At 49.1% G+C, this 57,671-nt stretch carries 40 protein-coding genes and 1 pseudogene; 16 read left to right on the top strand and 25 right to left on the bottom strand.

The window, feature by feature from the left end; genetic code table 11:
* Nucleotides 1-135 precede the first annotated feature (135 nt).
* On the top strand, nt 136-339 hold the full coding sequence (locus KME12_18875) for a DUF2949 domain-containing protein (protein ID MBW4489851.1): 204 nt from the start codon (nt 136-138) through the stop codon (nt 337-339).
* Between the two features lie 66 nt (nt 340-405).
* Here KME12_18875 and KME12_18870 read toward each other — a convergent pair whose 3' ends face one another.
* Nucleotides 406-1,323, bottom strand: coding sequence for an alpha/beta hydrolase (locus tag KME12_18870; GenBank protein MBW4489850.1), 918 nt, complete (start codon nt 1,321-1,323; stop codon nt 406-408).
* Nucleotides 1,324-1,497: 174 nt separating this feature from the next.
* Nucleotides 1,498-1,746, bottom strand: coding sequence for a hypothetical protein (locus tag KME12_18865; protein ID MBW4489849.1), 249 nt, complete (start codon nt 1,744-1,746; stop codon nt 1,498-1,500).
* Between the two features lie 583 nt (nt 1,747-2,329).
* Between KME12_18865 and KME12_18860 the strand changes: the two genes are divergently transcribed.
* Together KME12_18860 and KME12_18855 are read left to right on the top strand one after the other, a co-directional pair.
* A complete protein-coding gene (locus KME12_18860) occupies nt 2,330-3,040 on the top strand; it encodes a Nif3-like dinuclear metal center hexameric protein (protein MBW4489848.1) in 711 nt (236 codons plus the stop codon).
* Between the two features lie 153 nt (nt 3,041-3,193).
* Complete coding sequence (locus KME12_18855) at nt 3,194-3,580, top strand: hypothetical protein (GenBank protein ID MBW4489847.1); 387 nt, start codon at nt 3,194-3,196, stop codon at nt 3,578-3,580.
* A 26-nt stretch (nt 3,581-3,606) separates the two neighbouring features.
* Here the strand turns inward: KME12_18855 and KME12_18850 are convergent, their stop codons facing one another.
* The 11 genes and pseudogenes from KME12_18850 to KME12_18800 all read right to left on the bottom strand — a co-directional run bounded on the left by KME12_18850 (nt 3,607) and on the right by KME12_18800 (nt 15,329).
* On the bottom strand, nt 3,607-5,634 hold the full coding sequence (locus KME12_18850) for a CHASE domain-containing protein (GenBank protein MBW4489846.1): 2,028 nt from the start codon (nt 5,632-5,634) through the stop codon (nt 3,607-3,609).
* A 468-nt stretch (nt 5,635-6,102) separates the two neighbouring features.
* Entirely contained in the window at nt 6,103-6,390 is a 288-nt protein-coding gene (locus tag KME12_18845) for an MSMEG_0570 family nitrogen starvation response protein (GenBank protein MBW4489845.1), read from the bottom strand.
* Nucleotides 6,383-7,594, bottom strand: a pseudogene (locus tag KME12_18840) (MSMEG_0565 family glycosyltransferase). The gene KME12_18845 and the pseudogene KME12_18840 overlap by 8 nt, the downstream one beginning before the upstream one ends.
* The gene (locus KME12_18835; protein MBW4489844.1) at nt 7,591-8,565 is read right to left on the bottom strand and encodes a sll0787 family AIR synthase-like protein; all 975 of its coding nucleotides are present in this window, start codon (nt 8,563-8,565) and stop codon (nt 7,591-7,593) included. The pseudogene KME12_18840 and the gene KME12_18835 overlap by 4 nt, the downstream one beginning before the upstream one ends.
* Complete coding sequence (locus KME12_18830) at nt 8,565-9,068, bottom strand: GNAT family N-acetyltransferase (GenBank protein ID MBW4489843.1); 504 nt, start codon at nt 9,066-9,068, stop codon at nt 8,565-8,567. Before KME12_18830 ends, KME12_18835 begins: the two co-directional genes overlap by 1 nt.
* Nucleotides 9,069-9,154: 86 nt before the next feature.
* On the bottom strand, nt 9,155-10,282 hold the full coding sequence (locus KME12_18825) for an MSMEG_0568 family radical SAM protein (protein ID MBW4489842.1): 1,128 nt from the start codon (nt 10,280-10,282) through the stop codon (nt 9,155-9,157).
* The gene (locus tag KME12_18820; protein ID MBW4489841.1) at nt 10,279-10,713 is read right to left on the bottom strand and encodes a nuclear transport factor 2 family protein; all 435 of its coding nucleotides are present in this window, start codon (nt 10,711-10,713) and stop codon (nt 10,279-10,281) included. Before KME12_18820 ends, KME12_18825 begins: the two co-directional genes overlap by 4 nt.
* A gap of 12 nt (nt 10,714-10,725) precedes the next feature.
* Entirely contained in the window at nt 10,726-11,718 is a 993-nt protein-coding gene (locus KME12_18815) for a Nit6803 family nitriliase (GenBank protein MBW4489840.1), read from the bottom strand.
* 17 nt (nt 11,719-11,735) lie between these two features.
* Nucleotides 11,736-12,218: an MSMEG_0572 family nitrogen starvation response protein gene (locus tag KME12_18810; GenBank protein ID MBW4489839.1), complete on the bottom strand. Its 483-nt coding sequence runs from the start codon at nt 12,216-12,218 to the stop codon at nt 11,736-11,738.
* A 199-nt stretch (nt 12,219-12,417) separates the two neighbouring features.
* Complete coding sequence (locus KME12_18805; protein ID MBW4489838.1) at nt 12,418-13,701, bottom strand: MSMEG_0569 family flavin-dependent oxidoreductase; 1,284 nt, start codon at nt 13,699-13,701, stop codon at nt 12,418-12,420.
* A gap of 149 nt (nt 13,702-13,850) precedes the next feature.
* Complete coding sequence (locus KME12_18800; GenBank protein MBW4489837.1) at nt 13,851-15,329, bottom strand: GAF domain-containing protein; 1,479 nt, start codon at nt 15,327-15,329, stop codon at nt 13,851-13,853.
* A 351-nt stretch (nt 15,330-15,680) separates the two neighbouring features.
* On the opposite strand from KME12_18800, the gene KME12_18795 reads away from it, so the two are divergent.
* Together KME12_18795 and KME12_18790 are read left to right on the top strand one after the other, a co-directional pair.
* Complete coding sequence (locus KME12_18795; protein ID MBW4489836.1) at nt 15,681-16,727, top strand: hemerythrin domain-containing protein; 1,047 nt, start codon at nt 15,681-15,683, stop codon at nt 16,725-16,727.
* Between the two features lie 242 nt (nt 16,728-16,969).
* Nucleotides 16,970-19,291 carry an ATP-binding protein gene (locus KME12_18790; protein MBW4489835.1) on the top strand — a complete coding sequence of 774 codons (2,322 nt, stop codon included), beginning with the start codon at nt 16,970-16,972 and terminating at the stop codon, nt 19,289-19,291.
* Nucleotides 19,292-19,429: 138 nt separating this feature from the next.
* Here KME12_18790 and KME12_18785 read toward each other — a convergent pair whose 3' ends face one another.
* On the bottom strand, nt 19,430-19,999 hold the full coding sequence (locus KME12_18785; protein MBW4489834.1) for a glycine-rich domain-containing protein-like: 570 nt from the start codon (nt 19,997-19,999) through the stop codon (nt 19,430-19,432).
* Nucleotides 20,000-20,168: 169 nt separating this feature from the next.
* Here KME12_18785 and KME12_18780 point away from each other — a divergent pair, with 169 nt between their 5' ends.
* Nucleotides 20,169-23,786, top strand: coding sequence for a hypothetical protein (locus tag KME12_18780; protein ID MBW4489833.1), 3,618 nt, complete (start codon nt 20,169-20,171; stop codon nt 23,784-23,786).
* Between the two features lie 42 nt (nt 23,787-23,828).
* On the opposite strand, the gene KME12_18775 is transcribed toward KME12_18780, so the two are convergent.
* The gene (locus tag KME12_18775; protein ID MBW4489832.1) at nt 23,829-25,643 is read right to left on the bottom strand and encodes an ATP-dependent DNA ligase; all 1,815 of its coding nucleotides are present in this window, start codon (nt 25,641-25,643) and stop codon (nt 23,829-23,831) included.
* 259 nt (nt 25,644-25,902) lie between these two features.
* Between KME12_18775 and KME12_18770 the strand changes: the two genes are divergently transcribed.
* A complete protein-coding gene (locus tag KME12_18770) occupies nt 25,903-31,269 on the top strand; it encodes a cadherin-like domain-containing protein (protein ID MBW4489831.1) in 5,367 nt (1,788 codons plus the stop codon).
* Nucleotides 31,270-31,337: 68 nt separating this feature from the next.
* On the opposite strand, the gene KME12_18765 is transcribed toward KME12_18770, so the two are convergent.
* Together KME12_18765 and KME12_18760 are read right to left on the bottom strand one after the other, a co-directional pair.
* Nucleotides 31,338-34,145 carry a TIGR02921 family PEP-CTERM protein gene (locus KME12_18765; protein MBW4489830.1) on the bottom strand — a complete coding sequence of 936 codons (2,808 nt, stop codon included), beginning with the start codon at nt 34,143-34,145 and terminating at the stop codon, nt 31,338-31,340.
* Between the two features lie 72 nt (nt 34,146-34,217).
* On the bottom strand, nt 34,218-34,937 hold the full coding sequence (locus KME12_18760; GenBank protein ID MBW4489829.1) for an actin-binding WH2 domain-containing protein: 720 nt from the start codon (nt 34,935-34,937) through the stop codon (nt 34,218-34,220).
* Between the two features lie 184 nt (nt 34,938-35,121).
* Here KME12_18760 and KME12_18755 point away from each other — a divergent pair, with 184 nt between their 5' ends.
* From KME12_18755 to KME12_18745, 3 genes are read left to right on the top strand one after another with little or no spacing between them, the layout of a single operon-like run.
* Nucleotides 35,122-35,802: a hypothetical protein gene (locus KME12_18755; GenBank protein MBW4489828.1), complete on the top strand. Its 681-nt coding sequence runs from the start codon at nt 35,122-35,124 to the stop codon at nt 35,800-35,802.
* A complete protein-coding gene (locus tag KME12_18750; protein MBW4489827.1) occupies nt 35,799-36,818 on the top strand; it encodes a DUF1822 family protein in 1,020 nt (339 codons plus the stop codon). The genes KME12_18755 and KME12_18750 overlap by 4 nt, the downstream gene beginning before the upstream one ends.
* 6 nt (nt 36,819-36,824) lie before the next feature.
* Nucleotides 36,825-41,474 carry a PD40 domain-containing protein gene (locus KME12_18745; protein ID MBW4489826.1) on the top strand — a complete coding sequence of 1,550 codons (4,650 nt, stop codon included), beginning with the start codon at nt 36,825-36,827 and terminating at the stop codon, nt 41,472-41,474.
* Here KME12_18745 and KME12_18740 read toward each other — a convergent pair.
* From KME12_18740 to KME12_18725, 4 genes are all read right to left on the bottom strand, one after another.
* Complete coding sequence (locus KME12_18740) at nt 41,446-41,769, bottom strand: multidrug efflux SMR transporter (protein ID MBW4489825.1); 324 nt, start codon at nt 41,767-41,769, stop codon at nt 41,446-41,448. The genes KME12_18745 and KME12_18740 overlap by 29 nt on opposite strands.
* Before the next feature lie 166 nt (nt 41,770-41,935).
* Nucleotides 41,936-42,844: a peptide chain release factor N(5)-glutamine methyltransferase gene (prmC, locus tag KME12_18735; protein ID MBW4489824.1), complete on the bottom strand. Its 909-nt coding sequence runs from the start codon at nt 42,842-42,844 to the stop codon at nt 41,936-41,938.
* Between the two features lie 99 nt (nt 42,845-42,943).
* Nucleotides 42,944-43,828, bottom strand: coding sequence for a fatty acid desaturase (locus KME12_18730; protein ID MBW4489823.1), 885 nt, complete (start codon nt 43,826-43,828; stop codon nt 42,944-42,946).
* Between the two features lie 244 nt (nt 43,829-44,072).
* Nucleotides 44,073-44,927: a hypothetical protein gene (locus KME12_18725; protein MBW4489822.1), complete on the bottom strand. Its 855-nt coding sequence runs from the start codon at nt 44,925-44,927 to the stop codon at nt 44,073-44,075.
* A 493-nt stretch (nt 44,928-45,420) separates the two neighbouring features.
* Here KME12_18725 and KME12_18720 point away from each other — a divergent pair, with 493 nt between their 5' ends.
* From KME12_18720 to KME12_18710, 3 genes are all read left to right on the top strand, one after another.
* Nucleotides 45,421-46,209, top strand: a complete 789-nt coding sequence (locus KME12_18720) for a DUF3891 family protein (GenBank protein MBW4489821.1) — start codon at nt 45,421-45,423, stop codon at nt 46,207-46,209.
* Between the two features lie 507 nt (nt 46,210-46,716).
* The gene (locus KME12_18715; protein MBW4489820.1) at nt 46,717-47,571 is read left to right on the top strand and encodes a DUF2267 domain-containing protein; all 855 of its coding nucleotides are present in this window, start codon (nt 46,717-46,719) and stop codon (nt 47,569-47,571) included.
* Between the two features lie 183 nt (nt 47,572-47,754).
* Nucleotides 47,755-48,060 (top strand): hypothetical protein, encoded by a 306-nt coding sequence (locus tag KME12_18710; protein MBW4489819.1) that lies wholly within the window; start codon nt 47,755-47,757, stop codon nt 48,058-48,060.
* A 102-nt stretch (nt 48,061-48,162) separates the two neighbouring features.
* Here the strand turns inward: KME12_18710 and KME12_18705 are convergent, their stop codons facing one another.
* A complete protein-coding gene (locus tag KME12_18705) occupies nt 48,163-49,197 on the bottom strand; it encodes a tetratricopeptide repeat protein (protein ID MBW4489818.1) in 1,035 nt (344 codons plus the stop codon).
* Between the two features lie 89 nt (nt 49,198-49,286).
* On the bottom strand, nt 49,287-49,967 hold the full coding sequence (locus KME12_18700; protein ID MBW4489817.1) for a sigma-70 region 4 domain-containing protein: 681 nt from the start codon (nt 49,965-49,967) through the stop codon (nt 49,287-49,289).
* Nucleotides 49,968-50,247: 280 nt separating this feature from the next.
* Here KME12_18700 and KME12_18695 point away from each other — a divergent pair, with 280 nt between their 5' ends.
* From KME12_18695 to KME12_18685, 3 genes are all read left to right on the top strand, one after another.
* Entirely contained in the window at nt 50,248-50,826 is a 579-nt protein-coding gene (locus KME12_18695) for a glyoxalase-like domain protein (protein MBW4489816.1), read from the top strand.
* Between the two features lie 144 nt (nt 50,827-50,970).
* The gene (locus KME12_18690) at nt 50,971-52,695 is read left to right on the top strand and encodes a response regulator (protein MBW4489815.1); all 1,725 of its coding nucleotides are present in this window, start codon (nt 50,971-50,973) and stop codon (nt 52,693-52,695) included.
* 51 nt (nt 52,696-52,746) lie between these two features.
* Nucleotides 52,747-53,787, top strand: a complete 1,041-nt coding sequence (locus tag KME12_18685) for a chemotaxis protein CheB (protein ID MBW4489814.1) — start codon at nt 52,747-52,749, stop codon at nt 53,785-53,787.
* 101 nt (nt 53,788-53,888) lie between these two features.
* Here the strand turns inward: KME12_18685 and KME12_18680 are convergent, their stop codons facing one another.
* Both KME12_18680 and KME12_18675 read right to left on the bottom strand, forming a co-directional pair.
* Nucleotides 53,889-56,894, bottom strand: a complete 3,006-nt coding sequence (locus tag KME12_18680) for an MFS transporter (GenBank protein ID MBW4489813.1) — start codon at nt 56,892-56,894, stop codon at nt 53,889-53,891.
* Between the two features lie 368 nt (nt 56,895-57,262).
* Complete coding sequence (locus KME12_18675) at nt 57,263-57,460, bottom strand: hypothetical protein (protein ID MBW4489812.1); 198 nt, start codon at nt 57,458-57,460, stop codon at nt 57,263-57,265.
* Nucleotides 57,461-57,671: the final 211 nt, after the last annotated feature.

Genomic DNA, 57,671 nt, shown 5'->3' with positions numbered 1-57,671 from the left:
GCTTCAACCTATTCAAAGACAGGTGAGCTATTTGACCCCGAAAGTGGTAACTTGTCCTAACACCGAGCGCTTAAATGCAGCTCAACGCAAAATTTCTTAACTAAAACTATTGCCAGGAAAGGAGGTGAATGTTCCATGATTGAAACCGGACGGAGTAAAGCTCAACTTATTAACTTTCTTCAAGAAGAACTTTCAGTTTCGGCTGCTTCTATGGCCTTGGCTCTGCGGCGATGTGAGCAGCAATCTGGTTCCTTGCCCATTATTCTTTGGCAATATGGTTTCATTTCCTTGGAGCAATTGGAACAAGTTTTTGACTGGCTTGCTAGTTCGTCTATCTGAAGTCTCTTTGAGAGGATGAGGTTGCTAGATGATTAGTAACGCGATCGCGCTTTAGGTCTTACTAAACTAAATTTGACTGGACTCAACCTGACCAAACTCAAGAATATGTTGGGCGGTGAGTTGAGGTTTTTCTAAATGCGGCACATGACCACATTCAGGAATCCAAATCAGCTTACTCTTAGCGATCGCCTGCTGAAATTGCGTGGCATCGCCAGTTCCCAAAATTTTGTCTGCCGCTCCCCACAGAATCAACGTCTGCTGCTGAATATGGGTCAGCTTGTTTCTGAAAGAACCATAACCACCACTTTGGGTGAAAGCAGCGAGTGCTTCACGCCAACTGGGTAGTTCAAGATGTAAGGCTGCACAGAGTTGAGCATCTGGAGAAGCAAAGGTGGGATCGTAGTAGGCAGTGCGGCTAATGCGATCGCGAACCTTGGGGCTGCGGAGAATGCCTGCTGCCAGATGCGCTATCGGTGCTACTAAGAATTTTCCCAAGGCTGGCCCACTTCTAAAGCCTGCACTATCAATTAGTACGAGCTTTTGCACACATTCAGGATAAGCCAGTGTGAAGTCGATGGCAGCGGCTCCCCCCATCGAAGCGCCTACCAAAATTACGGGTTGATTGATCAGAGCCTTCCAGAAAGCATAGAGGTGAGTCTTGATGGCCGTGGGACTGAACGGATGCCCTGCTGTGCGATCAGTAAACCCAAATCCTAATAGATCTACAGCCCAAGTTTCAGACTGAGCGGCTAAGAGGGGCAGAAGCCGACGAAACTCAAACACAGAGCTGTCAAAACCGTGGAGTAACAAAATCGGAGTGCCACCATTGTCCTGCTGGACACCAACCTGATGAACATAGGCTGTCGCGATCGCCTGTGAGCATAGGGGTGTGAGAATATCCTGACACTCAATGCTTTGCGCCAAGGCAATTGAAGCAGGTTCGGTGAGGTTTTGGGCTAGGGGCGGAAGAAAACTGGTGAGCATAAACTCCAGTTTACCTTGCAGCCTGGTCCAATTTTGTGATCTTTAACCGAAGTAAGAGATTAGCCGAAGTAAGAGATTAGCTGAAGTAAGAGAGATGTAGAGGTGGGAAACTTAGACGACCAAATCTGAAGGTAGCGACTACAAATTTAATAAGTACGTTGAGAGGCTACTGAGTTAGTTGGAAGCGGGACAGGGGATGGGTTCTGGAGCCGCTAGAGCCAAGATGTGATAACAAGAAGGAGTTTCTTCGCCTAAAACTTCGTTCAGTCTGTCACGAATCAGGGTGTGTAGGTCCCGAATCGAATCACCGAAGTCGTGCTTGATATGCAACAAACCTGTACGTTGTTGGTAGTCCCGACCATATAGCGCAATGAAGTAGGTGTGGCGTTCTTGGTTGGGAGCGTCCAAAACAAAATCTCTCATTGGTTTCTCCTGCGGATTAGGTAAATCCAGTTGTTGCGGCTGAGATACTTGAATAGCGAGGGCAGCCTGATTATATGTTGCGGTTCGTTTTCTGGGCTCTAGAAGCTATTGTTGTGCGGTGACTTAACTGTCTTGAGATTAAAACGATCCGCCTTGATCCTCTACTGTATTTCTACCCTGGTAGGCAGTTAGTCTCTAGTCTCTTTGTGTAGAATTCGGTAGTTTTACGCCCTCATCTTTAGAGATATCTGAGTAAGTCCTTGATCAAATCCACAATGGCATTAATGGGGTTTCCGGAGGATTTGCAGCGCGATCGCTCTTTCTTTAAGTCTCAGACTACTATTGCAGACTACTGATGCTTTGCTTTTGTTCGTGCCTGTTGAGTTTTTGCCAACGGGTCTATCGTATCGCATTTACCGATTTTGGAGCACTCCGAAACGCTAACTATAGCGACTCTTTAAACTAGCAAGCTGATTATGCCAGTTAGGGTGCCCTAACAGAACGATTTTCTGGCTGAAGTCAGGGTTTGGTAAGAATCGAGGTTTCCTTTGCCTCAGTTAATCTCCTGTCTCATGGATTTTCTATGGTTTCTCTTGATCAGCTCGCTCACTTTTTAGATCAGTTCTTGTTGGCTCAACAGTTTGAACTTGATCCCAATGGCATTTACCGACCATCCACCCGCCCTATTCATCGCTTGGGCTTGGCTCTAGAACCCTGGCCCTATCTGAGACAATGGGCAATGGCCACACAGGTAGACGCCTTGTTCCTGCACCGACCCTGGAATCTTGGAGAACAACTACCTGCGGATATTGGGGTTGTAGCTTATCACTTAGCCTTTGATGAACGACTCACGCTTGGCTTTAACCCTTTGCTAGCTGATGCTCTCGGTTTATTTGCGATAGAGGAATTAGGCCAAAAAGCTGGACGACCGATTGGCATGATTGGCAATGTTTCTACTCAAAGTTTTGTTGGTTTTTGCGATCGCGTGCAGCACATATTTGGTGGATACGAAGCCATAGAAACGGGTAATTTGTCTGAGGTTACATCTGAGGTTACAAAAGTGGCTGTTGTGGGAGCGATGACCGATGCCCTAGTGCGAGAAGCAAAGACACAGGGGACGGAGGTTTACATCACAGGACAATTTCGGCAGCCTGCTCGCTCTGCGGTGATTGCAACGGGGATCAATGTCATTGTGGTGGGTCATCGCCGCAGTGAGGAGTGGGGATTGCAGGCACTAGCTGACATCCTGCGCGATCGCTGGCCCCAGTTAGAAGTCGTTTTACCCCCATCTTAGGTGGTATTTTTGTACTATAAAAACAATTCCTTCTGGAAGACGGCTGTTCTGATTTAACGCTTTATAAAAGAAGAGATTGGATGGTTGCAGCATCCAAAATTGAGAGGCTAGGAGCGATCTCAGCCAAAATGTTTTTTAAGGAAATCTAGATTTATGCCAGTTGAAGAACTTCGCAAAAGCAAAATGATGGTGCATCTCTTAGATGCGTTGGATGCAGGGCAAGATATTGGTCACTATGGCAAGCTGACCTTCGCCATGATTGCCCGTCACTTTATGGAAGAAGACGAGCTGATCACTTATTTGCAAAAAGCGCCTGATTGTAGCGAAAGCGAAGCCAGATCGCTGTTTCAGCAAGTACAGGGTAAAGACTATAACCCACCAAAGCGCGATCGCATTCTAGAATGGCAGCAGCAGCAAGACTTTCCTATTTGCCCCGATGCTCATGATCCGGATGCTTGCAATGTGTACAAAGAGCTGGAATTTCCAGAGCATGTTTATGAACATATCGCTAGCTATTATGAGCACAAAGCAGAAGCCTGAAATTAGGAGCCAGTGCTAGTTAATCTCTAACTAACCATCGCGACTGTGCCTAAAGCTGTGGGTAGTTTTTGCTCTGCTTGCATAGGAATCTCAATGCTAAATCTAGTGCCTTGCCCAGGAATGGATTCGCATTCAATGCGGCCTTGATGCTTCTCGGTGATGATCTGATAACTAATCGCTAGCCCTAAGCCCGTTCCCTGCCCTACGGGCTTAGTTGTGAAGAAGGGATCGAATAATCTGGCTCGCACCGCTTCACTCATCCCAGGCCCATTGTCAGCGATTTCAACTTTGAGGAGATGGGAGTCTACCATCAGGGTGCGAAGGGTAATGGTGCTGGGATCAGCTTGGATTGCTGCGGGCGATCGCTGGGTATTGTACTCATCTAAGGCATCAATCGCATTGGTCAAGATATTCATAAATACCTGATTGAGCTGACCAGCGTAGCAGTTGATCAGGGGAATGTCGCCATATTCCTTGACCACGAGTACGGCGGGATGCTCTGCTCTGGGCTTCAGCCGATTTTGGAGAATCAGCAAGGTGCTATCAATGCCCTCATGAATATCAACAGGTTTCATCTCAGCTTCATCTAAACGCGAGAAGTTGCGTAAAGATAAAACAATTTGTCGAATGCGATCGGTGCCTAACTTCATGGAGGCCAATGTTTTTGGTAAATCCTCGATCAGAAATTCCAGTTCGATCGCCGCAGCTTGAGCCTGTAATTCAAGGGGTAAATGATGAGCATGTTGGTTGAGGGTGCTCACCAAATCCAACAAATCTTGGGTGTATTCATCTACATAAGTCAGATTACCGTGAATAAAATTGACTGGATTGTTGATCTCATGGGCGACACCCGCCACTAACTGGCCTAAACTCGACATCTTTTCGGTTTGGATTAATTGGCTTTGGGCTGCTCGCAGTTCTTGGAGGGTTTGAGCCAGTTGTTTGGCTTGTTGTGTGCGTTCTTGTGCTAACTGCTCAACTTGTTCTGTGTGTTGAATCGATAGACGTAGATAAATTGTCAGCAACGCGGTTAACAATAAACCAAGGCTCAACGCTGTCCAAGTTCCTGAATAGGCCGCAGCACTGGTAAATTTAGGGGTGGGCGCTATTTGGAGTAGCCATTGCCGACCTGCAACATTTAACGTGCGAGTGCAAACGACTGGATTCACGCATAAGGAACTTGAACCCGCTTGAGAGACCAGTTGGATGTTGGGGTCTGACAGTACCTGTTTAGTTTCAGATTGATAGATCGCTAACAAGCGTTTTTGACCTACAGCGGAATTGTCAAAAACATAGAAGTCAAGATTGTCTAACTTCAAGCCAGTTAAGGCAGGCTCAACTATTGTGGGGATCGCAAAGACCCCGGAGATGACCCCTTGAAAATTCTGCTGGCGAGCTTCTGGACGATCTAAAACGGCACCATTTTTATAAATAGGTAGGACCGTCAAAAAGCCTAGCTGTTTTTGAACGATGAGAGTAATCCGTCCGGTTGAGTGCATTTGGCCAGTTGTCAGGGCTTGGGCGATCGCAATCCGACGCATTGGTTCTGATGCGAGATCAAATCCTAAAACTCCATGCAGTTTTTGGAACGGTTCTGCGTAGGTAACAGGAAAATACTCTAGGCGATCGCTAGCTCTCACTATCTGGTTTTGGGAGTCTGACTCTTTTATCTCAAAACTAGATAGACCTGTGGCTTGCACTTCCTGCTCAAATTGGACGCGATTTTCGCTGGTCACTCTGGGAGCCCAGTTAAATCCATAAATACTAGGATGATTCTGGATGAAGTCTGTCAAAAACAGCTCGAAGTCGCGCCGACTAACTTGATCGGAGGCTTGATACAGCTTCCCAGTTGCTTGGAGAATTTCTAAGTTAGTGTCGATGTTTTGTTGTAGGGCTCTAGATAGTAAAGTGACCTGGTTACGGACTTCAATCTTTAATCGTTCTTGCTCCCAATGCCGGACGGTAGCACTCGCCACAACCGATAGTAAAGTTCCAGCACAAAGAACCAGCCATACTGGTAAGTAACGGCGTTTTGGGGATGGAGATTGAGTCACTGGGTTTGACCTTGGGGCGTAAGAGAAAAATTTGACGACTCAGCAAAACTTAGTAACTACGGCCCGCTTTAGGGAGCTACAGTTACTATTCTTTTTGTCAAAATATATATTAAATTGCTATACAAATCTTTACCGATTTTTTGCATTATAACGGCGCTTCCTCAGAACCTAATAGCGCGAAATGGCTGATTAGCAGAACTCGGTTTTATTAATGCTTTACGGCTTTGATAGAGAGTCTTAGGGACATTACTTAGAATTTGTAGTCATTGATCTCTATGAAGATCAAAAAGGATTGAAAATTACAACAGCTTGCTGCGGGAGAAAATTAGGGTTTGCCCCGTGAACTCAGATATACAGCAAGCAGCACGTAAAAATTCTAGCCCTTAACCAAAGTGCTGAGCTAGAGAGATTAGTTTATCTGGCTTCATCAAATCTAAACACCTGAACGGCTTATCCAGGCTCCAACAATTATTCGATGAATTGTATGAACCGCACTCTTGGCTGTGGTAGGTCGCTATAGTAAACAGACTTGGCTTCAATTTCTTGCAGTTGTCCTAACGCTAAACCGCAGGGTCTCCCATACTTTATCTGCACCCGATCGCTCGCAATTTTTAGGGCTGTACGCGATCGCGCTACAAAGTCACTCAATTCATAGTCCTGGTTAGGGATGAAGTAGTCTTTGACGATGAGAGAAGGAGAATAGCAAGTGTCCTGAGAACCATCGGGCCATTGGATTTGAAAGCGAATTTCAGGCATAGGAAGCTAGAAGTTGTTGGTAATGATGGAGGTGCATCTGGGCAGAAGTGGCCCAAGTGTAACGAGATAGAACTGCTTTGCTTTGCTGCACCAAAGAGTGAGATAAGCTGGGCTGAACCACAGCCAGCATGGCCTCTGCGATCGCGGTAGGTGATTCGGGATCTACGAGGAGCGCTTGCGCCTCAGAGAGAAATTCAGTGAAGGGAGTTTGGTTAGAGGTGATGACTGGAAGACCAGAGGCGATCGCTTCTAGCAACACCAAGCCCCACCCCTCTTTGAGCGAAGGAAAGACAAAGGCATCGGCAGTCCGATACAGAGATGGGAGGTCCGCATCGGCAATCACTCCTGGTAACACCAAAGATCGACCAATTTCGATTCCCAGTTCAGCCGCGATCGCAAAAAATTCGTCTCGGTAGGATTGGTAATCAAATAAGGTGGCACCTCCGGCGATCGCTAATTGAGCGTTGGGATAATGCGATCGCACTTGGGCAAAGGCTTGCAGCAGTCGAATCGAGTTTTTGCGAGGTTCAATTCCCCCGACCGTGAGATAAAGAGGAGAACCATGCAAGCTCCATCGTTCTTTCATGCCTGCTTCTGAGCCATCAGGGATAGACGTAAATCTCTCCAGATTCACCCCGTTTACAACTCGTAGAGCTTGAATCTGATATTGCTCTTGCAGTGCAGCCTGCCAATCGTTACTGACACAGAAGCACAGGTTCGCGGCTCGAATCGAACGATCCTGGCACTGCCGCAAATAAGGACTACTATAGGCTTCAATATGATGCACAGTGCGAATAAAATGGGGAATTTGTTGCTGCTGTACTAGCTTGGCTAAGGCATTGGCGCTAATGCAATCTTGGGCATGATAGCAGTCATAAATTGCTTCAGACTGGCTTAAATAGTCCACAAATTCCTGAATCCGCTACTGAATGAGCGCATCGATGCCCGCCGGAGCAGATCGGGCAGGAACAAGCTGGTAATTGCAATTCAAAGGATAGTCAAATCCTGTGCCATCTTTATCTAAAGCATAAACACAGACCTCATTGCCTAGATGATGTAGCGCGCTGGCTAACTCCAGCGTATGAATGACGCTGCCTCTGGGCTTAGTCGAGTAGGTGAGTAGAGCAATTTTTAAGTTGGCTGGGAGAGAAGCCTGGGAGAAGTCTCGATCAGCCTGATCGCTAACAGGTGCAGTATGGCTCATCTCGTTACACCTGCTGGGGAGAAGCCTGTCAGCGGTGCTTGAGACAAATCCCAAAAGACAGTAGATTCCTGGCTTGAGTGTAAAACCAGGTGCTGCGTAGGTTGCACTTCTCCTACCACCTCACAAACTAAACCTTGTTGCCGAAAGCAAGCCTGAACTGCTGAGGCATTGTGAGGCCGCACGCTGAGGAGAAAACCATAACTGGGAAAACTGACCAGCCAGCGCTCCAGCGTTAAGCTCGGTGGGCAGGGAACTTGGTCTAAATTCAGGACAGCTCCACAGCCAGAGGTTTCCAGCAGCATCAGCAGCGTACCAATGATGCCACCATTGCTGATGTCTTTGCCCCCATTACATAATCCTGTTTCAGCGATATGAGGCAAGATAGCTAGATTTTCTCGCAACTGCACCGGATCAGCAGTCGTGGCCGCGTCCCAAAAGGGATATTTAGCATGGGATTTACCCCGAAAGTCGGTAGCCACTAGGATCAGATCTCCAGGTTGAGCCTTAAAGCTACTAATCAAACGCTGCGATCGCCCTAAGATTGCGACTGAGAGAGCGTTGTAGGGACTATGGCAATTGGTATGTCCACCCACAATTGGCACATTGTACGCTTGAGCCGCCGCTTGCATCCCTTGCCAAATCGCTTCAGTACTGCTGGTAGACTGACTCCACAGAGTATCAACCACCGCGATCGCTCGCCCGCCCATCGCAGCAATATCACTGATGTTCACCATCACCGCCGACCACCCTGCAAACCAAGGTTCTGTTTCTACGAGCAGCGGTAACATGCCCTCTGCGGCTAACAAGAGATATCCTTCTCTATCTGGAATGGCCGCACAATCATCTCCCAGCAGTACGTTGGCAGACGTCCATTGTGGCCCCATGCTTAAAGCTTGTGATGCTGTTTGGATATCCTGCTTCTGCAAAAGACTGAGAGATTGGCGCAATTGGGCAGCGAGGGAAAGTAGCATCAAGAAGCCTCTCTGGCTTGCAAAGATAGAATGGGACGCATCTCGGTGTTAGGAGGATAGAAACTGAGATCTGCTTCCATCAAGTGATGCGGATGAGTAAGGATCGCCATCTCTTCTAAGGATTGCCAGTGTAGCCGTTGGAAGAAGCGTACATTTTGCAACTGCACCGTAGCGAGAAACTGTTGACAGCCCCAAGTATTCGCAGTTGTGACAGCTTTGTAGATCAATCCTTTACCGATTTGCCAACCCTTACGATAGTCCGGGTGAGTGCCTAGCCTACCCCCATACCAAATGCCTGGTTTGGCTTCGTAGATTCGCACCACTCCAAGGACCTGCTGGGTAGCGGTGGCGATCGCTACGATAGGATAGGCAAATTGATCAATTTCATCTACGTCATCTCCAGAAAAGAGTTGCTGTTCTTCCACAAAAATGGCACGACGCAACGCAAAGTAAGCTGCAATGTCTTGAGCATCTGTTGCGAGTTTGAATTCGTAAGTCTTCATGGACTAGATTTTCGAGAACTACTATTCTGTTACGTTGATTTTCTGATTGGGCGAAGCCCAATCAGAAAATCAACTATGATAAAGCACTACTTTTCAAAGGTAGAAAGAGCCGAGCAAGCGCCACACTTCGCACAACCTGCTTTGATATCCGCCGATGACATCCCTGCCTGCTTCAACATGGCACCAACTCGTTCATAAAGAGGGAACATAAATTCGCTCTTAGGAGCAGGATAATGAGCGAGGGGAGTACCCGTGATGGGAACAAAGGGCACCACAAAGGGATAAACACCCATTTGAATCAGGCGATCGCAAACTACCAACAAGGTCTCTAAGCTATCTCCCAACCCTGCGAGTAAGTAGGTATTCACTTGGCCCCACCCAAACACTTTAACAGCGGCAGCAAAAGCCTCAAAGTAATACTCCACGGAAACCGTAGCTTTCCCTGGCATAATCCTTGCCCGAACCTCTGGGTCAGCTGCCTCCAAATGCATGCCTAAGCTGTCAATCCCTGCCGCTTGCATGCGATCGAACCAGACAAAATCATCTGGAGGTTCGCACTGTGCCTGAATCGGGATATTCACCCTGGCTTTGATGGCTCTGGCACATTCTGTCAAATAAGCCGCACCGCGATCGCTACTGTTGGGGGTTCCTGTCGTCATCACCATTTGCTTCACCCCATCTAGCCGCACCGCTGCTTCGGCCACTTCAGCCAGTTGAGCAGGAGTTTTCCGAGCAATCGTTCTCCCTGTTGCCAGCGATTGCCCAATCGCACAAAACTGACAAGAGGTGTCTGTATTGCCATAGCGCATACAGGTTTGCAGCACCGTGGTCGCCAAGACATCGCGGCTGTGCAACAAGGCAATTTGACTGTAAGGAATGCCGTCAGCCGTCGTGAGGTTGTAGAACTGGGGGGGCTGGGGAAACTGAACTGGGGCGATCGCGCCACCCTGCTGTGAAGCATCCCTCGCGTCTTGATCTACTTGCAGATATATCTGCTGCGTGGTTGGATCAACCTCAAGATCAACCTCAACGGTATAAGGTGACTGAGCCGCAGGGCTGTTGTAGGTAGGCACCATCACCGTTGTACCGTCTACCGTCACAGCTTTGTGATCAGAAGGACCAGCCCCACCTTTACGTCCTGCGGCTCCAATTTCTTGCTGTACCAGCTTCAGTCCATGTGTTTGCAGTTCTACAATCAACTGTTGCTTGTTCATAGACTGGGTTTGCGCTCCCACCGAAACTTTCTCTCAGACTCTTGAATCGGCACATCGTTAATACTGGCCTCTCGTCTTTGCATCAACCCATTCTCGGCAAACTCCCACTGTTCATTGCCGTAAGCCCGATACCAGTAGCCAGAATCGTTATGCCATTCATACTCAAATCGCACCGAGAGCCGATGATCTGTAAAGCTCCAAAGCTCCTTTTTGAGACGGTAATCTAACTCCTTCGCCCACTTGCGCTCCAGAAAAGCCGCGATCGCTTCCCGTCCGCTGAAGAATTCAGCTCGATTGCGCCACTGGGAATCTTCTGTGTAGGCCAAGGCCACCTTTTGGGGATCGCGAGTGTTCCAAGCATCTTCTGCGGCTTGAACTTTGGCTTTTGCTGTTTCCAGGGTAAAGGGTGGTAGGGGTGGTTTTATTTTCATGCAGTGTCGCAGTTAGGGAGTAGGTTGTAGGGAAGAGTCAAGCGGTGCTTCGGTCGCTGGAAAACTGCTGTCGGGAGATTCTGCCATCACTGTCTGGGCCTCCAAATTGACTTGCAATTGCAGTAACTCTGGGCGGGAATAGTGACCGACACAATCCATCATGCGTTTCCGTTTGGTAATTAAGGAGAAATTTAGATCCGCGATCGCCATGCCCTCCCCTTTTGTAATCGGTGGACAAAGATGATTTCCTTCGGGTCCAATAATTGCGGTATTACAGCCACCACTGAGCACCCGTTGTAGCTTCTCATCAGCGGTGATTTGACTGACCTGTTCTGGAGAGAGCCAACCTGTGGCATTGACCACGAAACAGCCAGATTCCAAGGCATGATGGCGAATGGTGACTTCAATCTGGTCCGCAAAAATCTGCCCAACTAAGGAACCGGGGAATTGGGCACAGTGAATTTGTTCATGCTGAGCCATGAGGGCGAATCGAGCCAAAGGATTGTAGTGCTCCCAACAAGCTAAGGCACCCAGTTTTCCTACTGCTGTCTCCACAACCCTCAAACCAGAACCATCTCCTTGTCCCCACACCATCCGCTCATGATAGGTGGGTGTAATCTTGCGCCGCTTCAACAATAGGGTGCCATCGGCATCAAAAATTAGCTGCGTGTTGTAGAGAGAGCCATGATCTCGCTCATTGACTCCTAGCACCACCACCATTGCATAAGAACGAGCCGCTCTGCTCACCGCATCAACCACTGGCCCAGGTACACTCACCGCTTCTTCATACAGCCGCATATGTTCCTGACCCATGAGAACGGGCGGTTGCACAAAGGAGAAGTAGGGATAATAAGGGATCAAAGTCTCAGGAAAAACGACTAGTTGGGCACCCTCCTTAGCCGCTTTAGCGATCGCCTGCAACACCTTCTCTGTCGTGCCATCCCGACTAAACAAAACCGGGCTAATCTGTACGGCTGCGGCTCGGATGGTATGGGAATCGTTCATTGCTTGTAGTTCATCCCTTAGAGAGTCCAAGTATCTAAAATTAAGGCTCCATCTTTGCGATGCAGGAGCACTAAATCCAGCACATCTAAAGGATTGATCGGACGGATGCCAGGAATCAGGGAGGGTTCTCCGTGACCATACAAAGCTTGTAGAGCAAAGCGGCAAGCATAGACTTTGCCACCTTCCGCCATAAACTTGCTGATTTGGTCATTAAAGTTCTGATGCCCAGGGAAAGCGGCATCTCCTAACTTGGGAAATCCCCGCTGTACCCCCAAAGTCACACCAGGACCATACAGCAAGACAGAAGTCTCAAATCCCTTACGCAGTAGACGTGTAGCTTGTAAGAGATTAACAAAACCGATCGATCCTTCAAAAGCCACGGTATGGAACGTGACTAACGCTTTCTCCCCAGGCTCGGCTTTGACATCGGGAAATACTTTCTCTTCGTAATCCACAAAGAAATCACCCACTTGATGGGCAGGAGTGGTTACTTCAGGCATATGGCTCTCCTTGAGTTGTTTTCCTGGAATGGTGTTGCCAGATTAAGGGCTAGCTGAGACGGGCTTTGTATCTCTCACTACGAAAGCTGCAAGTCTAACCATAAGGCTAGGGGAGGCGATCGCTATGGCTCACTTTTAAGAGATTGAGGCTTAAATCCTCCCAGGCTGTACTTAAGTACCTATCTAAATCGATAGGTAGCTAGGAGCCTAGTAAAAACTCATTAACCACACTCCAGGCATTAGGGTGAGACACTTTCTTCCGCGCCACGATGTAGTCAGCCAAATAACTCGCATCGCGGGCAATGCCAGAAAAACGTCCTGACCCCCAGGTATACAACCACGGAAGACCTAGAAAATAGAGTCCCCAGGCTCCGGTGACACCTCGCTCATGACCGGGATATCCCTTGCCATCGAACACGGGTACCTCAATCCAGCTAAAGTCAGATTGGTAGCCAGTACACCAAACCACTGCACTAATCTTGGCGCTTTCAAAATCTAGAGTCGCGATCGCTTGCTCAGGCTGCCAAACAGGTTGGTAAGTAGGTTCTGTCGGAGCCTCGATTTGGTTCTTCTCAATAAATCCATCAATGGTTTTCTTGATGCTTTCTGCTACCGCATCGGCTTGATCCAGATTTTGCTTTAAGTCGCTCCAAAATTCGAGACTGCGATCGCTAATATTTTTTAATCTGCCATAGAGTTGCATCCCCTCTAAAGCAAATTGTCGTAAGTCAATCTCTCGTCCGCCATCCCGCCCCGTGACATAGTGATTAGCTTTGGTTCTCACCTTTTCTTTTTGGGGATGCTCCTCAATTGACAAATCGTAGTATCCCATTTGATCGAGCCAATCAACCACATCCTTACCTCGGTAGCGTCGGGGCGATCGCGGCGCACCCCCGACACAGAGATGCACTTGTTTCCCTGCCAGGTGCAAATCTTCAGCAATCTGACACCCGGATTGGCCTGTACCCACGACTAACACACCTTCTCCAGGTAAAGACTCTGGATTTTTGTATTCTGAGGCATGCAGTTGCCCAATATGACTTGGGAGCCGCTCAGCTATCTTTGGCACTTTAGGGAGATGATAGCTACCTGATGCCACCACTACTTGATCAGCAGTGTAGTCGCCGCTGGAAGTAGTCACCTCAAACACATTTTGAACTTCATCCTTGCGCACCTTTAATACCGCAACACCTTGGTGGATAGGAGGATCGAAGGAGGCGGCATAGTCTTCAACGTATTGCACAATTTCATCCTTTTTCATGAAACCGTGCGGATCATCGCCGGGGTAGGCATAGCCTGGGAGCTTGCACTGCCAGTTAGGAGTGACTAAACAAAAAGAATCCCATCGTTTAGTCCGCCAAGCATAACCAATCTGATTTTTCTCAAAAATAATGTGGTCTATGCCTCTCTCTTTGAGGCAATAGCTAATGGAGAGCCCCGATTGACCACCTCCGACCACGATGACGGAATAGTGATTTTGCATAACTTCGCTGCTCGCTGGCTGGAATGTGTTGCCGGATTAAGTCCTCGCTCAGGCAGGCTTTGTATCTCTCAATACGAAAGCCGGAGATCTAGCGATAAGGACAGGAGACGCGATCGCCACTGCTACTAAGCCATTAAATTACTAAGCCATTAGATTTGCATCCATCCCTTGACGATCGCCTGATGAATGGCTTGATACCGAGTCCGTGCCTTGAGTTTAGTCAGGACATTATTCATGTGGAACTTCACGGTGCTTTCGCTAATGATCAGGCGATCGGCAATATCGCGATCGCGATGTCCTTGCGTCAACAAGGTCAGAATCTCCAGCTCCCGTTCGGAAAGAGTTGGCTGCTTTTCCCGGTTTAGGTCAACACCCCAAAAGTCACCCTGTAGCACTGCTTCTACCGCCTGTTTTAATTGCTCTGGGCTGGTAGACAAATTAACTCTACCCTGAATATCCTGCGGTACGGTTTGAGTTCCCTGTTGCACCCACAGCAACCATTTCGCCGTCTGAATTTGCGTTGCATCATCGGTCAACAAAGGTACATTTTGGTCTACTTCACGGCAAACTTGTAGACCTGCCCAAAAAGCTAGGTGCGTAAAGGCCAGTTGCAGAACTGGTAAACGGCATTGAATTCGTAGCTGCTGGCCCCCGCGATCGCCCCAATATGGCACTTTGAGCAAAAACTGCATGGCCCGTTGATTGCTGGTAGTTTGGGTTTGTAGCACTCCCCCTAAGCAGCTAACAGTAAAAAAGAGTTCATTTAGGAGAGACGGTAAACCACTTTTTGGATCAAGCTGAGACAAGTGAGTGGTTGGAATCATCGCCTCTAGCGCCACAGACTCTGCTGTATAAATTAGCCGACAGTAGTTGCAGGTGAATTGGTGCAAAATTTCAGCCGTTTGCAGAAAGACATAAGCCACTGGCAGAGTCAGAGGTCGTTCTGTGCCCACCAAGGTTAACCGAGTCGAACTTAGCAGACTCACCAATTGGTCGGAAAGAGAGAGGTGGTTAAAGGCAGGACTCGGAACCGCAGCCTGGGTCAAAGCTTGGGTCAAAGCCTGGGCCGAAGACTGCCACATCTGTTTTTCCTGCTGGTATTGGCTGGCTGTGTCTAGGGCGATCGCCGTGACAGTGCAAAGAGTCTGCAAAACCTCTAAAAATTCTGCCTCCATTGCCTGATGGCTAAAGGCGGCTAGCACGCCGATGACTCTATCCTGCATCACTAGAGGATATCCCGCAAATCCTCGAATGTTGTTGGCGATCGCCCACTCGCGATTTCCCACCCAAGGTTCAGCCGCGAGATGATTGCTTAAAAAAGAAACTCGATTCTGAGCAATTTTGCCCACTTTGTACGCTCCCATCGGAACTCGCGCAAAGGTGCCATTGAGATGGGTATACATGCCTGAGGAGGCAACCAGCTTTAAAGTAGCTTGTGCTTCTAGCAGCCAGATCCGCGCCAAGGCACAATCAAACTTCTCTACCAAGCCAGTAGTGACCCGACGAGCGATTTCCTCTGGTTCTAAGCAGCCAGAGAAGCCTTGAGCAATTTCGTTGCCTTGTTGTAAATCAAACAGAATCCGAGTTGAATCAAGGCGCTCTGTTAGCTCTATTGGGGAGTCAGGCATTGGCATATCACTCCAGTCCCTAATCCATTCAGGCCTAGATTGGCTTCTGACTCTGTATCGCAAGTTACGGAAGCCTAGCTTTGATAGTCGCGAAGCTGCGTACTACGAGTTAGAGGTAGTCATCAAACCCATATCTCTCTATTTCCGTACAGCTTTTGGTAGACTCACCGAAACATCTAACCTGAGTTAGGTGGAGGATGCCCGCAACCCCGCCAAAATCAAGGTATTCAAGCTTTTTTGTTTGAAACATAATCACAATGTAGCGCTGGCTTGCTGCTCTTTAATACCTTGGTTATAAGGATGGAGCCACCAGAACAAAACATTTGTCAACCTATTTTAAGAGAACTCAGAATGGTTACAACTCTAGATGATACAAAGCGGCTAGCGATCGCAGAAAGATTGGCAGATCTGAGAGCATTTCAGACTTTCATTATCTCCAATGATCAAAAGCTACTTGAAGCTTGCCCTTACGAAGATGTGCGGCAGCGGCTCCAGAATATGCTGGCCGACGACCAAAAAAACATTGGTATTATTGATACCGTCGTAGTGCAATACGGCATTCAATCTGAACCGAGTCCTGCGACCAAAGTCTTTATTCAGCAGTTTGAGCAGATGATGTCTGGTAATGAGTTTACCTTCTACCAAAAACTCATGCACCACGAGTTGATGAAGCATGGTCAGGCCATGAGCGGCATCGTCATCCACAAAGCGGCTCAGAAGGTAGGAGCAGACATCGAATTAGCCATTGGACCTTTGAATACTGTTAACTTTGAAGGTCGGGCGCACCAAGAGCAACTCAAGGGATTGCTAGAGCAAGTGGGTGTTCGCGAAATGACCGGACAAGACGCAGATCAAGGTCTCTGGGCAAGAGTTCAAGACGCGATCGCCGCTTTCTCTGGTGTGGCTGGTAGTGTCGTCACTCAGAATACCAACAAGCAGGACCTAAATATCCAGACTGTGATTCGGTTGGACCATGAGAAGGTGAATACCATCTTTACTGAAATTGGAGCCACCAAAGATCCGCAAAAGCTCCAAGAGTACTTCGGGCAGCTTTACAAAGATTTGCTCACTCACGCTCAAGCGGAAGAAGAAGTCGTTTATCCTAAGGTACGTCCTTTCTACGGCAACGACGACACCCAGGAGCTATACGACGAGCAAGCTGCGATGAAGCGGATGCTGGATGAGATTAAGGCGATGAGCCCTACTGATGCAGATGCATTCAGATCCAGAATCAAAGATCTGATGGATGCAGTCGGCGATCATATCCGCCAAGAAGAGAGCACCATGTTTGCCGCGATCGATCGCAATTGCAGCACCGAGCAAAAAGAGCAAATAGCAACAGAGTTCAAAGCTGCCAAGAGCCGTCTCCAACAAGAACTGTCAGCTTCTCTGCATTAGTAACCATTAGTTGACCTCTCCCCAACTCCTCTCCTTCGAGCAGAGGGGCTTTAGATCTAGCTCTAGATATCTAGCTCTAACTCCCCTTCCCTACTAGGGAAGGGGCTGGGGGTTAGGTCTCAGCGCAAACTAGCAAATAGTCCGGGATAATGTCTGTGGGGTGCGGAAACTATGAAATAGCCAGATGGGTAGCAGAATTACAGCCGCTCCATCCCAATGACATCAGCAAAGGGTGAGACAGAATGACGGTGGAGGAAGCATTAGCAGTTGTTGAGCGAATCCTGCCTCAAGGACGATTAAGCAAAGCCCAAGAGGCAATCTTTCGACAGTCCTGGGACGGAGGCTCTTACGCAGATATAGCTCGTGCTTCTGATTATGATGCTGGCTATATCAAAGATATTGGATCTAACTTCTGGCAACTGCTCTCCAAAGTTTTAGGTGAGAAGGTTACAAAACATAACTTTCGAGGAGTGTTGCAGCGTTTTATTCAACAAGAAATAGCTAGCCTTGCGCCAGAACCACAGCAGCCAATTCCACCTCTCATCCTCCCCGCTCCTGTAACTGCGATCGCTCACAACCTACCCGTCCGGGACTTCAACCAAATTGTGGGACGCGATCGCGAACTTGCCCAGTTACTAAAAGCGCTGACCTTTGATTGCCCAACCCACTGCATCAGCATCGAAGGTATCGGCGGCATGGGTAAAACTACCCTAGCTTTATCTGCGGCCTATCACTACCTGCAAGCTACACCCAGCATTGCCAATTCAGAATCTAATTCACTTCCGAACCTTGTACCCACGTTTGAGGCGATCATCTTCACCTCGGCCAAACAAGAACGTCTCACACCGCAAGGAGTCTTGCCTCGTCTGAAACCAGAGCGGAGTTTGCGGGATGTCTTCCGAGCGATCGCCCGCACGCTCAAGCGCTCAGATATCTTATTGATGGATTTTGAAGAACAGATTGACCAAATTCAGGATGCGTTAAATCGTCAGCCCACTCTGCTGATGGTAGACAATCTGGAAACCTTGGAGGATTGGCGATCGATCTTGGCATTCTTGTATGACCTGCCATCTACGGTTAAAGTGGTGATCACCAGCCGCCAACAGTTCTCATTTCATGCCATTCGCTTAGAGCCACTGCCACCTGTGGAAAGCTTTTCCCTGATTGAGCAGCAGGTTCAAAGCAAGAGTGTCGTGCTAGGGTCAGCCGATGTGCAAACCCTACATCATTACACCAGCGGCGTACCTGCGGCTATTGTCTATGCGATCGGGCAACTCGCAGCAGGTTACCCAGTGAGGCATCTACCATCTCGTTTGAGCTTGGCGGTTGGGGACTATGCTCACTTCTATTTCCAGAGTTCTATGTCCCTGCTTCAAGGAACCTTACCTCACTACTTACTCATGGCCTTGGCGTTGTCTCCGGGGTCAGCTCCTTTAGAGGCGATCGCACATATCGCAGGCAGCGACAATCTCACGCACTCGGTCGAAGGGCTGGCGCAGTTGCAGCAACTTTCCCTGGTGAATCAGCAGTCAGGCCGATACTCGATCTTGGCCCTGACGCGAGAATACGCCTTAGCCGAACTAGCAACCCATCCTAACTTTGAGCAAGCGGCCCGCAACCGTTGGATCAACTGGTTCCTGTCGTATGTGCAACAGCACGGTGGCAAAGATGGCAAAGAATGGCAGGAGTATCCCCTACTGGACCAGGAATGGGATAACCTGCAAGCAGTGATTGAATGGTGTATTGCCAGCGATCGCTACGATGAAATGCGGCAATTGTGGCAGCAGGTGAATTCCTACACCCACACGCAAGGCTATCGCCAAAACCGCTTGAACGTCTGGAACACTCGTCTCGACTGGGCCAATTGGCTCATCCAAGCTGCCGAGAAACGACAAGATTGGTTTACAGCCCTAGAAGTGATGCTAGACCAAGGCTGGACCCTAACCTTACTGGGTCAATCCAGACATTTAGAAGAAGCTCATACCCTCCATCAAAAAGCTTGGGAACTGCGACATTACCAAAGCCTCAACTTCCAAGCCGAGTTAGCCATTAACATTGCGGTACTTCGAATTCAGCAGCGCCTCTTTGCCGAAGCGACAGACTGGCTACGACAAGCGCAACAACTCCTTAACTGCGCTGAGATCGAGACAGCCATGCCGCGATCGCAGATCCAGATTTGGTATTACCAAGGTGAAGTTGCTTACAAAACCGAAAACTATGACCAAGCCCATACCCTATTCCAACAAGTCTTAGCCCAAGCTGAACGCCTAGATTGGCAGCGAGCTAAGTTTTTAGCCAAAGACTGGTTAGCGGACATTGCGATTCAGCAGCAACACTTCAGCGAAGCCCAACATCTACTAGAGGAAGGTTTGCAAGTAGCGGTAGCCAATCAAGATGAGTGCCGAGTCGCCTTTTGTGAGCGATCGCTAGCGCGTTTAGAAAAAGCCCGTGGCAATGGTGCGATCGCCCAACACTGGGCTGCTACTGCGAAACACCGTTTTGAGGAGTTAGGAATGCTAACCGAAGCCAAGGAAACCAGCGCCCTGTTGCAAACGTTGGTGTAACCCTAACCTACCGCCTAATGACTAAAGTCGCGGCTACAAGAAAAAAGACCGCCTGCGCGGCCTAAAAAAAAGGATGTTTATAGCCTGCGGAGACAGGCTTAGTTTTGATAGCCCCAGGCTTTAGTCTGCGGGTTCTATTTACGCAGTTGTAAAAAAGCTTCGTAGGGCATCCTCCATTGAGAGGCTAACGGTAGGGCGCGACTGAGCAGCAGATCGATCTACAACTCGACAAGCTGGCATGGCCTGTAGCGGTTCACAATCAGAAGGAGCAGCACCGATTGCTAGATCCAGGCCAAAGTGTTTACGAAAGAGTACCTGAGTCAACACGTAGGCTCGATGCCAATCTTGCCGATCTGCTTCTCCTCTTGTACCCAGATAAGGAAAATGATGGATAAATCGCCCAAATAAGTGTTGACAATCTTCCGCATACTTATGTGTGTCAAGGATATGCTGATGCCAAACTTGGTCAATTTCTTGGGTAGGTACCAATTGCAAGCGAGGATATTGTCCCACCAAATAAAGAAAACCCAGATAACGCGCGATCGCCCGTGTCGTCTGCAATTTCGTCCATTTCGGACCCGCTTGAGAGTGCATTAATTGGTGGGCAATGGGGCCGAGATCGAGCGATCGCACCTTTTTTAGAAACGCTTGAAACGATTGGGGTGAAGCAGGGTACTGCACCATTGTGGCTTGCTCCTTGAATGACACGAAAACTCTCTTATGTATAAACATCGCTAGAAGCACTGCCTGGTACGGATTTTAATCAGTTCATTTTTTGGTTCAGTTTTGGTTCAGTGTCACATTTCGTCAACATCAATCCTGAAAAGAGCGTGCAATACTGGGATAGAATCAGTTCCCGTATCCGTGCGATCTATCAATGCCCTCGCTCAAAGTCTCCTCCCAGGAGTTAAACCGAATCAAGCAGCTTAGGAAGGCGAGACACTGGGCAATTGAAGACAGGCAGTGGTTAATTGTTGCTAGTCAAATTCTTGATCCCTCTACGGACTGGGGTTCGGAAGCTTACGCAGGCCAGCAGATTTTTGCCCCTGGAGTTTCTCTCTCCACCTGGAAGCGCTTTTTACGGGGCGAAGCCATCAACGCCAAAATCTTCAAGGTTTTCTGTCAAGTCTTGGAACTACCCTGGCAGTCGGTTGTAGAGCGAGAGGAAATAGCAGGAGTTAACTCTCCATCAGTTCCGTCTGATGTGTCTCTATCCTGTGATCAGGATTGGGGAGAGGCTCCAGAGGTTCCCGTATTTTTTGGGCGATCGCAGGAATTGAGCACTCTAGAGCAATGGATTTTAGGAGAGCGCTGCCGTCTGGTGGCAATTTTGGGCATTGGTGGCACTGGCAAAACGGGGCTTTCTCTTAAATTCGGCTCCGGTGGCATGGGTAAGACCAACTTATCTCTTACCTTGGCTCAGAATATTCAAGATCAGTTTGAGTGCATCATTTGGCGATCGCTCCTCAACGCTTCTCCCTTGACCACTTTATTGGTGGATCTGATTAAAATTCTCTCGAATCAGCAAGAATCGACTCTACCTAATACTTTGGAGGATAGTCTCTCGCGACTACTCCATTACTTGCGATCGCGGCGCTGTTTGCTGATTTTGGATAACGTAGAAACGATTTTGCAAGGTGGAGATATAGCAGGACAGTATCGAGCAGGATATGAAGGCTATGGGCAACTGTTTAAGCAACTGGGGGAAGTGCCGCATCAAAGCTGCCTGTTACTCACCAGCCGCGAGAAGCCGCGAGAAGTAGCGCGTTTGGAAGGTCGCAATCGACCTGTGCGATCGCTAGAACTCGGTGGGTTAGAAGTTGTCGATGGGAAACAGATCTTTGCTGAGGTTGATCAGTTTTCTGGCTCTGAACAGGATTGGCAAGAACTGATTGCTCTCTACAACGGAAATCCTCTAGCGCTAGCTGCCAAACATATTCGTGATGTTTTCTGCGGTAACATTACCGAGTTTCTGGGGTATGGCAGACCCATCTTTCATGACTTGCAAGACTTGTTAAATTGGTATTTTCAGCGCTTAACTGAGCAAGAGATTGAGGTGGTTTATTGGTTGGTGATCAATCGTGAACCAGTGGCGATCGCTCAACTCAGCGAAGATCTCCTTTCTCCCATTTCTAAGAAGCAACTACCTACTACACTGCAATCTCTACAACGCCGCTTAGCCTTGGAGAAAAGTGGCGATCGCTTTACCCTACATCCAGTGTTGATGGAGTATTTCGCCGCTCAATTCATTCAGGCCATTGCCCAGGAGATCCAAACAGGCGATCTACGTTTCTTCAAAAGTCATGCTCTACTCAAAGCGATCGCTAAAGACTATATCCGTGAAGCTCAAAAGCAACTGATCCTCCAACCACTCACTGATCAACTCTTGGCTAAGCTAGGCGAACTCGAACCGATCGAACAACAGTTAGACCAAATATTGGCAGAGTTGCGAGGTAAATCTTTACCGTACACAGGCTACGCGGCAGGTAACATCCTCAATCTACTTTGCTACTTAAAAGTAGACTTGAGCGATCGCGATTTCTCTGATCTGGCAATTCGTCAAGCCTATTTAGCCAATGTCTCTTTACCCCGGACAAACTTCACCCATGCCACTCTAGAGAAATCTGTCTTTACCGAAACCACCGGAAGCATTCTAGCCGCCGCTTTCAGTCCTGATGGTAATCTGCTGGCAACCGGAGAAATAGATGGGATTCTGCGTCTTTGGCACGTCCCGACCGGAAGACAGATTTTGACTTGGAAGGGACACAGCAGTTGGGTTAGTTCAGTCGCTTTCAGCCCCGATGGTAGGATCTTGGCGAGCAGCAATTATGACCATGCCATTTGCTTTTGGGACGTTGAGACCAAGACCCGCCTGAGCGTGCTGGAAGGACATACTAGTTGGGTGCAGCATATTCTATTTAGTCCAGATGGTCAGTTTCTATTCAGTGCCAGTAATGACCAAACAGTCAAAATTTGGCAAGTCAGCTCAGGCATCTGCCTCAAAACCCTGGAAGGACATCGCGATCGCGTTTGGAGAGTCGCTCTCAGTCCTGATGGTACGTTACTAGCGAGTGGCAGTTCTGATCAGACGATTCGCTTATGGGATGCCCTGACAGGAGAATGCCTACGGCTTTTGGAAGGGCACCAAAACTGGGTTCGATTTGTAGAGTTTCACCCCAGTGATGACACCCTACTGAGCATCGGAGATTATGAAACAGTCAGGAGATGGAACCCTCATACAGGTGAGTGTTTAGCCATCTGGCAAAATCATGGAGACTGGTTACTCTCTGGTATCTGTGACCCAACTGGAAAACTCTTAGCGATCGCTGATGCTCAAAATAGAGTGCAGCTTTGGAATTTAGCAACTTGGTGTTGCGAAAAGATATTAGCAGGACATTCTAACCAGATTTCAGCGATCGCGTTTAGCCCGGATGGTGCGATCTGTGCCACAGGCGGAGAAGATCAAATCTTGAAATTATGGGATGTCCAGTCTGGGCAATTGACCCGAACATTTCACGGCTTTAAGGATGAGATTTTTGCGCTTACTTATGCTCGCGATCGCCATTGGTTAGTGAGCGGTCACAACAATGGCATGATTCACTTCTGGAATCTCTCATCTGGAGAATGCTACAAATCCCTAAAAGGCCACGCTGCTAGAATTTGGTCGCTTGCTTTCAATTCAGATCACTCTATGCTTGCTAGTAGTAGCAGCGACTCATCCATTCGCTTGTGGAATGCCCAAACTGGTGAGTGTAGTCGGGTGCTAAGAGGAAACACCTACTGGTTTTGGGCGATCGCTTTTAGCCCCAATGATCAAGTCTTGATTAGTGGCGCGGGGAATGGACTGATTCAATTTTGGGATGTGCAGTCGGGTGAATGTTTAAGAGCGATCGCAGCCCATCAAGGTCGTACTTGGTCTCTCTCTTGTAGCCCAGATGGCAAAACATTAGTCAGTGGAGGGCAAGATTTAGTCATCAAGTTCTGGGATTTAGCGACGGGGGAATATCTAGCAGAATTACCCCCTGTAAAGCATCGTGTCTGGTTAGCCGAGTTTAGCCCCAATGGTCAAATCTTGGCTTGTAGTAGTCCTGATGGCACTTTAAGTTTATGGGATGCTCACACTCGCACCTGCTTGCACTTTCTTCAAGGTCACACCAAACAGACTTGGCGAGCGAAATTCAGTGCTGACAGCAAAATTCTGGCCAGTTGTAGTGATGATCAAACCGCGCGGATTTGGGATGTGGCCACCGGAAACTGTCTGCAAGTGCTGACAGGTCATACCCACACAGTCAATTCAGTCTACTTTATCCCTGACAGCCAAATCCTAGCCACTGGGAGCCAAGATGGCACGATTCGCCTTTGGGATATTGTCACTGGTCAATGTCTCAATGTTCTACGTGCCCCTCGTCCTTACGAAGGTATGAAGATTACAGGCATAACAGGGCTGACGGATGCGGAGAAGGAAACACTGCATCTTTTGGGAGCAGTGGATTAAGAAGCGATCGCCGTAGCTTTTTGCGTCATGATTGGCAAGTTCTCATGTTTCTGCAAGCCGACGGACTGTTTCCAGCGTGTCAATTTCTTCCGGTGGCTTATCAGGCCGTATCCGCACAATCCGAGGAAAGCGCAGGGCATAGCCGCTCTTATGGCGTTTAGAGAGTTGGACGCGATCGAACGTCACCTCCAGAACAATGCGAGGCTGCACGACATGCACTTTGCCATGAGCAAACTCTTGCAAGGTATGGGCTTGGAACCAAGTAGACAGTTCTGTCACTTCCGCATCCGTCAAGCCAGAGTAAGCTTTTCCCACATTCAGCAAAGTGAGATCGGTCTCGCTGGCACGCACCGCAAAGGTGTAGTCGGAGAGAAAGCGACTGCGCTTGCCAGTGCCCACTTCTGCGGCTGTCACCACCACATCCAGAGTGGCGATCGCCCGCTTGATTTTCAGCCAATCCTTACCCCGCCGACCTGGTTTGTAAGTTGAGTTGAGCGCTTTGACCATCAATCCTTCGTTACCGCGATCGCGAGCTGCAAGAAATTCTGCATCCAAAGCGGTGGTATCATTAAAGCGTTGTGACATAGCCCGACGAGCTCTGGGTGTTGTGAGTGGTAGCGCAGTCAATACCGCCTGACGCTGCACATAAGGCTCCTCAATCAGCACCGCCCCATTTTGGTAGAGCAGATCATAGGCAATAAACGCCACGGGTACTTCAGCCAATAACGCCTCAGCAGGAGTTTTACGTCCCAGTCGCTTTTGTAGTTCCTGAAAGGGAAGAGTCTGCTCGCCTCGAAACGGTACAATCTCCCCATCCAAGATCAATCCTGTTGTCGTTTCTCCCTCCCTAGTTTCCTGCACTAAAGCAGCCAACGGAGCCAACAAATCCGGAAAACTAGCTGTGATGTCATCCAATGTGCGAGAAAAGAGAGCGACACGCACGCCATTAACGACCGTTCCGTGAGCTGATTTATCTGTTGGGTCTGCGGGGGCAATATGCACCTGTGCCCGGATGCCATCATACTTATCCTCAACCGCAAATTCTCCTGGCAACAGCCTGGTTACTTCTGCCAAATCCTCGGCGGGGCTAGCCAACATAAACTTGACCGGATGGAATAACTGCATTTGGGCTTGCTCTAGCTGGCCGTGACGAGCCAATACAGCCGTTGTCCCAATATCCCCCAGCAACATATTCACCCACTGAATCCGCTCTACCTTTTGCCTTGCTAATCGAGCGATCGCATCTTCTACCGCACCTTCCTTAAGGCCAATCCGCAGATCTCCAGATAACAGCTTGACTAAATACTTCGCTTCCAGAGGCGTAGCGCGTTTTAGCAGTTTCACCACCCACTCTAGTTTGCGCTTGGAACCTTTGGTTTTAGCAATTTGCTCTAGGGCGATCGCGACATCGGTAAGGTTAAGCGAGGCTAAGGCGCGATCGGGAAATATAGCAGCCGTAACATCACCCAGATCTCCCAGTTTCACCAACTGCACCTTGAGCGTCTCCAGCTCAATTTCCGTAATCAGCATCAAAGCTGACAACAGAGTTGCCCCTCCTATCTTGGTGGTCCTTTGCTCCTTCAAAGGAAATACATAGCCTGCGAAATAACGAGCTGCATAGGCTAGATGCTCGTCATTGAGACCATTAAAGTAGTGACCCAGCAGAGCGGACTTGGCCAAGCGTTTCGTCGTGGCACCCACCTGTTCCGCCACTTGCGCAAACCGCAGAAGAGTACCTGTCTGAGTAGCTGTGCTAGAGCTAACCTCAGCAGCCGTTAACAGAGAGGTGGGTGAGTGAGTACCCGAATCTCCCTGAGTCATAGATGGTAAAGCGACTTGTATCGAGTTGCCCAGCAAAACGGTTCTCCCTTAGCAGCGTTTTGTGAAGCTCACTCTAACCAGAAAGGCAAAAAGAACAGAGAACTCAACCAGGAATAGTTCAAAGGTAGTCAAGCTCAGGGGTAATAGCCTCTGTCTTTTGGCACGATCCGCAAGACTGATTGCCGCTCACTGCTCCACCACAAGGGTTGCTGCTAAAAGATCTGACTTTTTCCTGACCTTTTCCGACTCCCAAGCGGTAGGGGCAGGCGCTAAAGTTGTCTGAAAGTTGAGTACCATGACCGCTACTTTGCAAAAATCTCCATCTGCTTCTCCCAGCCTCAGCACTCCAGTCACTAGCCGCGAAATTGTCTTTGTTGATCCAGCCGTAATCGATTACCCAGATTTAGTCGCAGGGGTGCGATCGGGGGTTGAGGTCGTTGTGCTAGAGGCAATGGCAGATGGGGTCGAGCAAATTAGTCACGTTTTAGCCCAACGCCAAAATCTAACCGCTGTGCATGTGGTATCTCACGGCTCACCGGGACGAGTGCAACTGGGTACCAGTGAACTAAGCCTCGAAACCATCGATCGCTACTCCTGGGAACTGCAAGCCTGGGCCGAAGCCTTCACTAATAACGCAGAGTTACTGATTTACGGCTGTGAAGTAGCCCAGGGCGAAAGGGGACAGGCTCTTGTAGCCCAACTGGGCAAGCTTACCGGAACCAAAATTGCTGCGTCAACCACCAAAACGGGTAATACCGATCTAGGCGGAGACTGGGAGTTACAGATTAATCAGGAAGTAGCCACTAAGCTAGCTTTTATTTCAACAGTACTTGAGCAATATGAGGGTATGTTGAACTCAGAGCCTGTGCAATACAACCTCAACTTAGGCACCGATAGTTCTCACCCCAGCAACTTTACAGATGTCAACGGCACGCTCTACTTCCGTGCCTATAACAGCGCCAATGGCTCTGAGCTGTGGAAGATTGACCCCACTACGGGTAATTTATCTGTAGTGGATGTTAATACCCAAGATTTGGGTTCTTCTCCCTCCTCTCTGACCAACGTCAACGGCACGCTCTACTTCAATGCCTATAACAGCGCCAATGGTTATGAGCTGTGGAAGCTTGACCCGACTACGGGTAATCCAGTGCGCCTCGAGATTGAAGCGGGCTCTGGCAGTTCCTATCCTGAAAATCTGACCAACGTCAACGGCACGCTCTACTTCCGTGCCTATAACAGCGCCAATGGTTATGAGCTGTGGAAGCTTGACCCGACTACGGGTAATCCAGTGCGCCTCGAGATTGAAGCGGGCTCTGGCAGTTCCTATCCTGAAAATCTGACCAACGTCAACGGCACGCTCTACTTCCGTGCCACCAACAGCGCCAATGGCAATGAGCTGTGGAAGATTGACCCCACTACGAGTAATCCAGTGCGTGTCACTGATATTGAAGCGGGCTCTGGCAGTTCTGCTCCCTCCTCTCTGACCAACGTCAACGGCACGCTCTACTTCCGTGCCTATAACAGCGCCAATGGTTATGAGCTGTGGAAGATTGACCCCACTACGAGTAATCCAGTGCGCCTCGAGATTGAAGCGGGCTCTGGCAGTTCCTATCCTGAAAATCTGACCAACGTCAACGGCACGCTCTACTTCCGTGCCTATAACAGCGCCAATGGCTCTGAGCTGTGGAAGATTGACCCGACTACGGGTAATCCAGTGCGCCTCGAGATTGAAGCGGGCTCTGGCAGTTCTGCTCCCTCCTCTCTGACCAACGTCAACGGCACGCTCTACTTCCGTGCCTATAACAGCGCCAATGGCTCTGAGCTGTGGAAGATTGACCCGACTACGGGTAATCCAGTGCGCCTCGAGATTGAAGCGGGCTCTGGCAGTTCTGCTCCCTCCTCTCTGACCAACGTCAACGGCACGCTCTACTTCAGTGCCTATAACAGCGCCAATGGTTATGAGCTGTGGAAGATTGACCCCACTACGAGTAATCCAGTGCGTGTCACTGATATTGAAGCGGGCTCTGGCAGTTCTGCTCCCTCCTCTCTGACCAACGTCAACGGCACCCTCTACTTCCGTGCCCGAAACAGTGCCAATGGCAATGAGCTGTGGAAGATTAATTCACAAACAAATTTGCCCGAACTCGTCGTTGACCTCAACCCTGGCGCAGGTAGTTCCAACCTAACCATTCTCGGCTTTGAGAACGGCAATTTGTATCTCTCCGCAGATAACGGAGCGAATGGCCCAGAGCTTTGGGTGTTAGATGTCACTAATGACGCCCCTGTTCTTAGCAGTGTAGGTAAGTTAGGCAACGAAGATACTCCCATTGCTTTCACAAGTGGCGACTTTATAACTGCTTTCGCCGATGCTGATGGTGATAGCCTAACCAAAATTAAAATTACTACTCTCCCGACTAACGGCGTTCTTAACTTAGGTGATAGCCTTGTCACCCTTAGTCAGGAAATTGCTGTTTCCGCTCTCGACACACTCAGCTTTGTTCCTGCCAGCAACTTCAATGGCACTGTCAGCTTTAGTTGGAATGGTTTTGATGGCACAACCTATGCCGCAAACCCCACAACCGTCACCCTCGCGATCGCTCCCGTCAACGATGTCCCGGTTGTAAGTGGTGCGATCGCTAATCAAGCTGCAACCGAAGACGCTACCTTTAGCTTCACTATTCCTGGTAATGCCTTTAGTGATATTGATGCAGGAGACACCCTTACCTACAGCGCCACTCTAGAAAACGGTAATCCACTGCCCAGTTGGTTAGTTTTCAATGCTGCTACTCAGACCTTCAGCGGTACTCCTTTGAATGAAGATGTCGGTAATCTCAGCATTAAAGTCACTGCCACTGATTCAGTTGGCGCGTTTGCTAATAGTACCTTTGAGCTAGCGATCGCCAACACCAACGATGCACCCACCGGTTCTGTAACTGAATCTCTAGTTTCCGGTACAGAAGACACGGCTTACACCATCAGCAAAGCACAACTCCTGGCTGGCTTCACTGATATTGATGGCGATGCACTGTCTATCACCGACTTTGCCACCAGCAACGGCAACTTTGTGGAGAACGAGGACGGTAGCTTCACCATCACTGGGGCAAACAATTACAACGGTGCAGTGAGTGTAACCTACAAAGTCAGCGATGGCTCCTTCTCGGCTGATGCCTCCAACAGCTTCACCCTAGCTCCCGTCAACGATGCTCCAACTGGTTCTGCTACTGCAATATTGGCAACGGGGACAGAAGACAATCCTTATACCATTACTACTTCTGAACTACTTCAAGGCTTCAGCGATGTGGATGGTGACATTCTCTCTATTTCTGACCTCACTGCTACTAACGGCAACTTGGTCAATAACAATGATGGTACTTATAGCTTCACGCCTGCTGCCAACTTCAACGGCACAGTCAACCTCAGCTATGACGTAATCGATAGTAATGGAGGTTCTGTTGCAGCGACTCAGTCGTTCACAGTGGATGCAGTCAACGATGTACCCACAGGAACTGCATCGACGAACTTAATCAACGGAACTGAAGACACAAGCTACACCATCAGTGCTGTTGACTTGCTGCAAGGTTTTAGTGATGTCGATGGAGATGTCCTTTCTGTTGCTGACCTGGTTGCTACCAATGGCACTCTAATCAATAACAATGATGGTACTTATAGCTTCACGCCTGCTGCCAACTTCAACGGTACAGTCAACCTCACCTATAACGTCGTAGATGGAAATGGCGGCAGCGTTGCAGCCACTCAATCTTTCACAGTGGATGCTGTTAACGATGTACCCACAGGAACCGCGTCAGCAAACTTGAGTGCAGGCACAGAAGATACGACCTACACTATTAACGCTGCTGATTTACTATCAGGATTCAGTGATGTAGATGGTGATATTCTCTCTGTTGTAGATCTAGTTGCGGCTAACGGAACCTTAGTTGACAACAATAATGGCACCTATACCTTCACTCCTGCTGTTAACTTCAACGGTACAGTCAACCTCACTTATAACGTTGTTGATGGCAACGGTGGTTCTGTTGCAGCGGCTCAATCTTTCACAGTGGATGCTGTTAACGATGTACCTGTAGGAACCGCGTCAGCAGCCCTAATCAACGGAACGGAAGATACCGCCTACACCATTAATGCTGCTGATTTACTCCAAGGTTTCAGCGATGTCGATGGAGACACTCTCGCTGTTGCTGACTTGGTTGCCACCGATGGCACTCTAATCAATAACAATGATGGTACTTATAGCTTCACTCCTGCTGCTAACTACAACGGCAGCGTCAACCTCAGCTATAACGTCATTGATGGTAATGGGGGCACCATCGCGGTAGCTCAATCTATCACGATCGCCGCTGTTAATGATGCTCCGGTGGTGAATCAGGCGATCGCGGCTCAGAATACACTTGAAGACAGCCCCTTCACCTTTACCATTCCAGCCGATACCTTCAGTGATGTGGATGGAGATGCGCTCACCTATACGGCAAGGCTAGCGACTGGGGAGGTGCTGCCAACCTGGCTCAGCTTTGATGGCACCACCTTGAGCGGTACACCCACCAATGACGAGGTTGGCAACCTCAACATTCAAGTTACAGCTTCTGACGGTGAGCTTTCAGTTAGCAACCTGTTCAATTTAGCGATCGCTAACACCAACGATGCTCCCACTGCTAGCAACGATAACTTGATTACCAATGAAGATGTACCGTTGGTAATCAGTGCAGCAACTCTTATAGGTAACGATGTTGACGTAGATTTGGGCGATATCCTTAGTGTTACCACAACCACACAACCAGGAAAAGGAGCGTTGGTTGACAATGGCAATGGCACCTATACCTACACCCCCAACGCTAACTACAACGGCGGAGATAGCTTCGCTTACACGATTCGCGATCGCGATGGCGCAACCAGTACTGCCACGGTCAATCTCACGATTAATGCTGTGAATGATAACCCAGATGCCATCAATGACATCGTCACTGCTCGCCAAAGCACAGCTAAAACTATCCTGGCGGCTGACTTACTCGCTAACGATGGTGGCATTGAAGGAGATGTCCTCAGCCTGACTCAGGTTCAGAATGCCCAGAATGGTACAGTTGCCCTCGATAGTAACGGCAATGTCGTCTTCACAGCGAATGCCAACGTCGCAACTGCCAGCTTTGAATATACTCTCAGCGATGGTAAGGGCGGAACTGATATCGCATTTGTGAGTGTATTAGTTGGCATGGTTGACGATGGCGGCAACGGCCAAGATACCATGAACGGTACCGCTGGAGATGATGTGCTCAACGGCGGCAATGGTGATGATATCTTACGAGGTTTTACTGGGGACGATAAGTTATTGGGTGGCAATGGTATAGATAACTTACAAGGTGGAGAGGGGAAAGACTGGCTGTATGGCGGACGCGGTAATGACCTGCTGAACGGTGGTTTAGGACGTGATACCTTTGTGCTAATCTCCCAAAATGGTACAGACACCATTCAGGACTTCACGGATGGCGAAGACCAAATTGGTTTAGCTGAAGGGTTAACCTTCGGGCAACTGACGGTTAGCTCCAGCAACGGCAGTACGCTCATTGCTAAGAACGGTGGAGAAGTGCTAGCAATCTTGTCAGGAGTCAACTCTAGTCTGATTACCCAATCCGACTTTATCTCTGTCGTCTAAAATGCAAAACTGCGATCGCCTCTCTAGTCTTAGTAAAGGCGATCGCAGTTTAACTATCTCAGGTGTCTCTATCGCATTGCCAACCGACGACGTTGACGGCGACTGATCAGCAGTAGGGCGATCGCGGCTATGCCAATCACCACTCCTGGCTCTGGGGTACTTGCCATATCCTCTGGGCTGTTATTGTCACCCACGCGATCGAAGCGGTTTTTATCTAGCTCAGCTTGGCGCAGGGCTTCTCTCTGTTGATCATTGACCAGTACGATCATGGAGGAATAAGGGCTAACGATTTTCAGTTGTTTCGCGATCGCATGAACTGTGTCTAGCTGAGCAAGTTGGGGGTTTACCATATCTTTGCTTAAAGCCAAAATGAGCTGTCGTGCGGCTAGAGGAGCGAAGGCATCTGAATTTTTAGGAGTAAAACGTGGAGGTTGATTACTCGAAGGCTTAGCCTGATCACTTTCTGAAGGAGAAGTGTCTGGAGATGCAGTTGGAGGTGCAACTGGGGATGCAACGGGTTGCTCAACAAACCAGGCATAGCCATCTGCCACTGTGACAACTTCTGGCCCTAAAGCCGCTTGAGTTGCTTGGCGTTGTAAGGCTGCGGGAATATCAGAAGCCTTACCACCACCATTGGCCTGGATAATTTTTAGGATGGTGTCATCATACGCGATCGGCAGTTCTCCCAAATGAACCATCCATAAAGGAGCAGAGAGAGTCGCGATCGCCTTTTGCTGATTTTTGCCTAGTTCGTAGCTACCACCATCCGTTAACAACAAGACACCATCATAAGCAGTGTCACCTTGTAAGCGGGCGTATTGTCGCAACATCTGGGTTGGTTGCAAGGTGCCGTAGAAGGTCATTTTGGCTGGATTGAACTGACGAATATCATCAATGCGTTGGGGTTTAGCATTGGCAGCTCCAGTGATATAGAGATCTGCATCATTATTGGCGAGGCTATTGTCAGCGAATCCATGTTGTTTTAGCCACTGGATTGCCTGACTCAGTTCTTTGGCATGGGCTGACATACTGTAGGAGCTATCTACTACAACAGCAAACCGTTTATTTTGCAGAGATGTGTAGTCTTTGAGAGTGATTGGTTTAACAGAAATCTGATAATCTCCCAACTCCACTTGATGCAAACTGGGTGGAGTTTGACTGCTTGCTGGCAGAAAAGCTGGTAGCCAATCCGTTTGATTTAACAGAGGTGACTGCCCATTGTAGAGACGCTGGGTTTTGCGGTTCCAAAAGACATTGCGTTTCTCAGTGAGTTGGGGTAGTGCCCAGCCTTGAGGGTGCCGCATTACTTTGTAGGTCAGCCACAGGTGCATCTCAGTGGGGCGATCGCGGGGTACTGCTTCTCCAGGTAATGTTTTAGGAGGAATGGGAAAGGCTCGTAAGCGGTATTGCTGCGGTCCTACCTGTTCTAACAAGGCTGGGTCAACGCTGCGTCTCACTTGTTCGGTGTAAACCTGCTCAGCAGCTCCGCGTGGGGAGACCTGAAACACAAAGCGCTGGTTGAGGTTAGCAGTATCTCCCAGCCAAACCCCAGTCAATACAGCGGTTTCTGGCAATGTAAAGGCATAGCGAATCTCCTGCTGTTGCGGTGTTTCATTTTGGTAAACCTCATATAGCTCAACATCAGCCCAATCCCCCTTCTCGGTGACTTTTAGCTGTTGCGATCGCAGCCAAACATTCTCTTGATCAATCGCTAACAAGCTGGCTTCTGGCGATCGCCGCCAAGGAGCCTCGGCAATTCTGAGGATGGGTCGAATCGTCTTGGCCTCTGCTTTCTCAATCGGCGTATCAAAGAATTGAGCATAGAGTTTCTCAGCTCTCTCGCGATCGTTGTAAGAGCCTTGATACAAAAATGGTGAGAAGAGACGATTGTTAGCCTCTCGCCAAAACTCAGCGATAGGTCCTGGTAGAAATGATTCAGTAATGTAGTAACTGTTCTCTGAATAACCGAGATAACGGTAGTCTGCCAAATAAGCATTGAGCAAACCTGCCCGAATGACATTTGACTTGGCAACAAGGTCTTGGCGATCGCGATCGGTTTCAGGGGGTGTTGCCAGTAATTTAAAGGCTTGGATTTGTGGCTGTTGCTGACAGGAGACAAATATCACTATCCAAGCGGTTAAACTTGCGATCGCGATTTGTAGTGCCTGTTTTTGACCGTATTGTTCCGCAAAAGCTTTGAGAACGCGATGCCCAGAGCGGATATAGGAACTGCCCAGCTCAAAGGGAAAGAGGAGAAACAAAAAGGCGCTAAACCCCAGGAGAATGGCACCTGCTCGTGCCCACCAATATTCCCAATTCGAGGAATTTATTAGAGGTTTTACCCATTCAAAGGTGAAAAACCAAAGGACAAGTGCAGGAGTTGCAGGGACGCTGTAAGACAATATGACAAGTCCAGCGTAGACGCTTAAGCCAATCAAAAAAGCATGAGCAACTACTTGTATGCTGGCGATCGCTCGATTCTGTCTGGCATATCCATAAAGCAGTTCTAGGTAAAAAGCGATAACACCAACAATTGCAGTCCCAAGAATTAAGGTGCTAGCAGGATTCAGCCGTTGCCAGATAAATAGCCGCAGCAGACAAAGTAGTAGGAGCGGTACTTCCACGCCAAAAAACAGGCGCATTAACTGTGGTGGTTGAGCACGGAATTTCCGGAGACCTACAACCGTACAAATTGTAGAAACGGCGATTAAACTAGCCAGAGTCAACAATACTTCTGGAACTAAAGGGTCTCTGGACAGCTCCTTAGGCAGTTCAGGGGCGATCGTAGGCCATAAGCCAGCACAAACAATAACCAAAAAAGCAATGTTCCAGACCCAAAAGACGGTATGGAATATAGCATGTAGAAAACTTTTCATGCTCGCACTCCTAGGCAGTAAGTTTGACGAGTTTATGAGTGATGCTTTAAAGATGAGATCAACATGGCAGCCTCAGAATCCGAAAACGTGTTTCATGGTGTCTAGAACATGGGAGTAAATGTTGCCTTCCAAATTCCGAAACAGTTCAAAATTCTTGTTGGGTGCGCCGAAGAAGGGTCGTAAGATCCATCCCATTTGGCTACCGACAAAGCCATAGAGCACCAGCCAAAGTTGCAAGATTTTTTGTCGGGTTTTATCATCTGCCTGACTCTCCAGCTCTGGAGGTTGTTTCATGGATTGATAGAAAGCATTCACCCCAATCAAGCCAGTGATCGCGAAAATTACTACATTGAGGAGTTTAAAGAACTGGTAGTCCAGAACCGATAGCCGGAAAAAGAGAGTAATGGGTGCAAAACTACACAGTAGCAAGCTGATCAGTGAAACAGACGCCAATAACAAAGCAAAATGTTGAGCGAAGCTACGATTAGAACCAAACAGGATATTGAAGAAATACAACGTGGGCAGGCAAATTACTAAAGTAATCAAGTACAACGCTGGCAACTTCACAGCAGAAGCCAAAATTTGTAATCCACCTGTAAAGGAACCAATCACGGCTCCATAAACTGTAAATAGAATCGAGCTGCTAACTAGCAACGCAATAATTTTTCGTTCTAGTTTAATTCCTCGATTAATTTCCTCCATAAATCCTGGGCGATCGCGTAAGAGCTGCATTAGGATGCCAAAGTAGCCTCCAACATGTCCCCCAACCTGATGACCCCCAACGTGACCCATACTCTCTCCCTCTGCTGTTTGGTTTAGACCAGCGATTCACCCTTCTCTCAGGCGATCGCAGGTAAATTTTGGGAGTTTAGTCCAGACTTCACTAAAACTTTATATGTTGGCGAATGAAGCGAAATGGTTTATAAGAAGCCATGAGGTAGTGGGATAAGTTGGTGTATGCGGTTGTCGCGCAGCCATGAGTGAACGGGATGAACAACTGAGGCAACTGGTTGCGGCAGTCTGCCAAGCGACTCCCCAAAGCTGGCAATGGCAACAGGCCATGACGCTGCTGTTGACTCAGGTACTCGCTCTGCCCGGTTTGGCTCGCTCTAGTCATCCCAACTACGCCGATGTCCTGAACGAAACGCTGATCGAGTTGGGCGATCGCCTCTGTAGTGAGTTTCAGCCCCAGCCAAATTTATCTTTTGAAACGAGTTTGGTGGCCTGGATCAATAAAAAACTCCGCTTAAAATACCGAGTTCAAGAACTCCACACTCCCACTCAGCCCGCTCCGTTACCTTTAGCGATAGACCTCCCCGCTGCGGGTGCTTGCACCATATGGGAACTAGACGCCGAGATTGAACAACAACAGCAACAGCGCCGAGCGATGCGGGTGGGGCAACAGTTGCAGCAATATGTCGAGCAAGACCGTGAAGCTAGATTGCGGCAATGCCATCCGGGTGCTTATCCGCAAGCCCATGCTCAAGTGCTAACCCAACGCCTGTTGCTGAAGTCGCCACCGGATAAGTTGACGGCGATCGCCCGTGAGCTAGAAGTGCCTTACCAAGCGCTTTACTGGCATTGGAAACATAAAGTTTTACCGTTGTTACAAGAAATCGCCCAAAATTTCGGCTATCAACCCGATAGATCGGTATGACCAGCACTCACACTCCACTCCTCACTGTTCCCCTCAGCCGTGATGCCCATGCTTGGGCTGAGAAATTTGCCGCTGAGCAAATCAATCCGCATCACGGTAAGCGCGTTTATCTCAATACCTTGGCGGTCTATGCCGTTCACACCTATCTCCGCTGGATTCGCATTGCCACAGATCTCAGCCAAGGAGATAGCTGGCAGCTCCATTTGCAAGCAGTGTTAGATGTCGCTGATCTAGTCATTCCTAACGTAGGGAAACTAGAGTGCCGCCCCATCTTGCCGGAAGCCGCAGTTTGCCACTTACCCCCAGAAACTTTAGACCAGCGCGTTGGCTATGTCGGGGTGCAATTTCAGCCACAACTAGATGCTGTGCAGTTGGTTGGTTTTATCCCCGCGATCGCGCCCTCACCTTCTCCTCCTACCCAACTGTCGCTCACCGATCTCCAGCCTCTCGCCAACTTAGCAGCCCACCTACATCAACTCCCCAGCACCCAAGCAATTTCTACCCCAACACCCGTGAATTTAGGTCAATGGCTACAGAACACCTGTGAGGCGGGTTGGCAAACTTTGGAAGTTTTGTTTGGTGATGATCTGCGCCCAGTCTTCAACTTTAGGGGCGATCGCTTTACACCTGCGATTCTCTCTGCTGAAACTAGCCTAGAGCCACCCAAGGGTGTCCGACGAGGGAAGTTAATTGAGTTAGGGGGACAACCCACTGCTTATGTTGCCGCCTTAGTCGTGGGAGTTACCCCTCTACCAGACATGTCTGACAGCAAACATGAAGTGCTCCTGCAAGTTCATCCGACTCGCGAGCAGCGTTTCCTCCCCCCAAATCTGCAACTTATTGTGTTGGATGCAACAAATCAGCCCGTTTTAGATGCTAGTGGCACTCCCCTAGCAGTTCACAGTCATCAAACCGATAACTTCATCCAGCTACTACTCAGAGGCAAGACAGGCGAACAATTCCATGTCAGATTAGTCCTAGGAGAGGTCAGCGTCACCGAAAAGTTCGTGATTTGAATGAGGATGGGGAAGCTAGTTGTCTTCAAACTGGGTCCGGGCGATTTTGAACGGGGCTTTCCGGTAACGTTGCAGATTGGTGCGGAAGGCGATCGCCCCAGTACAGAAATTACTGGGTTTCTCCCACCCAACCTCACCATTTTGGAGGACTACCAGCACTGGCAGACAGCTTATTTAGCTCTAGGTTGGCAATTCAACTTACGGATTGAAGCGCCAGCAGGGCAAGTAAATCGAGTTTCCTTCACCACGATCTGTCAGGATGCGGCTGAGGCTTTAAGCGCCAATCTCAATCATTGGCTCAGTGCTGACTCGTTTCGTCCCGTCCGCGAAAAGCTGCTAGAGAAACTGTCACCTGCCGATCTGATTCGGCTGATTTTGCAAGTTGAAGATCTGCGTCTGCGCCGCTTACCTTGGCATCGCTGGGACTTTTTTGAGCGCTACCCGAACGCCGAGCTAGCTCTCAGTGCGCCTGGATATGAACGATTAGAGCGTCCTGCGATCGCCAGAGACAAGATCCGAATTCTCGCAATTTTGGGCAATCGGACAGGGATCGACACAGAAGCCGATCGCCAACTCCTGACCCAACTCGCCCCCAATGCTGAAGTGGTCTTTTTGGTAGAACCCCACCGCCGGGAACTGAATCAACAACTTTGGGATGCCCAAGGCTGGGATATCCTCTTTTTTGCGGGACATAGCGCCAGTCAAGCGGATGGAGCCACAGGTCAAATCGCAATCAATCCTAATCAACGTTTGGGGTTAGGCAACCTGAAACATGCCCTCCAGCAGGCGATCGCGCAGGGATTGCAATTAGCCATCTTCAACTCTTGTGATGGATTGGGGTTAGCCCACGATCTACAGGCTTTGCATATCCCCCAGATGATCGTGATGCGAGAGCCTGTGCCCGATTTGGTGGCTCAGGAGTTCTTGAAAGCCTTTCTCGCGGCCTTCACTCAGGGAGAGCCGCTCTATCTAGCTGTGCGACAAGCTAGAGAACAGTTGCAGGGATTAGAAGATGAGTTTCCCTGTGCTAGTTGGCTCCCGGTTATTTGCCAAAATCCTGCTGAGCTACCGATGTCATGGCAATCAAGGACTCAGGAATTCACGCAAATTTCTGAGTCTGTTTCCCTAACTTTCATCCCACCTTGTCCTTATCGTGGTTTGGCAGCCTTTCAAGAGTCAGACGCATCGTTTTTCTTTGGGCGAGAAGCCTTTACCAATAAGTTGCTGCACATTGCCGTCACTCAACCACTGATCGCGATCGTTGGGCCTTCTGGTAGTGGTAAATCTTCGCTGGTGGCAGCAGGGCTAATTCCCCGTCTACGAGTGGAGGGAGATTGGCTGATTTGTAGCTTACGCCCCAGCCAACGGCCTTTCCTCCGCTTGGCGGAGCAGTTGGTAGCCCTGCTAGAGCCAGACCGTAGCGAGACAGAACAATTAATTGCGGCCAATCAACTCGCTGCTGCCCTGCAACAAGGAACGCTGACTCTGCCCAATGTTGTGGAGCAAATCCTTTACAGAAACCCAACCGCGCCCCGATGCCTGCTGTTGATAGATCAATTTGAGGAACTCTATACCCTTTGCCAACTGAGCGCTGAACGCCAGCAATTTCTCGATCAGCTCTTGGCCCTGCTGCCTTCCGGAATTTCCTGCACACTGGTTTTGACCCTGCGTGCAGACTTTTTGGAATCCGCTTTAGCTTACCGCCCTTTTGCCAATGCCTTGAGTCAGTTTAGCCCAGAGCTAATTGGCCCCATGAGTACCGCCGATTTGGAAGCCGCGATCGCCAAACCCGCTGCCTTGATACAAGTCAAAATTGCCGATGGCCTGACTGTGCGGATTTTGGAGAGCATTAGTCAAGCTCCGGGAAACCTGCCCCTCCTAGAGTTTGCACTGACTCTACTCTGGGAGCGACAGCAACAAGGCGAGTTAACTCACGCTGCCTATGATGCGATCGGCGGAGTCAATCAAGCACTAACTGTTTATGCTGAGCAGGTTTATGCAAAGCTGGCTGCGGTTGAGCAAAAGCAGGTGCAACGCTTGTTGACGCAGTTAGTACGCCCTGGAGAAGGCAGCGCCGATATTCGCCGCTTAGCCACCCGCAGTGAGATTGGCGAAACTAACTGGCCCCTGGTCAGGCGCTTGGCTGATGCTCGATTGGTGGTGACGAATCGCAGCGCCGATGGTGTAGAAACCGCAGAAGTGGTGCATGAGGCGTTGATTCGTGAGTGGCAACGGTTGCGGCAGTGGATGGAAGAGGTGCGGACGTTTCGGCTGTGGCAAGAGCGACTGCGATCGCTAATTCGGCAATGGCAAGTCAGCGATCGCGATGATGGAGCCTTACTGCGAGGCGCTCCTTTGCTAGAAGCACAACTCTGGCTACAAGAGCAGGGAGCGGATTTGAGTCCAGAAGAGCAAGCCTTTATTGAGCGCAGTTTAGCTTACCAACACCAAGAACAGGTGGAGCGTCACCGGAGCCGCCGCCGAGTAATTTTTGGTCTCAGTTTGGGATTATTAGGGTCATTGGTTTTGGGAGCGATCGCAGCCTTGCAATGGCAACGAGCAGACCTGCAAACGCTCAATGCTCAACTCAGTGCTCAAAGCTTTTCCTCAGAAGCCCTACTAGCCTCTGACAAAGCGTTCGATGCCTTATTGGAAGCCCTCCGCGCTGGCAACCAACTGCAAGACCAGTCAGGAGTAACCCCGACCACGCGGCTGCGAGTTGCCTCGACGCTGCTACAGGCTCTCTATACGGTGCAAGAGCGCCAACGACTCGAACAGCATCGAGATTCGGTCACCAGCCTCAGCTTTAGTCCCAATGGGCAAAACCTGGCCTCAGCGAGTGCAGACCAAACCATTTTGCTGTGGCGGTTGGATGGCAGCTTGCAAACCCGGATCTCCGGTCATCGCGATCGCGTCACAGCGGTACAATTTAGCCCAGATGGACAACAGATCGTATCGAGTAGTGCCGATCAAACGGTGCGGCTCTGGCAAGCTAATGGCACACCTCTCCAAGTTCTCCGAGGCCATACGGCAACTATAACCACCACCAGTTTTAGCCCCGATGGTCAAGTCCTCGCCTCAGCCAGTAGCGACGGCACCATCAAACTGTGGCACCGCAATGGTACGCCCCTCAAAACTTGGACTGATCGAGGTGTCAGCATCCAGCATCTCAGCTTTAGTCCTCAGGGGCAGACGCTAGCCGCTGCTAATAGTGACGGCAGCATCAAAATATGGCGGCTCAACGGCACGCTGCAACAAACTCTTAAAGGTCACAAAGGGGCAGTGAACATGGTGCGCTTTAGCCCCAATGGCCAAGTGCTGGCTTCCGCAAGTAACGACCAAACAATTCGCTTCTGGAACCTGCATGGATCGCCCCCTCAGGTTTTGCCAGGGCATCACGGCGCAGCGACAGCCATCAGTTTTAGCCCGGATGGTAAAAGGTTAGCCTCTGTCGGCGGCGATCGCACCGTCAAACTCTGGAATTTAAAGGGCAAACTAATCCAAACCTTGCCTGGGCATAGCGCTCGGATTGAAGCGGTTAGCTTTAGTCCAGATGGACAAATACTTGCTTCTGGAAGCGGCGATCGCACCGTCAAACTCTGGCAAGTTCAGCGCCGAGCCTTACAAACCATTGGCGATCGCAGTAGTATCACTAGCCTCAGTCCCCATCCAAGTTCCCATCCAAGTTCCCAGAGACCCATGATTGCCGCAGCCAACCGAGATGGTCTCATCCAACTCTGGCAACAAGACGGCCAGCTCCTACGCCAATGGCGAGGGCATCCAGCCTCGATTTATCGCATCCGCTTTAATCCCGATGGTGAAACCCTGGCTTCTGCGAGTGCCGATGGTACGGTGAAACTTTGGCGGCAGGACGGTACTTTACTGACCACCTTCGTCGGTCATAGCGATGGTGTTTATGATGTTGACTTCAGCCCCGATAGTCAAACTTTAGCCTCTGCCAGCTTCGACCAAACAGTACGGCTCTGGAATTCATCAGGCCAACTGCTACACATTCTCTGGGGCCATCAAGATTTAGCCTTAGCTGTCCGCTTTAGTCCGAATGGTCAAACGTTGGCTTCTGCGGGCAAAGACAGTACGATTCGTCTGTGGAGGAGCGATGGATTGCTGCTAAAAACCTTAGAAGGTCATAATTCCAGCGTTCTAGCAATTAGCTTTAGCCCCAATGGTCAAATGCTAGCATCCGCCAGTGGTGACAATCTCGTCAAACTATGGAGTGTGGATGGTAGATTGCTCAACATTTTACGGGGTCACAGTAATACCGTCACCAATATCAACTTTAGTGCCGATGGCCAAACATTAGTTTCTGCAAGTGCCGACAGCACAGTGAAACTCTGGAGTTTGGATGGCACCCTGCTAAAGACGCTTCAGGGATATAACGCAGGTGTCTCCGGAGCTACGTTTGGCGCGGATAATCAACAAATTATCTCCGCTAGCAATGGAAAAGTTGTGTGGTGGAATTTAGAGCTTAACTGGCTCAGGCAACAAGGATGTGACTGGGTTAGAGACTATCTACGCACTAACCCCACAGTAAATGCTCGCGATCGCCAACTGTGCCCAGATTCATCACCACCTGCCATCGGGCAACTCAAGTCAGAAATCAGAAAAGCTATCTTTTGGCGACGTTCAGACCAATGACGCCAAAGATAATCAGGCATATACAGGCAATCTTGAAATTACTCAGGCTTTCGCCAAACAAAACAGCTCCTAGGACAGTGGTGCCGACAATCCCAATTGCAGACCAAATGGCATAGGCGATACTCACTTCTATGCCCTTGAGGGAGAAGCCAAAACAAATAAAAGCGGCTGGATAACCAATCAGAGAACCTAGAAGATATTTGGAATTAACAAAACCGCTCGTTTGCTTTAAACATAAAGTCGCGATCAATTCGCAAATAATGGCAAATGCAAGAAATATCCAGCTTTGGGACATTGGGGCAGGTACTTTAGAATCTTTCCTTATTAACCTACATCTACTATTGCACCACGTTGATTTTGCTACTTCAGGTTGTATTGGGTGGGAGCAGAACGGGGCAGTCCAGATCTGGAGCATTTTTCTGCACCCAAACCCAAGTTGCCCCTTTTTGGCTCTCCGATCTTTAGGCTCGGTAGGTAAGCGCTAGGCGGTTCCGTTCTGCGTAATCGGGGTGAATTTGGATATCCCGATAGTGACCTTGAGTTTGGAGTAAGTCAGTCACAGCTTCCGACTGCCCCACCATCATCTCCATCAGCCAAACTCCTCCAGGCATCAGGTAATCAGAGGCAAACTTGATCAGGTGACGAACGTGGTCCAAACCATCTTGGCCATTGCCATAGACAGCATGTTGAGGCTCATGCGCCACTTCGGGGTCCATTTCCGCTAGTCGAGTACTAGGGACATAAGGCGGATTGGCGATCATGCCGCTGAACTGACCTTGGAGATGAGCTAGAGGTTCAAACCAAGAGCCTTGGTAGAAGTGAATCCGATCGCTCATGCCATACCGCTCAGCATTAACTTGAGCCACTGCTAGAGCCGCCGCATCACAATCGACTGCGTGAATTGAGATCTTGGGGAAGGCATCCGCCAACGCGATCGCAATCGCTCCACTTCCAGTCCCTAAGTCGGCCCAGTGGCCTTCGCTAAGAGGCAGCGAACTTTGAGCCACAGCCGCGATCGCCATATCGATCAGACCTTCTGTTTCCGGGCGAGGAATCAGCACATCTGGAGAGACTTGCAAGGAGAGATTTCGCCATTGCGCCACACCCGCCAAATACTGCACAGGGACGCGATCGTTCAGTCGTCGTTGCCAGAGAGCAGACAAATGAGAGAGCGGCAATGGTAAAGGAATTTCAGCTCGGTCTTTAAAGGATTCTAATTCTAGTACTAAGCCGTCAAGACCTAGCATTTGCTGAAGTAGCCAGTCTAGTTCGGTGACAGAAACATCGGCTGCGATCGCCGTTTGTCTTGCCTGATTACGCCATTGCCAGAGTTCTAAACCTGAAATAGTTTGTGTTTGCAGAGTAGTCATTGATCAACCTCCAAAATTTAGCAATACAGATGAGTCGTGAGTCTTTTTTGGTTTCTCGATATCTTTTTTCAGCCCCGATCCCCAGTGCCAAGGTCAAAGCTAACGGCAGCACTGCTGAAAAAATTTTTTGTAGAAAGCCCAATACGAAGGTTCTACATGTTCAATCTGGGGTGCGAGTTGAGCATGAAAGTTAGCTAGTTGATTGATAGGTAGCGCTGCATTCACATGGTGTTCAACATGATAATTATTGCCATTGACATACCAGGTGATTAACTTGCCAGCCCGGATACTGCGAGTGTTGCGAAAAGGATCGATTGTTTGTTGGTCACAGCCCAAATGCTCTGGCAATTCAATCAGGGCATGAACAGGTCCCGCACTCAGAATTAAAGGCACTAGCCAAATATCCCAAACCACCAATGTGTGCCCTAAAGCTGACCCCATGAGCAGGAGCAAGATCAAGCCGCCTAGAAATCGAAACTCGTTCTGAATTCGGTAGGCTACTTTAGCAGGGACATCCTTCCTGAGTTGATTTAGGATTGCTGCGCGTATGTTTGCCAACGCAGCGGTGTAATGACTGAACATTGACAGATGAGAAATGAATCCTCTCAGTGATGTGAGTTTTTCGTAGCTGTAGCTGAAGGATTCTTGATCCTCAGGCGTTCCTAAAGTGCGGTGATGATGGCCGTGTAGCGCTTTGTAAAGCGAAAAGGAGACGAGCATCGGCAACCCTAGCATAATCCCGACTAGGCGATTGAGCCGTTCATTCGCAAAGATAATGTGATGGGTAAGTTCGTGCTGTAGCTCTATTCCATGAGCAAACATCATACCGAGTAGAAGTTGAGGTAAAGGCTTGAAAGGTGGAGGCAGTGCCGCGATCGCGATTCCCAAAGTGGTGGTTAGGATACCGAAAACTGCCAGCTTGGTCATAAAAGTAGCACGTTGGCCAAAGAAGCTAGTCTCTGGCCTTGTTTGCATTTCCTGCATTGTCTATTCTCCTTCCTTTCTCAGATGGCTTGATTTTGAGGAGTTTTTTCGGTGCTATTCTGGCACGCAGCCAGGATCAAGCAACTCATTCTCATGAGTCATTAGAAGTTGGTTTGTCTCCAAGCCTTGACGCTCCCACCCATATCCCTGGAAATTACATTCTCAAGTGAGTGATGCGCGATCGCGAAAGATAGCAGATTTCAATTCTTCCTAGCCCCGATCTCCATATATTTTTTGAGAAAGTTCAAACTGCCAAAGCAGTCACGGAATTGTGAACTTCTCTCTGTACTTGTTCAAAAAAGCTGGTTTGAATCTGGGCAAATTCAGCAAATCCTTGTCCTGCCCATTCAATCACTTGTGCTTCTGATGCAGAGGTGTATTGGACCACATCATTCAGGGCTGAAAAAGCTTCCGCAGAGTGCCTTTGCTCTACCCCTTTAGTATCCAAGGTGCCATGAACCACAATCCAATACCAAGGGCTGACGGTGCCTTGAGAAAAATTGAGCTTGCTGTTGCGAATGAAGTGACCAAAGCTGCGATCGCGTTGCTGAGAGAAGATCACAGAATTAATGATGCTAAATTCGTTATCTCCTACTGTTTCCGTGGCGACATGAAAACCGATCGCTCGCACCAAACTCGGTAAATCATCCGGTTGTCCCTGGTAAGCGATTTGGACTTGCTTTAGCAGGTTATCCAACCAAGAGCCTGAGTGAGCAATTTCTTGGATTTCGGCATTAGACAAGTTGGCATACTCAGCCAGCTTATCTAGCAGACCATAGGATAAGGTGCGATGGGATACGCCTGTTCTCGGATCAATGAACTCTTCAATAGAAGCAGTAAAGATTTTGGCACCCAGATCCATCGATCGCTCAGCATGAGCTGGGATGGGATGCGTGGGATCTTGAAAAAGATGGCTGGAACCAATGATTCCTGACAAAATGGGAACGGCAAAACTAAAATTCCTGCCGTAGCGAACATATCTTTGCATAAACAGGTAGAGAGCTTGGGGACTAATGGTTGCCTCTCTACAAGCCTCTGTCATTACATGATTTAGACTATCAATATTGAGCCAAGGCTGAAAATCTTCTAGGGTGATCATTAATTCCTCGGTAGACCTTGAGTAGACTTGGGATAATTTTGCAACACATAAAACTACGGCATCAGATCCAAGTCTAATAATGCCGCCTGGAGGCAAAAAGCTCTCTTTCTAGCTCCAGCAAACTTACTCAGTTGTCAAAAAACTGTAAAGTTTAGTCGTTATGAGCCGTAGCAACTTCTACGGTAATCAGTCATATCCTGCAATGATTTTTACTCTTGTCCAAGAAAATCTCCATCAGTATAAACACTAGTACTTAATTAAGTCCTTAAAGAATGAAGCTTGATTTCTGAATGCGTACGAAATTGTGTATCGGTAAACACGATTTAATTGGGAATTTATTAAAGTTAAGTGATGTTAAATTTCATTGAACTCTGTATAAACATCTGCGCCAGATTATTGTGTTTTTCATATTTGATGAAGAGCGAGGAATTTTACATAGAAAACCAAAGATTAGGGGTGAGAATTTATAGAAGGAATCAAGCTGCAACAGATCATGCTCTATCGCACCATCAGCACCGATCGAATTTGTATCACTCAGCCTACTCACGCTTGGGTGGCGGGACAACTGGCCCATGCCTGGGGGAATGAAGCTTTTGGCTCGTTTGCTCCCTACGAAGCCGTGTGTCTAGGAGCCGAGCAGCACGACATTGGCTGGATACCTTGGGAGGCTTCTCCTACCTTTAACCCTGAAACTGGCTATCCTCACAGTTTTATGGAAGTGGCACCAGCGGTTCACACCAAACTCTGGGCGGGAGCAAAACACTTGGCTATGCCAATGGGACGGTATGCGGCCCTGTTAGTCTCACTACATGGCACTGGGCTCTATGAACGCTTTACCAGTTGGCAAAAGTCACCCGAATCTACTCGCTTGGTCGAGGCATTTCTGAGAGAAGAGAAAGCATTTCAACAACAGCACATGGCTCAGTTGCAACAAGATCCAGGTTATGCCCCCCATGTCACTCCAGAGGCGATCGCTCGTAACCGACAGCTCGTGGCGATATGGGATGCACTCTCCTTGGCTATCTGTATGGGAGTCACAGAGAAACGGCAGTTCGACCAGGTTCCGATCGCGACTGAAGACACAACTTTAGCCTTAATGCCCCTACATAACGACCCTACCCAACTCCAGGTTGAGCCTTGGTGCTTTCGAGCCAGCTCTGTTTCGCTGCTATTTGAGGGGCGGGTTTTGCGATCGCCTGCACCGAATGAATCCACTATGCACCAACAGCTAGCGAATGCGCCTTGGGTGACACTGACAGCGACCTTGCACCCCGCTGTTTGAACCAACTAAATATCTGAACCAAACTAAGTAAACAGTGGCTCAAAACGATTGTTTAGATGTTAATTAAAGTTGTTGGGTAATACTGGGCAAGTTGAATCCTCAAGAACTATATCTGAACTGCAACTTGTGGCAACAATTCAGGGATGGCTGAAACAGCAACCCTACATAAGATTTCACTTCACTACTTGATCTTAGGAATAGTCTTTCTCTACCTCAAAAGGAGGAGATAGAGTCAGACCTCATGTGTTGTTAATCGCCTCAGGAGAGGCTTTGTGTCTAATTAGTTAATTTTTGAGTGTGAATGTTTCCTGTGACAGATGAAAGAGTCGTCCTTCTCCCACTAATTTCAATATCGATGGCTGTAGCAATTCAATTTGATGAGATTCTTGGCAGGCTACTTTAGAACTTTTTCTGAGTCTGCTTTGATAAAAACTGGGTTTAACAAGCCTAAATCAATAGAGATCAATGCTTCAGCCGTTGAACCCTATTGAAGTATGGAAGAATTTTATGCCAATTGACATTCGAGATGATGTTGTTTACATCATGTTGAGAAAAATTGATGAGAGCGATCGCGGTCCTGGCCCCGACGAAGTCAACTTTACCGAAGCGGACTTTGCTGGTCTAGAAATTACCCCCAAGGATGTGCTCGGCCACTTAGATTATTTAAACCAACGCAAATACATCAACGCTGAGTTTACAGGTAACGCCTACGGCAACCAGGAAGATGTGCCTGATGCGGTGCATCCTAAAGAGTTCGATTTCAGAATTGCTGATACCTTTGGTGCCCCAGATGGCCCTCTCCCTCACCTCATTTCTTTTAAGAAAGCAGAACTGACCGAGAAAGGTCGGCAAATGCTGGATGAAATGAACGCAGACCCACCGAAGGCGCTGGAGAGCGGCCCATCTGTACCGATCGCCGACAAAGATACACCCTTCCTAGAGCGGGTCATGGTCAAAGCCAATCTAGAAGACCTCTATGACGCCAGAGACATTACTGAAGTAGTCTTCCGCACGATGCGTGACATGATGACTAACGAATTGGTCGATCGCGTCGCTGAGGAACTTCACGAACCTATGGAGCCGACCGACGAAAGAGCATTGCAAAACGAAGTGGCTGACCTGTGGATTGATACCAATCCCTTGGTGCGCTTCCTCAGCCGTGTGCGTCCTCCTTTAATTATCAAAGAAGATACATTCCTCTTCCGCATTAGGCAAGAATCAGGTCTCCCAGCTCGTACCGATGAAGAAACTGTGATTACAGCCGTCTTCTCAGCTGCTAAAGATGAGCTTTCGGAAGATCGGATCAAAGAGATCGCTGAGTTTCTCCCTGGCAAGATTCGCCAAATGTGGGAACACGCTTAGATCTAAGCTCGTGATTTAACGTGATTTAAGCTTAACCATGTCATTAGCGATCGCTCTTGGTAAAAAGGAGAGCGATCGTTTTCTAATAAGAGCAATATCACGGGAACGTCCTTTGGCAGAGTCGGCCCCACTACATCTACTCAATTTCCTCTACCCGAAACTCTGCAAAATGCGATCGCCATAGTGATTCCGCTCAACGGCAAAGTAGATGTGATGTTGAGAAATAATACTGATACCACCATTACCTATGAAGTAGTTGGTCATACGCAACCGCGATCGCTAGCAGGTGGCGCTGAAGTGATGCTGCAAGGCTTACCTGTCCTTGTGACGATCACCACCCTCCGTCCTGATCGAGGTTTGGTACAGATTGCGCCGATCTCTGGTGCCCAAGCAGGCGCGATCGGCTTTGCTCTAGATGAGACCACCCGCCTGGATAGCGACCAAGAAGTCATCCGCATTCAGAATAACGGCCAAGTTCTCGTCAACTAATTCTTGACCTAACCCCCAGCCCCTTCCCTACTAGGGAAGGGGAGCCAAACCAAGCTCAAAGCCCCTCGGCGCGTCGGAGAGGGGTTTGGGGAGAGGTCACTTCTAGAGCCGACGGAGTTGATCGAGGAGTAGGGATTCACTTCTGGTATCTTCTAGTGCCCGTGCCACTACGATCGCTCTTTGGTAAAAATTGCGGGCCGTTTCACGATTGCCTGCGGCTTGATAAATTTCGGCTAGCGATCGCAACGTGGTGAGTTGTTGGCGGAGGTTACTTTGCTCTTGAGTCAGAATCAGGCGCTGATCGAGCAACTCCAAAGCACGGGCGTAATTACCCAAAGGCCGATAGGATGCGACTAAGCCATCAATAGCCCGGAGATGGTTAGGGCGATCGCGACTGGTGCGAGCTAACCGTAGAGCTAGACCGTGGGCATTAGCAGAATCTTGATAACGTTTTGCTCCTCGGTAAGCATCCCCCAGATTGTTGTAGGTGCTGGCCTCACCGCTCGGATCACCCACTTGCCGACGATAGGTGAGAGCTGACTCTAGTTGTTTGATCCCTTGGTTATAGTTGCCGCTGGCTATGGCTGCCAAACCCAAATTGCTCAGAGACAAGCCTTGGCCTTCCAAGCTATTGATGTTGCGTGCGATTACTAAGGCTTCGTTAAAGGTGGCGGCTGCGGCTTGGGGGGCACCCCGTTGCAATAATACGCTCCCGACATTATTGAGGCCATAGATTTCGCCTTTGAAGTCGCGGTTGTCACGGGCGATCGCCAAACGCCGACGCAGGGCATCCTCTGCTTCTCGAACTCGCCCAAGTTGGGCATAGGTCAGGCCAATAAAGTCGTAGGTTAGGCCAGTCGCTGCTACATCGCCAATGCGCTGGTAGAGCTTCACTGCTTGTTGCCAAGAGGCGATCGCTTTTTCCAGTGACCCCTGCTGTTCATACTGCCCACCAATCCGAACTAGGCGATCGGCTTCATCTCTTAATTCGCCCTGAGTACCATTATTGACGGGAATATTCAACTGCTCGTTTAAGCTGGCAGCGCTGGCCCTAGTAGGGTAAAGCAGGTAAGTTGTACCTGTTGCCGCCAACAATGATGCGGACGCAAGAATAACTGCTAATAAACGGCGACTCATGACGATTTCCTCACAACCAAGCTTGATGGAATCACAGATACCTAGCTAAGTAGAGCTGACTCAGGGCAGGCAAATCCTGCACAAGATTTCTACTCAACACTAGGCTCCAGTGTGATGGAACTGAAGTCGAACCCATCGGTTCGATCCTTAGTATTCCCACCTAGATAAATTTCACAAATATCTTCCGGGAGAGCCTCTTCTAGGAGCTGGTAGCCTTCCTGCAACCGTACTTTGACTTCTGCGGGTGAAATCGCTTCCCCTTCCGCCTGCAAGTACGCCGAAATCCGGGTTTCGCTCCAGTGAAAAGTTTGCGCCATCAAAATCATCAGCCGCAGCACTGGAGGCAACTGGTCTAGCGCCTGCTCAACGTAGCACCACAGCGGCGGTGAAGCTCCTTGCAAAGAATAATGCACCGACTCGACTGGAGGCAGCTCGGCTTGGTTGATGCAAAAGGCTGTCATATTAATCAGCCAATTTTGCAACGTCAGGTTTTCGATGTTCGAGAGCTGGCTCGATCGCAAATCCAGACCGCCCAGTTCATGAAAAACGTGCCGCCAGGTGATGGCAAATAAATAGTCAGCTTGCACGGGCGATCGCGCCGAGTGCCGAATTAAAGTGTAAACAATCGGGCTGTAGCGACAAAAAATAGCCGTAAAGTATCGCCCCGAATCAGGATGGCGCTGAAAAAGCGTCAACAACTCCTGATCGCTATGGTGAAAGAGCGATTGGACAATCGGATGATTGCTTTCAGGAAACGTAGGAATTTGCACGATTTTCAGTCACTGACTGGCTAAGCGTCAATCGGAATGCCTCTTACTATAATCCACGGTTTTCCACAATTAAAACTCTTTTTGGTTAAAGATGTTTAGAGCAACTCAGAGTGTTCGATCGACTATCTTGCACAAGCCAGCCTTTTTTGAAGTTTGAATAAGCTTAGGTTTAGCTTGATAGACTAAGATTACTAGGCGATGTGTATCAGCCACCATCTCTAGAATTCTGTTCAATTGGCTTAAGTCCCTCACTTAATTCATGGTTCTAGCATTGAGTGTGATGCCTTTCCTATCTCAGCCTTTAATGGGAGCTTTTTTCCCAGCCCTGCCGTTAGACAGCCTCTTGTCAACGCAAGGAATTATGGTTTTGCTTTTGGCAGCTTATGCGGGTGCCATGTGGATGTTTCTCACCAGTGCCCCAAAAGTACACACCATCATGGTATCTGACCTAGAGTTCGCTCGTCAGTTCTATGAAGGGGTGCTAGGGTTGGCGGCTGCTGAGGTGCCATTGCATTACTACTACAACTATGAGCAGACTCTGGGTGCAACCAGCATTGACCCACTGTATATGTCCCCCAGTTTAGGTGGCCCAGCCACGGCTACCCGTAGCGTGAGTGGTACTGATGGCCTGTGGTACCAACTGAAGAAAAATACCCAGGTTCATGTCATTTCTGGAGCCAGTTTTGGCCAAAAAGATCGCCAACGTCACGTCTGTTTCGATCGCGACTGCTTAGAGCAAGTGCTGATGCGGGTACAAACGCGAGGCATCAAGCACAAAATCCGTCGCGAAAAACCGCTAAACTTTTTAGTCAAAGACTGGGAAGGCCGTGTGATTGAGCTGGCAGAGGTCTCAAACTAGACGCAAGCTTTGGGCAGTTTTGACCAGTTCCCCAAGTTATAGCTATTGGGGGCTTAAGAATTGCTTAAATCCCCCTGAGTATAAATGCTTTCATCCGTTTAACCCTTCACAATAGAAGTTGAAGCTGTGCGATGAAGGGATTACGTGAACGGGGACGAGTTTATTGAACAGATTCAAGATGTGCAGCAGCGGGTGGCAGAACTGGAGCAGAATGCCAGCCAACTGCCATTACCGCAAAAAAGCCGCTTGACAGAATCCTTAGGGAAACTGACTGCATCATTACGAGATTTGCAAGTTGCTGAGGAAGCGATTCGGCTCTTGCTATCTGCTGTACAGCAATCAAGGGATTCGATCATTATTACTGCGGCAGATATAGATCTACCAGGGCCAGAAATTGTCTATGTAAATCCAGCCTTCACTGAAATGACGGGCTATACGAGTGAAGAAGTTTTGGGCCAAACTCCTCGTTTACTCCAAGGCCCAGACACCGATCGCGAGTTGCTGAATGATTTGCGCCAGCATTTGGTGAGCGGAGAACCCTTTCATGGCGAGGCCATCAACTACCATAAGGATGGGACAGAGTATTACGTAGAGTGGAACATTACCCCCATTCGGGATGCTCGGCAAACGATTACGCACTTTGTCGCCATTCAACGAGATATTAGCGATCGCAAGTGCCTAGAGCAAGAACGAGAGCAGTTATTACAACAAGAGCAAGCAGCACGGAATGAGGCAGAAGCCGCCAATCGTACCAAAGACGAGTTTTTGGCGATGCTCTCTCATGAATTGAGAACGCCGCTGACCCCAATTTTGGGCTGGTCTAAGATGCTGCGAACCAAGAGACTACCTGAGACTAAGCGGCAAGAGGCGCTAGATGCGATCGAGCAGAACGCGAAACGTCAAGCGCAACTGGTAGATGATTTGCTGGATCTTTCCCGGATTGTTCAAGGTAAATTGACCCTGAATCTAGCTGCTGTACCGCTCAATGTCCCGATTAGTGCTGCATTAGAAACCGTTCGTTTGTCTATCGAAGCCAAATCTATTCAAGTAGAGGCAAAGCTGAACTCAGCGATCGGGCAAGTTATGGGCGACGCTGGCCGACTGCAACAAGTATTTTGGAATTTGCTTGCGAATGCTATCAAATTTACGCCCAGCAAAGGCCAGATTCGAATAGAGCTAGAACAAGTTGAACAGTATGCTCAAATCACAGTTGCTGACACGGGCCTAGGCATTCATCCTCAGTTCTTACCATTTGTATTTAATCGGTTTCGTCAGCAAGACAGCTCGATTACGCGACAATTCGGGGGCTTAGGATTAGGACTTTCGATCTCTCAGCAGTTGGTAGAAGCACATGGCGGAACTATTACAGCCGACAGCGCCGGAGAAGGACAAGGGGCAACGTTTACTGTGCGACTTCCTCTAAGCCCCACTTCTCTCAGTCCCAATGTTTCTGCTTCTACACCTGCGATGATCCCAACCCAACAGCACTACCACTTATCAGGAACCCAAGTGCTGGTGGTAGATGATGAACCCTTTACTTTGCAGTTCATTACCTTTGTGCTAGAAACAGCTGGGGCCAACGTTACCGCTGTTAACTCTGGCAAAGCTGCCTTACAAGCCCTGAGTCAATCTACTTTGGATGTGTTGGTGAGCGATATTGGGATGCAGGAGATGGATGGCTATGCTTTAATCCAACGGATTCGCTCATCTTCGCAGCCAAATCGAGATCTGCCAGCGATCGCTCTTACCGCTTATGCCACCGAAGATAATCGCCAAAAAGCATTACTAGCGGGATTTCAACAACATTTGGTCAAACCCGTTGAGCCAGAAACTTTAATTACAGCGATCGCCTTAGTCCTGAACAGGTGAACTTGCAGCGCTAGAATTGGCAAGTAGAGCATTACGTGGTTAGAAGCATCTATGTCTGGACATGACATCATCGTAATTGGTACTTCAGCAGGTGGGCTGAAAGCGCTTAGCAAAATTGTGAGTAGCTTGCCTGCTGAACTTGATGCTGTCATTTTTATTGTCCAGCACATTTCAGCCAGTGCGCCTAGCCTGCTGCCCCGAATTCTAGAAGATATAAGTAACTTTTCGGTCAGTCATCCTGAAGACGGAGAAAAAATTCAAAAAAGGCATATTTACGTTGCTTCGCCTGATCATCATTTGTTGGTGAGTCAGGGATACATGCGCGTGGTGCGGGGCCCCCAAGAAAATCGGTTTAGACCCGCGATCGATGCTTTATTCCGCTCAGCGGCTCGTGCCTATGGTCCTAGAGTGGTCGGGGTAATTCTTACAGGCTATCTGGATGATGGCACTGTAGGTCTTCAAGCAGTCAAAAACCGGGGTGGCATTGCCATTGTGCAAGACCCAGAAGAAGCAGAATACTCCAGTATGCCTAGAAGTGCCATGAGGTATGCCAAGGTAGACCACTGCTTACCCTTGGCGGAGATTCCAGCGTTGTTGGTGTCTTTGACGAAAGAACCAGTGGCGGCGGAGAAAGCGTACCCTATCACTCAAGAAATGGAGTTTGAGTCTAAGATTGCTGAACAGCAGATGAATACGTACGAGTTCCTGGAGAATGTTGAGAGCATTGGAACTCGCACCACTTATAGCTGTCCTGAATGTAACGGCAGTATTTGGCAAATCGGCAATGGAGATTTTCTCCGGTTTCGTTGCCATGTTGGGCATGCTTTTACGGCGGATGTCTTTTTATCTGAGCAAACTCAGAATATAGAAAATGCTTTATGGTCAGCTGTTCGAGCCTTAGAAGAAAAGGTAACACTCTCACGCCAAATCGCCCAGCGGATGAAGAATCTAAATCTGCATAAGGCAGCAATGAAATATGAAGATAACGCAGACAATGTAGATAAAGAGGTGTCAACGTTGCGGGAGTTGCTTCTCAATGGCTTTTCTACCAAGCAAACTATAGTCTTTCAAGATGAAGATCTAGAGAAGTGACTGTAATGCGATCGCCCCTGTCCTTATATGTACATTAGCTCCCCTTCCCTATTAGGGAAGGGGCTGGGAGTTAGGTCTTAAGGAGATTTAGACTCAGCACGTCACTTTAGAAATTCAAAGCCACCAGAAGCTAGGACTCCGGCGATCGCGGCAGTAGCGACAGAGGTAATGGCAGTCCCAAACAACCACCAAGCAGCAGTGGCTACGGTTTTCTGGACTTCTTCCGCCTGCTCTTTGGCTTGGTGTTTCACGGCTTTGATCCGCTTTTCAGCTTCCTGTTGCAGCCGTTCGGCGCGATGCAGCACATTATCTCTGGCTGACTCGATTTGATCGACAATCCGGTTGGCTTGCTCCTCAGAGATATCTTTGCGAGAGCTGAGGATAGAGACCAGCGTATCGCGATCGAAGTGGCCGAGGCGATCGCGCAGAGCATCGAATCCTGCTTCCGGGTCATCGAATAGCTTCCGAACATCTCGCTGGATGCCTTCGTAGTTGAGTTCTGGCTGATCTAGGGTGTTGAGGTAGGTGCGGACGCGATCGCTCACGCTGCTAGTGATAGATTGCACGCGGTCTTGGACTTTCTGCGCTTGCTGCGTCACTTGGTCCCGCACAGACTGAACTTGACCCAATACCTGATCCACAATCCGATTAGCATCTTCCTCAGAGATATCCTCTCGCTCTGATAAAAGAGAGACAATGGTATCGCGATCGATCTGGCTTAAGCGATCGCCCAACTGTTCTACACCTGCCCGTGGTTGTTTGATCAAGAGCTGTAGATCGCGTTTGATAGCCTCAGGATTGAGTTCTTCGCGATTTGTGTGCCGGAGATAATCTGCCAATTCTGTGGGAAAATCTCGTAGGCGATCGCGGGTGCGGGTCACTAAACGTTGGGGAGCCCGGACAATCCGCCGAATTCCTTCCTGGACTTGATCAATGGCACGATTCACCTGATCCTCGCTCAGATCTCCGCTTTGGCTAACCAACTTCACCAACGTTTCTCGGTCCACTTGGGAGAGTCGCTGGCGCAGGACAGAAGCCCCTGTCTGAGGATCACTCAAGAGCGTTTGTAGATCTCGCTGAATCCCTTCTGGGTCTAATTCTTCCAGGTTGGTATTCCGCAGATAGTCGGCAATCTGGTTAGTTAGCTGATCCACTTGGGCTCTAGCTTGCTCAGTCAGTTGCTGGGGAGCCTGGAGCAGGCGATCGCGCACCGATTCAAATTGATCCAAGAGTTGATCTACTTGCTCTGGGTTAATGTCTTGGCGTTGCGACAATGCTTGCCGTAAGGTATCGCGATTCAACTGCCCCAGCCCAGTTTGTAGCGCCTGGGAGCCTGCTTCCGGTGCATTGAGCAACGTCTGGAAGGTTTGCTGGATCGCATCTGGGGTAAATTCGCCAGGATTAGTTTCGCGCAGGTAGGATTCTACTCGTTGGCGGAAGTCGCTGGTTTGCGTTTGCAGTTGGTTCCAGGTGGCTTCTGACTCATTCAAGAAGCGATCGCGCACATTCATCAGTTCGGTACGAATCTGCTCTGCTTCTTCTTGGCTGAGGTCTTGCTGCCCTGCCATCAGCATTTGCATCAGCGTATCGCGATCGAACTGGAGTAAGCGATTGCCCAAGGTTTCATAACTGGCTTCAGGGTCGGCCAAAAGTGCAGTAAAGTCTTGCTGAATTCTCTCGGCACTCAAAGCTTCTTTAGGGGCAGAACTGAGGTAGGTTTCTACCTGTTGCCGCAATTCCTGCGATCGCTCCTGCTCCTCTGCGACCCGCACAGTGTCTAACACTTCCTGCCGAACCACTTCGACTTCATCGGCAATATCATTCACCTGCTCTGGTGTAATCCCATCCCGACGAGTCAGAACTTCCACAAAATAGCCCCGATTGAGCGGCTCTAATTGCTGCCGTACCGCTCTAGCATCGGCGTTGGGGTCGTAAAGTACCTCGCGGAATCCGCGATCGAGACCGTTGGCACTGAGATACCAAAAAGGAGAATTGAGCAGGTAATTTTCAATATCGGTGCGAATGGGTGAGAACGAGCTAGTTTGCTTCACCGCTCCCAGTGCTTGACTTGCCTGTTCTCCCAAAGTCTGTTGGAAGGAACCCAACTGCTCTGTAATCTTCTGCAAGTCGAGATCAGAGAGATCTACTCGCTGAGCCAAAGTAGAGACGAGGGAACCCAGACCCAGTTGCAAGGCGCGATCGCGTAAACTGGCTCCCTGCTTGTCTTGGCTTTGTCCATCCCCCTGCCCATTGCTTAGTAATTGATTGCCAATCAAATCAGTTAAGCGCTCCCGCAACTTACCGCTTCTGAGTTCCTCTGGTGTCGCGGATTGAACAATACTGAGGAGATCAGGAGCAGCGGTTAAATTAGTGGCTGCATCAGTTGCTGCGCTAGTGGCTGCATTGGTCACGGAACTGGCAGCGGATTGCAGATTAGGATTCTCTAGTAGCCCTAAGACCTGGCTGGAAATGTCCTTGAAGTCAGCTTGTGGCAGTTGCAGCTTGGTGACATAATCTTGTAAATTCTCGCGCAGGCGATCGGGTTCTAACACCGATTGCAATTCTTTTCTGACTGCTCCCACCGACGCTTCTACGGTATTAGCGATTTGGCTAGTAGCTGCTTGACCACTCAGAGCTGTGGCTACGGTTGCTGCCACCCCTTGCAAGCCAGAACTAGCCGTACTACCCACTGCCCCGATCAACGACCCAACGGCGCGAGAACCCGTCCAGAAGAGGAGCAGGAAATAGACTGACCAGATCACCACACTGACGATCGCACCCAGGCTACTTTCGTGAATTAGCGTCAGCTTAACCGCGAGAAAACAGGCCGTAAAGAGAGCCGTATTCACGATCAAGATCGTTCCAGCGCCAACTTTTGCCTCAACCCGACGAATTTTCTTCCCCCAACCGTTAGCATCGCTGTCTAGAGCATCAGCAGCACCTGAGATGCCAGCAGCGATGGATAAGTTGGTGAGCACCAATTGGAAGGCAAATGCCATTACCACCCCAGCAATCAGCGCGATGAAAAACTGAGGCCCTGAAAGGAACGCCAAAGTTGAAGATTCTACAGGGATAGCTGCTTGAGCAACCCAAATATGTTGAAACATAGTTTTTCCTTTTTGCTAGCCTTTCCTTTTTGCAAACCTTTGCAAATCGGGAATCCACCAACTTGTAAGCCTCTACTCAAAAACGGTCCTGCTGATACCAGGGTTGACCTACAGCAGGCCTATGGCAGAGTTAACAGTGGTGAACAAAGTAAATGAAGCAAAGTGGCTTTGCCTGCTGCATCTCGGAACTATTTTGCTGCTAGAAAACAGCAGGCGATCGCCACTTTTATCCCTTGTTTACCTACCCAACTTAGTGGCAATTAGTAAGTTCACCCTCTATCAAAAGAGGGGCGCAAGAGGATTGTAGGAAAAGCGAAGTAGTAGGAACACCTGCTCAAAATATAAGAAATCAGCAAAACAGCGATCGCTTATCGGGCTGCGCTGATCTCTCGGTTGCCCATTAGGGTTTGCACCGCAGTTGTGACCTCTGGTACTGCTAGCGCTAACGAAGCCAGCGAACACAGCGTTGCCACTTGGCAGTACTCACAAAATGCTTTGTTCTCGCTCCACTCTTCGCGAGCTAGCTCGGCTGCCACCAGCGTGTCAATTAAAATCTTGGCTCCCATCGCAATTGGCAGGAGCGGGTTCTCCTTGGCTCGGTTTTGACCTCCTGCTGATGCTAACCAAGCGGTAATGCCATAGTTAACTAGCTTGACACTCCCACGGCTAAAGCACGTGGGATTCTTGGCTCTACGAAACCACTTAACCTAGAGTCCTTGCGTCATCTAGGCCAGAGGTGGGATTCTCCCCAAGCGTTACTTCGGGTATGCCCTACCC

This window comes from Trichocoleus desertorum ATA4-8-CV12, from assembly GCA_019358975.1.
Taxonomy (GTDB): Bacteria; Cyanobacteriota; Cyanobacteriia; order FACHB-46; family FACHB-46; genus Trichocoleus; species Trichocoleus desertorum_A.
Note: the sequence above shows the minus strand (reverse complement) of the source record. Positions and strands in the feature narration are given on the sequence as shown.

Bases quoted from the DNA above. Each gene is read 5' to 3' on its own strand.
- KME12_18805 (MBW4489838.1), bottom strand. From the start codon at position 13,701: ATGCAAAATCACTATTCCGTCATCGTGGTCGGAGGTGGTCAATCGGGG.
- KME12_18705 (MBW4489818.1), bottom strand. From the start codon at position 49,197: ATGAGTCGCCGTTTATTAGCAGTTATTCTTGCGTCCGCATCATTGTTG.
- KME12_18715 (MBW4489820.1), top strand. From the start codon at position 46,717: ATGCCAATTGACATTCGAGATGATGTTGTTTACATCATGTTGAGAAAA.
- KME12_18820 (MBW4489841.1), bottom strand. From the start codon at position 10,713: ATGAAAATAAAACCACCCCTACCACCCTTTACCCTGGAAACAGCAAAA.
- KME12_18795 (MBW4489836.1), top strand. From the start codon at position 15,681: ATGGTTACAACTCTAGATGATACAAAGCGGCTAGCGATCGCAGAAAGA.
- KME12_18685 (MBW4489814.1), top strand. From the start codon at position 52,747: ATGTCTGGACATGACATCATCGTAATTGGTACTTCAGCAGGTGGGCTG.
- KME12_18725 (MBW4489822.1), bottom strand. From the start codon at position 44,927: ATGATCACCCTAGAAGATTTTCAGCCTTGGCTCAATATTGATAGTCTA.
- KME12_18750 (MBW4489827.1), top strand. From the start codon at position 35,799: ATGACCAGCACTCACACTCCACTCCTCACTGTTCCCCTCAGCCGTGAT.
- prmC (MBW4489824.1), bottom strand. From the start codon at position 42,844: ATGACTACTCTGCAAACACAAACTATTTCAGGTTTAGAACTCTGGCAA.
- KME12_18765 (MBW4489830.1), bottom strand. From the start codon at position 34,145: ATGAAAAGTTTTCTACATGCTATATTCCATACCGTCTTTTGGGTCTGG.
- KME12_18755 (MBW4489828.1), top strand. From the start codon at position 35,122: ATGAGTGAACGGGATGAACAACTGAGGCAACTGGTTGCGGCAGTCTGC.
- KME12_18800 (MBW4489837.1), bottom strand. From the start codon at position 15,329: ATGCCTGACTCCCCAATAGAGCTAACAGAGCGCCTTGATTCAACTCGG.
- KME12_18870 (MBW4489850.1), bottom strand. From the start codon at position 1,323: ATGCTCACCAGTTTTCTTCCGCCCCTAGCCCAAAACCTCACCGAACCT.
- KME12_18865 (MBW4489849.1), bottom strand. From the start codon at position 1,746: ATGAGAGATTTTGTTTTGGACGCTCCCAACCAAGAACGCCACACCTAC.
- KME12_18760 (MBW4489829.1), bottom strand. From the start codon at position 34,937: ATGGGTCACGTTGGGGGTCATCAGGTTGGGGGACATGTTGGAGGCTAC.
- KME12_18680 (MBW4489813.1), bottom strand. From the start codon at position 56,894: ATGTTTCAACATATTTGGGTTGCTCAAGCAGCTATCCCTGTAGAATCT.
- KME12_18675 (MBW4489812.1), bottom strand. From the start codon at position 57,460: ATGGGAGCCAAGATTTTAATTGACACGCTGGTGGCAGCCGAGCTAGCT.
- KME12_18745 (MBW4489826.1), top strand. From the start codon at position 36,825: ATGGGGAAGCTAGTTGTCTTCAAACTGGGTCCGGGCGATTTTGAACGG.
- KME12_18780 (MBW4489833.1), top strand. From the start codon at position 20,169: ATGCCCTCGCTCAAAGTCTCCTCCCAGGAGTTAAACCGAATCAAGCAG.
- KME12_18695 (MBW4489816.1), top strand. From the start codon at position 50,248: ATGCCTTTCCTATCTCAGCCTTTAATGGGAGCTTTTTTCCCAGCCCTG.
- KME12_18740 (MBW4489825.1), bottom strand. From the start codon at position 41,769: ATGTCCCAAAGCTGGATATTTCTTGCATTTGCCATTATTTGCGAATTG.
- KME12_18720 (MBW4489821.1), top strand. From the start codon at position 45,421: ATGCTCTATCGCACCATCAGCACCGATCGAATTTGTATCACTCAGCCT.
- KME12_18855 (MBW4489847.1), top strand. From the start codon at position 3,194: ATGCCAGTTGAAGAACTTCGCAAAAGCAAAATGATGGTGCATCTCTTA.
- KME12_18830 (MBW4489843.1), bottom strand. From the start codon at position 9,068: ATGAAGACTTACGAATTCAAACTCGCAACAGATGCTCAAGACATTGCA.
- KME12_18860 (MBW4489848.1), top strand. From the start codon at position 2,330: ATGGTTTCTCTTGATCAGCTCGCTCACTTTTTAGATCAGTTCTTGTTG.
- KME12_18730 (MBW4489823.1), bottom strand. From the start codon at position 43,828: ATGCAGGAAATGCAAACAAGGCCAGAGACTAGCTTCTTTGGCCAACGT.
- KME12_18770 (MBW4489831.1), top strand. From the start codon at position 25,903: ATGACCGCTACTTTGCAAAAATCTCCATCTGCTTCTCCCAGCCTCAGC.
- KME12_18845 (MBW4489845.1), bottom strand. From the start codon at position 6,390: ATGCCTGAAATTCGCTTTCAAATCCAATGGCCCGATGGTTCTCAGGAC.
- KME12_18810 (MBW4489839.1), bottom strand. From the start codon at position 12,218: ATGCCTGAAGTAACCACTCCTGCCCATCAAGTGGGTGATTTCTTTGTG.
- KME12_18815 (MBW4489840.1), bottom strand. From the start codon at position 11,718: ATGAACGATTCCCATACCATCCGAGCCGCAGCCGTACAGATTAGCCCG.
- KME12_18835 (MBW4489844.1), bottom strand. From the start codon at position 8,565: ATGCTACTTTCCCTCGCTGCCCAATTGCGCCAATCTCTCAGTCTTTTG.
- KME12_18790 (MBW4489835.1), top strand. From the start codon at position 16,970: ATGACGGTGGAGGAAGCATTAGCAGTTGTTGAGCGAATCCTGCCTCAA.
- KME12_18875 (MBW4489851.1), top strand. From the start codon at position 136: ATGATTGAAACCGGACGGAGTAAAGCTCAACTTATTAACTTTCTTCAA.
- KME12_18825 (MBW4489842.1), bottom strand. From the start codon at position 10,282: ATGAACAAGCAACAGTTGATTGTAGAACTGCAAACACATGGACTGAAG.